Annotated in this window: 55 protein-coding genes (1 of these 55 only partly in view); 36 read left to right on the top strand and 19 right to left on the bottom strand. The window is 70.5% G+C overall.

Annotated features, from left to right (window positions below):
- On the top strand, window positions 1-256 hold the 3' portion of the coding sequence (locus ACFWX1_RS30395; RefSeq protein WP_378393127.1) for a hypothetical protein. Its footprint begins 92 nt before the window's first position; only the last 256 of its 348 coding nucleotides appear in the window; the start codon falls outside the window, past its left edge; its stop codon occupies window positions 254-256.
- A gap of 111 nt (window positions 257-367) precedes the next feature.
- Window positions 368-661 carry an iron-sulfur cluster biosynthesis protein gene (locus tag ACFWX1_RS30390; RefSeq protein ID WP_378393125.1) on the top strand — a complete coding sequence of 98 codons (294 nt, stop codon included), beginning with the start codon at window positions 368-370 and terminating at the stop codon, window positions 659-661.
- Between the two features lie 67 nt (window positions 662-728).
- On the opposite strand, the gene ACFWX1_RS30385 is transcribed toward ACFWX1_RS30390, so the two are convergent.
- Window positions 729-1,877, bottom strand: a complete 1,149-nt coding sequence (locus ACFWX1_RS30385) for a glycerate kinase (RefSeq protein ID WP_378393123.1) — start codon at window positions 1,875-1,877, stop codon at window positions 729-731.
- Window positions 1,874-2,827 (bottom strand): 2-hydroxyacid dehydrogenase, encoded by a 954-nt coding sequence (locus ACFWX1_RS30380; protein WP_378393143.1) that lies wholly within the window; start codon window positions 2,825-2,827, stop codon window positions 1,874-1,876. Before ACFWX1_RS30380 ends, ACFWX1_RS30385 begins: the two co-directional genes overlap by 4 nt.
- Window positions 2,828-2,992: 165 nt before the next feature.
- Between ACFWX1_RS30380 and ACFWX1_RS30375 the strand changes: the two genes are divergently transcribed.
- Window positions 2,993-3,532 carry a hypothetical protein gene (locus ACFWX1_RS30375; RefSeq protein WP_378393121.1) on the top strand — a complete coding sequence of 180 codons (540 nt, stop codon included), beginning with the start codon at window positions 2,993-2,995 and terminating at the stop codon, window positions 3,530-3,532.
- On the opposite strand, the gene ACFWX1_RS30370 is transcribed toward ACFWX1_RS30375, so the two are convergent.
- Window positions 3,484-6,126, bottom strand: a complete 2,643-nt coding sequence (locus ACFWX1_RS30370; RefSeq protein WP_378393119.1) for a CHAT domain-containing protein — start codon at window positions 6,124-6,126, stop codon at window positions 3,484-3,486. The genes ACFWX1_RS30375 and ACFWX1_RS30370 overlap by 49 nt on opposite strands.
- 295 nt (window positions 6,127-6,421) lie before the next feature.
- Between ACFWX1_RS30370 and ACFWX1_RS30365 the strand changes: the two genes are divergently transcribed.
- The 10 genes from ACFWX1_RS30365 to ACFWX1_RS30320 all read left to right on the top strand — a co-directional run bounded on the left by ACFWX1_RS30365 (window position 6,422) and on the right by ACFWX1_RS30320 (window position 14,141).
- The gene (locus ACFWX1_RS30365) at window positions 6,422-7,231 is read left to right on the top strand and encodes a CoA transferase subunit A (protein ID WP_378393141.1); all 810 of its coding nucleotides are present in this window, start codon (window positions 6,422-6,424) and stop codon (window positions 7,229-7,231) included.
- A complete protein-coding gene (locus ACFWX1_RS30360) occupies window positions 7,228-7,980 on the top strand; it encodes a CoA-transferase subunit beta (RefSeq protein ID WP_378393117.1) in 753 nt (250 codons plus the stop codon). The genes ACFWX1_RS30365 and ACFWX1_RS30360 overlap by 4 nt, the downstream gene beginning before the upstream one ends.
- 76 nt (window positions 7,981-8,056) lie before the next feature.
- Window positions 8,057-9,235, top strand: a complete 1,179-nt coding sequence (locus ACFWX1_RS30355) for a thiolase family protein (RefSeq protein WP_378393115.1) — start codon at window positions 8,057-8,059, stop codon at window positions 9,233-9,235.
- 29 nt (window positions 9,236-9,264) lie between these two features.
- Window positions 9,265-9,999 (top strand): protocatechuate 3,4-dioxygenase subunit beta, encoded by a 735-nt coding sequence (gene pcaH, locus ACFWX1_RS30350; protein ID WP_378393113.1) that lies wholly within the window; start codon window positions 9,265-9,267, stop codon window positions 9,997-9,999.
- Window positions 9,999-10,553 (top strand): protocatechuate 3,4-dioxygenase subunit alpha, encoded by a 555-nt coding sequence (gene pcaG / locus ACFWX1_RS30345; RefSeq protein ID WP_378393111.1) that lies wholly within the window; start codon window positions 9,999-10,001, stop codon window positions 10,551-10,553. The genes pcaH and pcaG overlap by 1 nt, the downstream gene beginning before the upstream one ends.
- 46 nt (window positions 10,554-10,599) lie before the next feature.
- Window positions 10,600-11,379 (top strand): 3-oxoadipate enol-lactonase, encoded by a 780-nt coding sequence (gene pcaD / locus ACFWX1_RS30340; protein ID WP_378393109.1) that lies wholly within the window; start codon window positions 10,600-10,602, stop codon window positions 11,377-11,379.
- A gap of 64 nt (window positions 11,380-11,443) precedes the next feature.
- A complete protein-coding gene (gene pcaC / locus ACFWX1_RS30335) occupies window positions 11,444-11,830 on the top strand; it encodes a 4-carboxymuconolactone decarboxylase (RefSeq protein ID WP_378393107.1) in 387 nt (128 codons plus the stop codon).
- 10 nt (window positions 11,831-11,840) lie between these two features.
- Window positions 11,841-12,656, top strand: coding sequence for an IclR family transcriptional regulator C-terminal domain-containing protein (locus ACFWX1_RS30330; protein WP_378393105.1), 816 nt, complete (start codon window positions 11,841-11,843; stop codon window positions 12,654-12,656).
- A complete protein-coding gene (locus ACFWX1_RS30325; RefSeq protein WP_378393103.1) occupies window positions 12,649-13,227 on the top strand; it encodes an NTP transferase domain-containing protein in 579 nt (192 codons plus the stop codon). Before ACFWX1_RS30330 ends, ACFWX1_RS30325 begins: the two co-directional genes overlap by 8 nt.
- Window positions 13,224-14,141 carry an AAA family ATPase gene (locus ACFWX1_RS30320; RefSeq protein ID WP_378393101.1) on the top strand — a complete coding sequence of 306 codons (918 nt, stop codon included), beginning with the start codon at window positions 13,224-13,226 and terminating at the stop codon, window positions 14,139-14,141. The genes ACFWX1_RS30325 and ACFWX1_RS30320 overlap by 4 nt, the downstream gene beginning before the upstream one ends.
- 11 nt (window positions 14,142-14,152) lie before the next feature.
- Here ACFWX1_RS30320 and ACFWX1_RS30315 read toward each other — a convergent pair whose 3' ends face one another.
- Window positions 14,153-15,199 carry a nucleoside hydrolase gene (locus ACFWX1_RS30315; protein WP_378393099.1) on the bottom strand — a complete coding sequence of 349 codons (1,047 nt, stop codon included), beginning with the start codon at window positions 15,197-15,199 and terminating at the stop codon, window positions 14,153-14,155.
- 342 nt (window positions 15,200-15,541) lie between these two features.
- On the opposite strand from ACFWX1_RS30315, the gene ACFWX1_RS30310 reads away from it, so the two are divergent.
- The 13 genes from ACFWX1_RS30310 (at window position 15,542) to ACFWX1_RS30250 (ending at window position 32,800) form a co-directional block, all read left to right on the top strand.
- Window positions 15,542-16,666 carry a VWA domain-containing protein gene (locus ACFWX1_RS30310; protein ID WP_378393097.1) on the top strand — a complete coding sequence of 375 codons (1,125 nt, stop codon included), beginning with the start codon at window positions 15,542-15,544 and terminating at the stop codon, window positions 16,664-16,666.
- Window positions 16,659-17,771, top strand: a complete 1,113-nt coding sequence (locus ACFWX1_RS30305) for an XdhC family protein (protein WP_378393095.1) — start codon at window positions 16,659-16,661, stop codon at window positions 17,769-17,771. The genes ACFWX1_RS30310 and ACFWX1_RS30305 overlap by 8 nt, the downstream gene beginning before the upstream one ends.
- A gap of 237 nt (window positions 17,772-18,008) precedes the next feature.
- Window positions 18,009-18,557 carry a (2Fe-2S)-binding protein gene (locus ACFWX1_RS30300; RefSeq protein WP_378329108.1) on the top strand — a complete coding sequence of 183 codons (549 nt, stop codon included), beginning with the start codon at window positions 18,009-18,011 and terminating at the stop codon, window positions 18,555-18,557.
- Window positions 18,557-20,926 carry a xanthine dehydrogenase family protein molybdopterin-binding subunit gene (locus tag ACFWX1_RS30295; protein ID WP_378393139.1) on the top strand — a complete coding sequence of 790 codons (2,370 nt, stop codon included), beginning with the start codon at window positions 18,557-18,559 and terminating at the stop codon, window positions 20,924-20,926. The genes ACFWX1_RS30300 and ACFWX1_RS30295 overlap by 1 nt, the downstream gene beginning before the upstream one ends.
- Window positions 20,923-21,774, top strand: a complete 852-nt coding sequence (locus ACFWX1_RS30290; protein WP_378393092.1) for an FAD binding domain-containing protein — start codon at window positions 20,923-20,925, stop codon at window positions 21,772-21,774. The genes ACFWX1_RS30295 and ACFWX1_RS30290 overlap by 4 nt, the downstream gene beginning before the upstream one ends.
- A gap of 80 nt (window positions 21,775-21,854) precedes the next feature.
- Complete coding sequence (locus ACFWX1_RS30285; protein ID WP_378393090.1) at window positions 21,855-22,601, top strand: SRPBCC family protein; 747 nt, start codon at window positions 21,855-21,857, stop codon at window positions 22,599-22,601.
- 112 nt (window positions 22,602-22,713) lie between these two features.
- Window positions 22,714-23,997 carry a diguanylate cyclase gene (locus ACFWX1_RS30280; protein WP_378393088.1) on the top strand — a complete coding sequence of 428 codons (1,284 nt, stop codon included), beginning with the start codon at window positions 22,714-22,716 and terminating at the stop codon, window positions 23,995-23,997.
- A 57-nt stretch (window positions 23,998-24,054) separates the two neighbouring features.
- On the top strand, window positions 24,055-25,140 hold the full coding sequence (locus ACFWX1_RS30275) for an NAD(P)-binding domain-containing protein (RefSeq protein ID WP_378393086.1): 1,086 nt from the start codon (window positions 24,055-24,057) through the stop codon (window positions 25,138-25,140).
- A 132-nt stretch (window positions 25,141-25,272) separates the two neighbouring features.
- The gene (locus tag ACFWX1_RS30270; protein ID WP_378393084.1) at window positions 25,273-27,951 is read left to right on the top strand and encodes a beta-N-acetylglucosaminidase domain-containing protein; all 2,679 of its coding nucleotides are present in this window, start codon (window positions 25,273-25,275) and stop codon (window positions 27,949-27,951) included.
- Between the two features lie 209 nt (window positions 27,952-28,160).
- A complete protein-coding gene (locus tag ACFWX1_RS30265; RefSeq protein WP_378393082.1) occupies window positions 28,161-29,780 on the top strand; it encodes a discoidin domain-containing protein in 1,620 nt (539 codons plus the stop codon).
- Between the two features lie 12 nt (window positions 29,781-29,792).
- On the top strand, window positions 29,793-31,043 hold the full coding sequence (locus ACFWX1_RS30260) for an MFS transporter (RefSeq protein WP_378393080.1): 1,251 nt from the start codon (window positions 29,793-29,795) through the stop codon (window positions 31,041-31,043).
- Entirely contained in the window at window positions 31,040-32,026 is a 987-nt protein-coding gene (locus ACFWX1_RS30255; RefSeq protein ID WP_378393078.1) for a hypothetical protein, read from the top strand. The genes ACFWX1_RS30260 and ACFWX1_RS30255 overlap by 4 nt, the downstream gene beginning before the upstream one ends.
- Window positions 32,027-32,083: 57 nt before the next feature.
- On the top strand, window positions 32,084-32,800 hold the full coding sequence (locus ACFWX1_RS30250; RefSeq protein WP_378393076.1) for a hypothetical protein: 717 nt from the start codon (window positions 32,084-32,086) through the stop codon (window positions 32,798-32,800).
- 63 nt (window positions 32,801-32,863) lie between these two features.
- On the opposite strand, the gene iolD is transcribed toward ACFWX1_RS30250, so the two are convergent.
- Genes iolD through ACFWX1_RS30210 form a run of 8 tightly spaced genes read right to left on the bottom strand, consistent with a single transcriptional unit; the run spans window position 32,864 to window position 41,141 of the window.
- Window positions 32,864-34,705 carry a 3D-(3,5/4)-trihydroxycyclohexane-1,2-dione acylhydrolase (decyclizing) gene (iolD, locus tag ACFWX1_RS30245; RefSeq protein WP_378393074.1) on the bottom strand — a complete coding sequence of 614 codons (1,842 nt, stop codon included), beginning with the start codon at window positions 34,703-34,705 and terminating at the stop codon, window positions 32,864-32,866.
- Window positions 34,702-35,592, bottom strand: a complete 891-nt coding sequence (iolB, locus tag ACFWX1_RS30240) for a 5-deoxy-glucuronate isomerase (RefSeq protein WP_378393072.1) — start codon at window positions 35,590-35,592, stop codon at window positions 34,702-34,704. The genes iolD and iolB overlap by 4 nt, the downstream gene beginning before the upstream one ends.
- Window positions 35,589-36,491 carry an aldolase gene (locus ACFWX1_RS30235; RefSeq protein ID WP_378393070.1) on the bottom strand — a complete coding sequence of 301 codons (903 nt, stop codon included), beginning with the start codon at window positions 36,489-36,491 and terminating at the stop codon, window positions 35,589-35,591. Before ACFWX1_RS30235 ends, iolB begins: the two co-directional genes overlap by 4 nt.
- Window positions 36,488-37,417 (bottom strand): 5-dehydro-2-deoxygluconokinase, encoded by a 930-nt coding sequence (gene iolC, locus ACFWX1_RS30230; RefSeq protein WP_378393068.1) that lies wholly within the window; start codon window positions 37,415-37,417, stop codon window positions 36,488-36,490. The genes ACFWX1_RS30235 and iolC overlap by 4 nt, the downstream gene beginning before the upstream one ends.
- Window positions 37,414-38,193, bottom strand: a complete 780-nt coding sequence (locus tag ACFWX1_RS30225) for an ATP-binding cassette domain-containing protein (protein WP_378393066.1) — start codon at window positions 38,191-38,193, stop codon at window positions 37,414-37,416. Before ACFWX1_RS30225 ends, iolC begins: the two co-directional genes overlap by 4 nt.
- Window positions 38,190-39,224, bottom strand: coding sequence for an ABC transporter permease (locus tag ACFWX1_RS30220; protein ID WP_378393064.1), 1,035 nt, complete (start codon window positions 39,222-39,224; stop codon window positions 38,190-38,192). The genes ACFWX1_RS30225 and ACFWX1_RS30220 overlap by 4 nt, the downstream gene beginning before the upstream one ends.
- Window positions 39,221-40,204, bottom strand: a complete 984-nt coding sequence (locus ACFWX1_RS30215; RefSeq protein ID WP_378393062.1) for a substrate-binding domain-containing protein — start codon at window positions 40,202-40,204, stop codon at window positions 39,221-39,223. Before ACFWX1_RS30215 ends, ACFWX1_RS30220 begins: the two co-directional genes overlap by 4 nt.
- Window positions 40,205-40,229: 25 nt before the next feature.
- Entirely contained in the window at window positions 40,230-41,141 is a 912-nt protein-coding gene (locus ACFWX1_RS30210; RefSeq protein ID WP_378393060.1) for a TIM barrel protein, read from the bottom strand.
- A 106-nt stretch (window positions 41,142-41,247) separates the two neighbouring features.
- On the opposite strand from ACFWX1_RS30210, the gene ACFWX1_RS30205 reads away from it, so the two are divergent.
- The 4 genes from ACFWX1_RS30205 (at window position 41,248) to ACFWX1_RS30190 (ending at window position 45,485) form a co-directional block, all read left to right on the top strand.
- The gene (locus tag ACFWX1_RS30205) at window positions 41,248-42,261 is read left to right on the top strand and encodes a LacI family DNA-binding transcriptional regulator (protein WP_378393058.1); all 1,014 of its coding nucleotides are present in this window, start codon (window positions 41,248-41,250) and stop codon (window positions 42,259-42,261) included.
- The gene (locus tag ACFWX1_RS30200) at window positions 42,258-43,751 is read left to right on the top strand and encodes a CoA-acylating methylmalonate-semialdehyde dehydrogenase (RefSeq protein ID WP_378393056.1); all 1,494 of its coding nucleotides are present in this window, start codon (window positions 42,258-42,260) and stop codon (window positions 43,749-43,751) included. Before ACFWX1_RS30205 ends, ACFWX1_RS30200 begins: the two co-directional genes overlap by 4 nt.
- A 35-nt stretch (window positions 43,752-43,786) precedes the next feature.
- Window positions 43,787-44,788 carry a Gfo/Idh/MocA family oxidoreductase gene (locus tag ACFWX1_RS30195; protein ID WP_378393054.1) on the top strand — a complete coding sequence of 334 codons (1,002 nt, stop codon included), beginning with the start codon at window positions 43,787-43,789 and terminating at the stop codon, window positions 44,786-44,788.
- A gap of 70 nt (window positions 44,789-44,858) precedes the next feature.
- Window positions 44,859-45,485, top strand: a complete 627-nt coding sequence (locus ACFWX1_RS30190; protein WP_378393052.1) for a hypothetical protein — start codon at window positions 44,859-44,861, stop codon at window positions 45,483-45,485.
- Here ACFWX1_RS30190 and ACFWX1_RS30185 read toward each other — a convergent pair.
- Complete coding sequence (locus ACFWX1_RS30185; protein ID WP_378393050.1) at window positions 45,482-46,063, bottom strand: TetR/AcrR family transcriptional regulator; 582 nt, start codon at window positions 46,061-46,063, stop codon at window positions 45,482-45,484. The genes ACFWX1_RS30190 and ACFWX1_RS30185 overlap by 4 nt on opposite strands.
- Window positions 46,064-46,123: 60 nt before the next feature.
- On the opposite strand from ACFWX1_RS30185, the gene ACFWX1_RS30180 reads away from it, so the two are divergent.
- Together ACFWX1_RS30180 and ACFWX1_RS30175 are read left to right on the top strand one after the other, a co-directional pair.
- Window positions 46,124-46,657, top strand: a complete 534-nt coding sequence (locus tag ACFWX1_RS30180; RefSeq protein ID WP_378393048.1) for an SRPBCC family protein — start codon at window positions 46,124-46,126, stop codon at window positions 46,655-46,657.
- The gene (locus ACFWX1_RS30175; protein ID WP_378393046.1) at window positions 46,654-47,130 is read left to right on the top strand and encodes a GNAT family N-acetyltransferase; all 477 of its coding nucleotides are present in this window, start codon (window positions 46,654-46,656) and stop codon (window positions 47,128-47,130) included. Before ACFWX1_RS30180 ends, ACFWX1_RS30175 begins: the two co-directional genes overlap by 4 nt.
- Here the strand turns inward: ACFWX1_RS30175 and ACFWX1_RS30170 are convergent.
- The 3 genes from ACFWX1_RS30170 to ACFWX1_RS30160 are packed head-to-tail and all read right to left on the bottom strand — an operon-like array spanning window position 47,127 to window position 48,034.
- The gene (locus ACFWX1_RS30170) at window positions 47,127-47,417 is read right to left on the bottom strand and encodes a hypothetical protein (RefSeq protein WP_378393044.1); all 291 of its coding nucleotides are present in this window, start codon (window positions 47,415-47,417) and stop codon (window positions 47,127-47,129) included. The genes ACFWX1_RS30175 and ACFWX1_RS30170 overlap by 4 nt on opposite strands.
- Before the next feature lie 34 nt (window positions 47,418-47,451).
- The gene (locus ACFWX1_RS30165) at window positions 47,452-47,787 is read right to left on the bottom strand and encodes a hypothetical protein (protein ID WP_378393042.1); all 336 of its coding nucleotides are present in this window, start codon (window positions 47,785-47,787) and stop codon (window positions 47,452-47,454) included.
- Between the two features lie 4 nt (window positions 47,788-47,791).
- Entirely contained in the window at window positions 47,792-48,034 is a 243-nt protein-coding gene (locus ACFWX1_RS30160; RefSeq protein ID WP_378393040.1) for an MBL fold metallo-hydrolase, read from the bottom strand.
- Between the two features lie 55 nt (window positions 48,035-48,089).
- On the opposite strand from ACFWX1_RS30160, the gene ACFWX1_RS30155 reads away from it, so the two are divergent.
- Window positions 48,090-48,320, top strand: a complete 231-nt coding sequence (locus ACFWX1_RS30155; RefSeq protein WP_378393038.1) for a TetR family transcriptional regulator C-terminal domain-containing protein — start codon at window positions 48,090-48,092, stop codon at window positions 48,318-48,320.
- A gap of 27 nt (window positions 48,321-48,347) precedes the next feature.
- Window positions 48,348-49,193, top strand: a complete 846-nt coding sequence (locus ACFWX1_RS30150; protein ID WP_378393036.1) for a carbon-nitrogen hydrolase family protein — start codon at window positions 48,348-48,350, stop codon at window positions 49,191-49,193.
- Between the two features lie 30 nt (window positions 49,194-49,223).
- On the opposite strand, the gene ACFWX1_RS30145 is transcribed toward ACFWX1_RS30150, so the two are convergent.
- The 3 genes from ACFWX1_RS30145 to ACFWX1_RS30135 form a co-directional block, all read right to left on the bottom strand.
- The gene (locus tag ACFWX1_RS30145) at window positions 49,224-50,483 is read right to left on the bottom strand and encodes a DUF222 domain-containing protein (protein ID WP_378393034.1); all 1,260 of its coding nucleotides are present in this window, start codon (window positions 50,481-50,483) and stop codon (window positions 49,224-49,226) included.
- A gap of 481 nt (window positions 50,484-50,964) precedes the next feature.
- Window positions 50,965-51,306, bottom strand: a complete 342-nt coding sequence (locus ACFWX1_RS30140; RefSeq protein ID WP_378393032.1) for a cupin domain-containing protein — start codon at window positions 51,304-51,306, stop codon at window positions 50,965-50,967.
- Window positions 51,307-51,330: 24 nt separating this feature from the next.
- Window positions 51,331-52,848: an ArnT family glycosyltransferase gene (locus ACFWX1_RS30135; RefSeq protein ID WP_378393030.1), complete on the bottom strand. Its 1,518-nt coding sequence runs from the start codon at window positions 52,846-52,848 to the stop codon at window positions 51,331-51,333.
- Between the two features lie 191 nt (window positions 52,849-53,039).
- On the opposite strand from ACFWX1_RS30135, the gene ACFWX1_RS30130 reads away from it, so the two are divergent.
- Together ACFWX1_RS30130 and ACFWX1_RS30125 are read left to right on the top strand one after the other, a co-directional pair.
- On the top strand, window positions 53,040-54,239 hold the full coding sequence (locus tag ACFWX1_RS30130) for an LLM class flavin-dependent oxidoreductase (protein WP_378393028.1): 1,200 nt from the start codon (window positions 53,040-53,042) through the stop codon (window positions 54,237-54,239).
- Window positions 54,240-54,256: 17 nt separating this feature from the next.
- Window positions 54,257-55,621 carry an NtaA/DmoA family FMN-dependent monooxygenase gene (locus ACFWX1_RS30125; protein WP_378393026.1) on the top strand — a complete coding sequence of 455 codons (1,365 nt, stop codon included), beginning with the start codon at window positions 54,257-54,259 and terminating at the stop codon, window positions 55,619-55,621.
- Window positions 55,622-55,677 lie beyond the last annotated feature (56 nt).

The following is a 55,677-nucleotide window of genomic DNA, read 5'->3' as shown; positions in this document are numbered from 1 at the left end:
CGTCGAACCACCCGAGCACTGGAGTGCCGCCAACCGGCACGGCACCACACCCGCCGAGATCCGCGAAGGGGAAGACCTCGGCACCCGTCTCGCCGAGGAGGAACCCGACATCACTCCGGAGGTCATCCGCGACCGTCCCGTCGCCGCCACGCCTGCCGAGCAACTCGACGAAAGCGTGGACACCGTGGAGACCGCGCCCGCCGTCATCCAGGGCGGCACCGTCGCCGACGCCATCCGCGAAGCGAGCCGCGGCTGAGGCCGCGAGCCCGTGACCGGCAAGTTCGCCACTCACACTGCGCCACTCGGCCGACGCCCCTAGCGTGGAACGCCAGTGGATTTCGACCGTAAGCGAAGGGAAGGCCGAAAATTGCTGACCGTGACTGAAGCCGCCGCAGAGGCCATCACCGCACTGACCACCCAAGGGGGGACCGAGGGCAGCGGACTCCGGTTCGCGCTCCAGAACCAGGACGGCGAAGGAGCCCAGCTCGAACTGTCCGTCGCGCCCGCGCCTCAGGACGGCGACAGCGTCCTCGGCTCCGAGGACGGAGGGGCGAAGGTCTTCCTCGAACCCCAAGCCGCCGCACTGCTCGACGACAAGGTTCTCGACGTGCAGCAGAACGAGGCGGGCGACGTCGCGTTCGCCGTACTGCCGCAGCAGTAACTCGTCGCGGGCTGACGAAACACGCTGACAGGGCAACCGTTCTGGAAGCGTGTTTCCGTCAGGCGCGTCAGCCTCGGGCCTTGCCCTGGGACCAGGTCCTGGTGAGAGCGGCGGCCTGGGTCCGCAGGTGCGTGGCGGCGTTCCGCGTCGCGTCCGTCAAGGACGAGGCGTGGTCGATCAGGGCGGCGGCGCCCGCCGGCCCGCCCGCGACGCCCAGCGCCGTCAGCTGCTCGGGCGACAGCTGGATCCGGCCTGCCAGCACCAGCAGATCGGCCCCGCGTTTCGCCGCCCGAGCGGCGATCCCGGCGGGGGCTTTGCCGGAAAGGCTTTGCGCGTCAAGGGAACCTTCCCCGGTGATGACGAGGTCGGCGCCGTCGAGAGCGGCGTCGACCCCGGTCAGCGCCGCGATCAGGTCGAAACCCGATTCCACCTTCCCGCCCAGCCCCGCGATGGCCCCGGCGGCGACCCCGCCGCCTGCGCCCGCGCCCGGCACCTCGGACACGTCGGGCGCTCCGGCGGCGTGCAGTGCCTGGGCCCAGCGGCTCAGCGCGCCGTCGAGAAGCTCGACCTCGTGGGGGCCCGCGCCCTTCTGCGGCCCGAACACCGCGGCCGCTCCGTACGGCCCCACGAGCGGGTTCGTCACGTCCGTCGCCACCGAGACACCGACCTTGCCCAGCCGGTCGCGAGCGGGGCCGAGTTCGACCGTCGCGACGCGGGCGAGCGTGCCGCCGCCCAGCCCGATCGGCGCGTCGAACGCGTCGAACACCCCGGCGCCCAGCGCGGCGAGCATGCCGGCGCCGCCGTCCGTGCTCGCCGTGCCGCCGACGGTCAGCACCAGCCCGCGCGCGCCGTTCGCCAGCGCGTGCCCCAGCAGTTCCCCGACACCCCAGGTGTGCGCGGCCAGCGCGGTCGCGGGAGCCGGTTCGACGAACTCGATGCCGCAGGCGCGCGCCGACTCGATGTAGGCCGTGCCGCCGAGCACCGCGTACCGCGCGTCCACGGTGTCGTCCAGTGGCCCGCGGACGCGGAGTTCCACGATGCGGGCACCGGCCGCGGCGAGGACGTCGAGGGTGCCTTCGCCGCCGTCGGCGACCGGGCAGGTCAGCACCTCGGCGTCCGGCAGGGCATCGCGCACGCCGAGCGCGATCGCCTCGGCGGCTTCGACAGCGGTGAGACTGCCTTTGAACTTGTCCGGCGCGATCACGACGCGGGTCATGCCTGTACCTCCGTGAGCGGACCGTTCCCGGCGAGCACCGAGACTACGTTGCGGGCGGCGAGCACCGCCATCTCCGTACGGGTTTCCACAGTGGCCGAACCCAGATGCGGGGTCAGCACGACATCTTCGCGTTCCAGCAGCCTTTCCTCCACCGACGGCTCGCGTTCGAAGACGTCGAGCGCCGCGCCGGCGATTTCCCCGGCTTCGAGCGCGTCGGACAGCGCGGCCTCGTCGACGACCGGGCCGCGGGTCGTGTTCACCAGGTACGCGCCCGGTTTCATCGCGCGCAGCGCGTCCGCGTCGATGAGATGCCGGGTCGCGGCGGTGAGCGGACAGTGCAGGGACACCACGTCGGCGCGTTCCAGCAGTTCCGGCAACGGCACGAACTCCGCCGCCAGCGCGGATTCCACTTCGGACGGTGCCGGTTTCCGTCCGGTGTAGACGATCCGCATGCCGAACGCGAGCGCGCGCCGGGCGACCGCCCTGCCGATCTGGCCGAGCCCGACGACGCCCAGCGTCTTGCCCTGCAGGCCGGATCCGAGCAGGAAACCGAGGTGGAACGACCACGGCTCGCGGGCGCGGATGAGGCGTTCTCCCTCGCCGAGCCGCCGCGTGAGCGCCAGGATGAGCCCGAAGGTGAGATCCGCGGTGGCCTCGGTGAGCACGCCGGGCGTGTTGGTCACCACGACACCGCGCTCGGCCAGCGCCGGGACGTCGACGTTGTCGTAGCCGACGGCGACGTTCGCGACGACCTTGAGCTGTGGCCCCGCGGCGTCCGCGACTTCGCCGTCGATGCGGTCGTGGAGCATGCCGACGATGGCCGAGGCCCCGGCGGTGAACTCGCGGAGTTCGGCCACACTGAGCGGGCGATCGGCGGAGGAGACACGGACTTCGCCCGCTTCGGCAAGGATCTTCACCGCTTCGTCCGGGATCCAACGCGTCACGGCGATCAAGGGTCGGGAAGGCACCGGCACAGCCTAATGCCAGGGACCGACAACAATCCCCAGCGCGGGTGAGCCGGTTCCCCTTCGCGGTTGAGCCGCCCGGCCCCGGCTGCCCGGGATCGTGGGGACACGGCGGGCGGACCGCCGGAACCGGGAGCGAAGGGGAACGCGATGAGGGGAACGAAACGGGCACTCGCGGCGGTGGCGCTGGCGGCCGTGGCCACCATGGCGGGCGGGGCCGCCGCGAGCGCCGGGGGCAAGCCCGCCGAACCGAGCCTGGTGGGCAGCGTGAAGCTCGCGCGAGCGGACGGCGACGACGTCCGGTTCGCCATCGACGCGCACGGCCTCGGCCCGGACGCGCGCGGGACGTTCCGGGTGAGTCACCGGTCGGGGGCGGCCTCCGGCTGGTTCGCAGGCAAGGTCGACTGCCTGGTGGTCGGCGGCCCGGTCGCGGTGCTGACCGGAGTCGTCACCGACACGAATCTGCCGGAGCTGAAGGGGCTGCGGCGCGGGATCACAGTGTACGACAACGGAAAGCACGATCGCCTCGGCTACAGCTGGGTGATCGAGGACGGCAAGTCGGTGCCGAAGTGCCTGTCGAGCGCGCCGTTCGAGCGGGTCGAGAGCGGGGACTTCGAGGCCGTCGAATGGTTCCCGCCCGCTCAGGGGCCGAAGTGGACGAATGAGGCCCAGAAAGGCGGTGCCGAGTAACGAGGTTCGGACCGCAGGCGTCGCGTCGCCCGATGCAGGGCGAGCGCGGCGTCGTCCGCGGTGGTCATGTCGCGGTACACCTCGCCGGCGATCAGGGGCCGGACCGCCGCGGCCGTCCACAGGCCGCCGATGACGTGCCGGTAGCCGCAGAGCTGGACCGCGCCGGCGAGCGGGACGACTTCGTCGCCAGGGGCAGGGGACCAGGCCGCGGTGTGACAGGCGGACAGGAACGCGAATTCGGCGTCACGCGGGGGTTCGGCGGCGAGTTCGCGCAGGGCGAGGAATCCGTCGTGGAGCGCGAACCCGCTCCGCGACGGATCGGCCGGGGCGTGTTCGGCGGGGCAGGCAAGGTGTGCCCAGCGGTGGGAACGCAACGCCGTGAGGACGGCATCGGGGGTGGCTTCCGCGCCCACGAGCAGTGACTCAGGCCGGGACAACGCTTCCAGCTCTTCGCGGATGGCAGGCAGTGACGCGTGCGAAGCCGCGTAGGCGACGCCGAGGCGTGACGTCGTCGTTCTTCGCCGGGTACGCGCGTCTAGGAGGGCGCCGAGCGTCGTGGTGTAGGAGGAGACGACTCTGTCGCAGGTATAGCTGTCGTCGGCCCCGCAGCGCGCGGCGTGGAGGGGAAGGAGGGACAATGGCCCCGTCGGGCACCACCAGAGCCGGGGACCCTGCTCGTCGATGCTGTGTTCGTCGAGGTCCAGTGCTTTCAGCACCGGGCCCGCGATGTGGTCCCACAGCCATTCCAGCGTCGTCATGACGGTCCGGTCGTGTCCCGCTCTCGCACTGTCCATTGCGGACAGTGCGGCGACGGCGGCGAGGAACGCTTCGGTGCGGTGGAAGACCTCTGTCCGCGTGATCCCCGGCAGGGGCATCACTTCGGGGGCGTCCGCGCCGGGGGACAACAGCAGCGCCGCGCAACCCAGTTCGGCGACGTTGACGACAGCGACCGGGCCGTGCGCGGCGGCCTTGCGCAGGGACCAGAAGTCGCGGCGCTGGAGGAACCGGTCGAACCCCGGGAGGGACCGGATCTCGGCGACCGTCTCGCGGAAGTCCGCGGCGGCGCGCCTGCGTACGCGCACGGACACCGTTTCGCGGTTCAGTGTCGCGCAGGCCTGTTCGAACCGCCTCGCGAGTTCGGGATGACGCGCGACGAGGTCGGCGTGCGGCCGCAACCGGACGGCTTCGGCGAGCACGACCGCGCGGCCGTGTTCGAGCCGTACGAGCGCTTCGGCCGGGTTGCCCCGTTCGAGGGCGACGGCGGCCGCGTCACAGGCAGGCGAGGGGATTTCGCGCGTTCTGCCCTGCGTGTGGCCTGCCAGCTTCGGCAGCAGTTCGTCGAGCGCGAGCCCGAACGCCTGGTTCGCCTGGTCGAGCTGACCGAGCCGGCCGCTGTGCAAGCCCCAGGAGTACGCGGCGCGCAGGCGGGCCGGGATGTCGTGCGCGGGGGTGAGCGCGGTTTTCTCGAACTCCGCCGTGGCGGCGACCAGATCGGCGCGGGGATTCCATGGCCGGTCCGGGAGACGCGCCAGCTCGAGGCCCGCCAGCTGCCGGTGTGCTTCCGCGGCGGACGGATCGGTGGTCAGTTCGCGCAGGAGCGCCCGCGCGCGGTCGATGTCGCTCTGCTGCCTGGCGTGTCTTCCGCGTTCCGCCAGCGCCATGGCGAGCTTGATGCGCGTGACGGGCTGGTCGTGCCGAGCTGCCGGGGTGGTCGCGACGGCGGTTTCGAGACAACGGATGCTTTCGGCGAGGTCACCGATCTCGCCGGAGGCCTCGAAGCGCTTGTGGAGGAGTTCGCCCAGTTCGGCCAGCAGTTGTCCGTACACCGGCGACGCCGGATCCGCCCCGGCGAGGGAATGCCGGGCCGTCGCGGTCGCGACGCCGAGGTCGGGCTCTGGTGACGAGGGCGTTTTCTCTTGCGTGCGCGCGAGAACGGTGAGCATCGCTTCGGGAGCTTCTCCGCTGGGAAAGGCGGCGATGGCCTTCCGCATGAGCGCGATCCCCGCGCGGAAGTGGTCGGGATCCCCGGTGAACGCGAAGAGATCGGCGAACAGGGCGCCGTGGTCGAAGACCATCACGGGGTCCTGCGCGCCGGTGACCGAGGCCCGCGCGTACCCGGTCAGCGCCACGGCCGTCCAGAGTCCGCTCTCGTGCGCGTTTTCCTTGCTGGCGGCCGCGAAGATCATCGCGGTTCCGTGCAGGATCCCCGCCACCGGAGGCAATCCCGGCGGATGCCGGGCGAACTGGGCGCGACGGGGCTGGGGCACGGCCTCCGGCCGGATCGCGTGCACGATGGCGAGCAGCGCGAGCGACACCTGGTGTTCCCGGGCCGCGTCCTCCTCGGGCAGGAACCGGCAGCGCGCCCAGAAGTAACAGGCGGCCAGGTAGACCGTTTCGAGGTCGACCTCGGCCGGGGGAACCTGTTCGGGGCTCAGGTGATTCCGCGCGACGTCGAGGAAATGCACGACGGTGCCGAGGGTTTCCGGCGACAGCACGTCCTCGCGGCTGTCGGCGAAGAACGGGACGTGCCGGTCCGGCTGGGACATCGCCGCCTGGACCATCCGTGCCAGCTCCGGCCGCAGATGGCTGTCCATGGCGGCGCAGCGTAGCCGGGTTCGTCCCGGTTCCGCGTCGGCCGAATTCAGTACACCCGGGTGCGCCGGACGAGTGAACCGGTGTAACGACCGCCGGGAAGGCCGACGTCACGGCCGTGCGATGCGCTGAAGGCGTCCCTTCGATACCAAGCGGGGCAAGGTTTCCGTCCATTCACCGGAAGGAGGCTCGCCGGTGGCGGGCGGCCGTGGTATGTTCAGATGCAGAACGGATGTGCGCTATACGAACTATCTGGACATCGACACCCGGCCCATCAACCCGGACAAGGAGTACGTGATGGCAGAGCTGCTGTCGCTGAGTGAGGCCGTGCGGCGCCTCGTGCACGACGGGGACACCGTCGCGCTCGAGGGGTTCACGCACCTCATCCCGGTCGCGGCGGGGCACGAGATCATCCGGCAGCACCGGCGCGATCTCACGCTGGTCCGGATGACCCCGGACATCGTGTACGACCAGCTGATCGGCGCGGGCTGCGCGCGCAAGCTGATCTTCTCGTGGGGCGGCAATCCCGGCGTCGGATCGCTGCACCGCTTCCGGGACGCCGTCCAGCACGCGTGGCCGGTCCCGCTCGAGATCGAGGAACACAGCCACGCCGGCATGGCCAACCGGTACGTCGCCGGGGCGTCGGGGCTGCCGTTCGCGGTGCTGCGCGGGTACACCGGCACCGATCTCGCGGCGCAGACCGAGACGATCAAGCCGATCACCTGTCCCTTCACCGGAGAAAAGCTCACCGCGGTCCCGGCGCTGAACCCCGACGTCTCGATCGTGCACGCCCAGCGCGCGGACCGCGCGGGCAACGTCCAGCTGTGGGGTATCACCGGCGTGCAGAAGGAGGCCGTGCTGGCGGCGAAACGCTCGATCGTCACGGTCGAGGAGGTCGTCGACGCGCTGGAGCCCCGGCCGGGCGCGCTGGTGCTGCCGTCCTGGGCGGTCACGGCGGTGGCCGAGGCGCCGGGCGGCGCGCGCCCGTCCTACGCGGCCGGATACTACGAACGGGACAACGACGCCTATCAGGCATGGGACGCGATCGGCCGGGACAGGGACGCCTTCACCGGCTGGCTCCGGGAACTGACAGGGGTGGCGGCATGACCTACACGGCCGACGAGATGATGAGCGTCGCGGCGGCGCGGGCACTCAGTGACGGGATGTCCTGTTTCGTCGGGATCGGGCTGCCGAGCACGGCGGCGAACCTGGCTCGCCGTACGCACGCGCCGAACCTGACGCTGATCTACGAATCGGGCTGTCTCGGCGCGAAACCGTCCCGGCTCCCGCTGTCGATCGGCGACGGCGAGCTGGCCGACACCGCCGACGCCGTGGTGAGCGTGCCGGAGGTGTTCAACTACTGGCTGCAGCCCGGCCGTATCGACGTCGGCTTCCTCGGCGCGGCGCAGCTGGACAGGTTCGGCAACATCAACACCACGGTGATTGGTTCCGACTACCGTGATCCGAAGGTGCGGCTGCCCGGGGCCGGTGGCGCGCCGGAGATCGCCGCGTCCTGCAAGGAGGTGTTCGTCGTGCTGCGGCAGAACACCCGTGCGTTCGTCGACAAGGTCGACTTCGTCACCTCGTTCGGGCACGGCACCGGCAAGGGCGATCGCGAGCGCCTCGGCCTGCCCGGCGCGGGGCCGACGCTGGTGGTGACCGATCTCGGCCTGCTGCGGCCCGATCCGGAGACCGCCGAGCTGACCCTGACCGAGCTGCATCCCGGGGTGGAGCTCGAGCAGGCGGTGGCGGCCACCGGCTGGGCACTCAAGGTGGCGGACGATCTCGCCGTCACGCCCGCCCCCACCGATCAGGAGCTGACCGTGCTCCGCGACCTCCGGAAGGCGAGCGCATGAGCGAAGCTTGCGAGCGAATCGAGGACATCATGCGCCAAAAAGGATTAAACACTGTCTCGCGAAGCGAGGCGATCGCATGAACGACGTATTCATCCTGGACGCGGTGCGGACTCCGTTCGGCCGCTACGGCGGCGCGTTGTCCGGCGTGCGGCCGGACGACCTGGCCGCCGGCGTGCTGCGCGCGCTCGCCGAGCGCACCGGTCTCGATCCGTCCACTGTGGACGAGGTGACGCTCGGCGACGCCAACGGCGCGGGCGAGGACAACCGCAACGTCGCGCGGATGGCGGCGCTGCTGGCGGGCTGGCCGACCTCGGTGCCGGGCAGCACGGTGAACCGGCTGTGCGGCTCGGGGCTGGAAGCGGTCGGCCAGGCGAGCAGGGCGATCCAGGTCGGTGACGCCTCACTGGCCGTCGCGGGCGGTGTCGAGTCGATGAGCCGCTCACCGCTGGTGATGCCGAAGCCGGAGAAGGCCTTCCCGAACAGCAACCAGACGCTGTACTCGACGGCGCTGGGCTGGCGGATGGTCAACCCGAAGATGCCCGAGCAGTGGACCATCTCCCTCGGCGAGTCCACCGAACGCCTCGCCGAGCGGTACGGCATCGGCCGGGAGGAGCAGGACGAGTTCGCCGTCCGCAGTCACCGCAACGCCGCCCGCGCCTGGGACGAGGGGTTCTACGACAACCACGTCGTCCCCGTCGAGGGTGTCGAGCTGACCAGGGACGAGGGCATCCGCGCCGATTCCAGCACCGAGAAGCTGGCGAAGCTCAAGACCGTCTTCCGTCCACAAGGGACGGTCACGGCGGGCAACGCGTCCCCGCTCAACGACGGCGCCTCGGCGCTCCTGCTCGGTGACGAAGCCGCGGCAGGGCGCCTCGGCACGGCGCCGCTGGCCCGCATCGCCGGTCGCGGCGCCGCGGGGGTCGATCCGGACGTGTTCGGCATCGGCCCGGTCCGCGCGGCCGAGATCGCGTTGGAGCGCGCCGGGATCGGCTGGGCGGATCTGGCCGCGGTCGAGCTGAACGAGGCCTTCGCCGCGCAGTCGCTGGCCTGTCTCCGGGACTGGCCGAAGCTCGACCCGGAGATCGTGAACATCCACGGCGGCGCGATCGCCATCGGCCACCCGCTCGGCGCCTCGGGCGGGCGGATCCTCGGCACGCTCGCGCACGAACTGCATCGCAGGGGCGGAGGCTGGGGCCTCGCCGCGATCTGCATCGGCGTCGGCCAGGGGCTCGCCGTCGTCATCGAAGGCCAGTGAACCGCATGTCCGTGAGAGGAGAGCAGGCAGTGGCCGCACCGTCCGGACTCCGGCTGCCGCGGTACCGGCAGGACCCGGAGGGCACCCACGCACCCTTGGATTCCCCCGGCTATCGCTCGACGGCCCTGCGGCATCCGAAACAGCCTCTCGTCGTGCTGCCCCAGCAGCTCACCGAGGTCACCGGGCCGCTGCTCGGCCCCGGCCGGATCGGCGAGTTCGACAACGACCTGACCCGCCAGCACGCCGATGAGCCGCAGGGGCAGCGGATCATCGTCACCGGCAGGCTGCTCGACGGGGACGGCCGCCCGGTGCGGAACTCGCTGGTCGAGATCTGGCAGGCCAACGCCGGGGGCCGGTACCGGCACACCGGCGATCGCTGGCCGTGCCCGCTCGACCCGAACTTCGACGGGGCGGGCCGGACGCTGACCGACGACGAGGGCCGCTACACCTTCACCACGATCAAGCCCGGCGCGTATCCCTGGAAGAACCACGACAACGCCTGGCGGCCGTCGCACATCCACTTCTCGGTGTTCGGCAGCGCGTTCACGCAACGGCTGGTCACCCAGATGTACTTCCCGGACGATCCGTTGTTCGCGCAGGACCCGATCTTCAACTCCATCCCGGACGAGAAGGCGCGGCAGCGGATGATCGCCCGGTTCGACCTCGACCGCACCGAGGACCACTGGGCGCTGGCGTTCCAGTTCGACATCGTGCTGCGCGGCCGGGAGGCCTCGGTGTTCGAGGACGAGGAGGACGAGGACTGATGGCCGAATCGCTGTCGACGCCCTCGCAGACCGTCGGCCCCTATCTGTCCATCGGGCTGCCCTGGCCGGACGGGCCGTACGTGGTGCCGGAAGGGACACCCGGCGGGGTGTGGATCCGCGGCACTGTCTTCGACGGCGCGGGCGAGCCGATCCCGGACGCGATGATCGAGACCTGGCAGGCCGACCCCGAAGGCCGGTTCGATCATCCCGACGATCCCCGCGGGGCGGGAGCCCAAGGCTTCCGGGGCTTCGGCCGGTGCCCGACCGGCACGGCGGGCGATTACGGGATCTTCACCGTGCTTCCCGGGGTCGTGCCCGGGGAGACCGGGGCGCCGCAGGCGCCGCATGTCGACGTCTCGGTGTTCGCCAGGGGACTGCTGCACCGGGTGGTCACGCGGGTCTACTTCGAGGATCAGGACAACTCCGGCGATCCGGTGCTCGCCTCGGTCCCCGAGGATCGGCGGCACACCCTGATCGCGGCGAAGACCAAGGACGGCTACCGATTCGACGTACGCCTGCAGGGCGACGGCGAGACGGTCTTCTTCGCTCTGTGACCCGTAAACCAGTGACAGCGCACCAGCCCGATCGAAAGGGGCACGAGTGACCAGCCCGGTTCGCGTGCACAGCGTGGCGGAGGGGCCCGCGCACGGCCCCGCCGTCGTGCTCAGCGGTTCCCTCGGGAGCGACCACCGCATGTGGGCGCCGCAGGTGGAACCCTTGGTGCGTCAGGGTTTCCGGGTGATCCGGTACGACACCCGGGGGCACGGCGCCTCGCCTGCGCCGTCCGGTCCGTACACATTGGACGATCTCGTCGCGGACCTGGTCGCGCTCCTCGACGAGCAGGGCGTGGAGCGTGCGCACCTGGCCGGTCTTTCGCTGGGCGGGATGACGGGCATGTGGGCCGGGGTGCACGCCCCGGAGCGGATCGCGAGCCTGATCCTGTGCTGCACCTCGGCGAAGCTCGGGCCACCGAGCATGTGGGCCGAGCGGGCCGAGCTGGTCCGCGCACAGGGGACCGGTGCGGTCGCGGAAGGGGGCGTCGGCCGCTGGGTGACGCCGGAGTACGCACGGCGTAACCCCGCCGAAGCCAAGTTCCTGCGGGCGATGATCGCCGGGACCTCCGCCGAGGGATACGCCGCGTGCTGCGGGATCATCGAACGGATGGATCAGCTGGACGCGTTGCCGAAGATCACCGCGCCCACGGTCGTCATCGCCGGCGCCGCGGACCCGGCGACCCCGCCCGAGCACGGCAGGCTGATCGCGGACGCCATCCCGGGTGCCCGGCTCGAGATCGTCGAGGACGCGGCTCATCTGGGCAACTACGAGCAGCCTGCCGAATTCACCCGGATCATGCTCGAGCACCTGAACTCGAGCCTTTGAACTTGAGCCTTTGAACTCGAGCATCTGAACTCGAGCGTCTGAAAAACTTGTGGAGGGCTGAACTGTGAGCGAACGCCACGAGACCGGCATGAAGGTGCGGCGCGAGGTGCTCGGCGACGAGCACGTCGATCGCGCGGTCGCGAACACCACCGAGTTCACCCGGCCGTTCCAGGACTACATCACCGAGGGCGCCTGGGGCTCGGTGTGGTCCCGCGACGGGCTGGACCGGCGTACCCGCAGCTGCGTCACGCTGGCCGCGCTCACCGCGCTGCACTGCCACGACGAGCTGGCCATGCACGTCCGCGCGGCGGTCCGCAACGGGCTCACGGCGGCCGAGATCGGCGAGGTCCTCCTGCACACCGCGGTCTACGCGGGCGCGCCCGCCGCGAACGCCGCGTTCGCCATCGCCCAGCGTGTCCTCGCCGAACTCGGGGACCCCGCCGCCGGATAGGGTCACGGACATGGATCAAGGGGAGACGGACGCCGGCCGCGGCGCCCACCACGTGCAGTCGCTGGAGCGTGGGCTCGCCGTGATCAAGGCGTTCCACGCCGACGCGGTGGAACTGACGCTGAGCGACGTGGCGCGGTCGACGGGCCTGACCCGCGCGGCCGCGCGCCGGTTCCTGCTCACCCTCGTGGACCTCGGCTACGTGCGGACCGACGGCAAGTACTTCTCGCTCACCGCGCGGGTGCTCGAACTCGGCTACGCCTACCTGTCCAGCATGTCCCTGCCGGAGGTCGCGCACCCGCATCTGGAACGGCTTTCCGCGCGGGTGCACGAGTCGAGCTCGGTGTCGGTACTCGAAGGCACCGACATCGTGTACGTGGCCAGGGTCGCGGTGTCGCGGATCATGACCGTCAGCATCAACGTCGGCACCCGGTTCCCCGCCCACGCCACCTCGATGGGGCACGTGCTGCTGGCCGGGATGAGCGAGGCCGAGCTGGAGGCGTACTTCGCGGTCGTGCGCTTCGACAAGCTCACCGAACGGACGGTGACGTCACCCGACCTGCTCCGCGCCGAGCTGACCCGCGTACGCGCGCAGGGCTGGGCGATGGTCGACCAGGAACTGGAGGAGGGGCTGCGCTCGGTGGCCGCGCCCATCCACGACCGCCGGGGCGCGGTGGTCGCCGCGGTGAACCTGTCCACGCACGCCAGCCGCACCAGCGCGGAGCAGGCCCGCACCGAATTCGTGCCGCCGCTGCTCGACGCCGCCCGCGCGATCGAGGCGGATCTGGCGATCGCGGCCCCCGCCGCCAGGGCGACCCGCGGTGTCTAGCGTCGCCGGGCTCCTGCTGGCGGCCGGGGCCGGCCGCCGTTTCGGCGGTCCGAAGGCACTTGCCGAGTTCGACGGCGAACCCTTCGTCCTGCGTGCCCTCCGCACCCTGGAAACGGCGGGCTGCGGCCCGATCCGGGTGGTGCTCGGCGCCGCCGCCGAGCAGGTGCGCGATTTGCTGCCGGACCCGGCCGTCGCCGTGCTCGCCGACGGCTGGGAGCAGGGGATGGGGGAGTCGCTGCGTGCCGGGCTCGAGGTCCTGTCCGACCTGCCCGAAAACACCGACGCCGCGCTCGTCCACCTCGTCGACTTGCCCTGGGTCGGCGCCGAGGCGGTGTCCAGAGTGGCCGCCAAAAGCGGTTCCGGCGTCGTCGCCCGCGCCGCCTACGACGGTGTCCCCGGCCACCCGGTCCTGCTCGGCAGGCGCTGGTGGGCCGAGATCGCCGAGAGCGCGCGCGGTGATCGCGGCGCGCGGGACTGGCTCGCCGGGCGAACCGATCTGCGCCTGGTGGAATGCGGGGACCTCGGCAGCGGCCGCGACGTCGACCGTCGCGACGATCTTCCCGGCGGATGACCGGCACACCACCGGGTAAGCGCCTTACGATCGGGGACGTGACCGAGCCGTTCGCTTCGCCGGAAGACCTGACCGCCGCGCTGGACGCGACGGGCTACCTCGCCGACGACGGCATCGCCACGGCCGGATTCCTGGCCCTGCGCATGCGCCGTCCGCTGTTCTGCGAAGGCGAACCCGGCACCGGCAAGACCTCGCTCGCGCTGGCCATGGCCACCGCGCTCGGCAGGCCGCTGGTCCGGCTCCAGTGCCACGAGGGCATCGACGCGGCGCAGGCACTGTACGAATGGGACTTCCCGCGTCAGCTCCTGCACCTGCGCGCGCTGGAGGCGGCGGGCGACGGCAAGCTCGACGTCGACGAGGCCGAGCGATCGCTTTACACGGACCGGTTCCTGCTGGCGCGTCCGCTGCTTCAGGCGCTCAGCGCCCCCTGTGTGCTGCTGGTCGACGAGATCGACCGCGCCGATGACGAGTTCGAGGCCTTCCTGCTGCAACTGCTCGACGAGTACGCCGTCACGATTCCCGAGTACGGCGAGGTCCGCGCCGAGCAGCCGCCGCTGGTGGTGCTGACCTCGAACCGCACCCGCGAGGTCCACGACGCGCTCAAACGCCGCTGCCTCTACCACTGGCTCGAACATCCCGATCTCGTCCGCGAGGTGAGCATTCTGCGCCGCAGGCTCCCGGATATCACCGAGGGACTCGCCAAACAGGTCGCCGAGGCGGCCCACCGGCTGCGCGGTATGGAACTGCTCAAACCGCCCGGCGTCGCGGAATCGCTCGACTGGGCGCGGGCGCTGCTGGCGCTGGACAGGGACGAACTGGACGCGGCCTCGGCGGCCCGCACGCTCGGCGCCGTCCTCAAGTACAGCGAGGACCTCGACCGCGTCCGCGCGAAACTCGACGCGCTGTTCGCCTGAGCCCCGTCCGTTCAGCCGCCCGTGAGCATCGCGAAGTAGCCCGCTTCGTACTGGGCGCGATCGGCGTGGTGGCCGACGCGCTGCGGCGTCCCGTCCGGGGTGATCACCGTGCGTCCCGCCGCCGCGCCGTCCTGCCGGACGGCGACCCGTTCCTTGCGCTGGCTCACCGGGTTGACCCGGTCGAACACGACGGACGCGGCGAGCGTGTCCCACCAGTAGAGCCCGCCCGCGGCGATGCCCGACGCGGCGTCCGGCTGGGTGAGGATGGCGTGCACGAGGCGCGCTTCAGGCGTCCGGCCGGTCCCGAGTTTGTCCACAAAGGACTGTGTGACGGGGACGTCGTTCGTGGCGTCCAGCGGCGCGATGTCCACCCGGCCGGGCAGCTTCGCGAACACCCGCGCGGCGGACGCGGGATCCAGCCACATGTTGACCTCCTGGCTGCCGTCGAACTTCGCGGCGTCGGGGCCGTAGATGTTGCCGGGCACGCCGAACGCGCCGCCCATCACCGAAAGCCGGGAGATCCGCGCGGCGACGCCGGGCACGTCGAGCGCCTTCGCGACGTTGGTGAGCGGGCCGGTGGCCAGCACGACGACCGGGCGCGGTGCGGTGAGCACGGATCCGGCCAGCAGTTGCCAGGCCGGGAGCACCGACGGCCGGTCGGGGCGGCCACCGTCGCCGAGCGCCCCGGTCAGCACCCGCTCGGTCCACGCGCGGCCTTCCGCGGGTTGCGGATTGACGCCGGTGGGGGAGCCGTCCGCGACCGGGATCCCGCTCAGCCCGCAGCGTTCGAGCTCGGTCCGGACGTGGGTCAGCGCCCGGCCCGGTGTCCCCGAACCGTTGTTCGTCACGGTGACCGCGCGCAGGTCGATCCGGTGCTGTTTCTCCGCCTGGCAAAGGTAAGCCAGCGTCGCGGCGTCGTCGAAGTCCATGTCGCCGTCGAAGACGACCGGGACGGCGCCGTGCGCGCCGGATTCCGCGGCGGTGGCAGGGACAGCGCTGCTCAGCGTGCCTACGAGCGCGGCGGTGAGCACCACTCGCGCGAGTCGAGGAAGGATCATGAGGTCACCGTAGCGAGAGAACGGCCGCGCGGTAATTGCTTTGACGAGCCCGCCGGGCACCAGCCATTCTTGTCGGGCACCGCGGAAAGCACCGCGAGAAACCGAAAGGAGGAAACCATGCAGATCGGCCGAGCCACCGAACGGAAGACGGTTTCCTCCGCCGAATGCTGATTTCGGTTCTGCAGACCCTTTTCCGAACTCTTCGCGCCCGCCTTGCGCTACCGGGGCAGGACGCTGCGAAGAGCGCGGTCTGCGCACTCCGTCCTGGGGAGGAGCGGTGTGCGCAGACCGCCCCTCACCTTCGTTCTGTGCGCCTCGTGGATCGCGAGGCACAATGGACGGATGCACCCTGCCACGGCGGCCGTCTCCGATCCGGTACCCGGGTTGGCCGGCTTCGCCGCCGCACTGCGCGAGGCGGGCGTGGCCTGCGACGCCCGGAGGGTGCAGGCGTATCTGACGGCCGTCAGCGAGATCGACATCGCCGAGCCGACCCAATTGTACTGGGCCGGACGCCTGACGCTGTGCTCGGACCCTGACGACCTCCCCCGTTACGAAGAGGCCTTCACGCGCTGGTTCGACCTCGAAGCTCCGGGCCGCGAACGCTCCCGCAGCCAGACGCCACCCCGGACCACGATCGCCCCGCTGACCACGGATCCGGGCGGCGACAGCGGATCCGGCGAGGGGCGCGACGAGCTCCGGGTCGCGGCCAGTTCCCAGGAAATCCTGCGTCATCGCGACCTGGCCGAGCTGACCACGGCCGAACGCGAACATCTCCGCGAACTCCTTGCCACACTGCGGCCGGTGCTGCCCGCTCGTCCCGCAGCCAGGAGAACACCGTCGCGGCGCGGCAGGCTCGACGCGTCGCGCACTCTGCGTGCGATGCTCGCCACCGGCGGTGAACCCGTGAAACTTCCGCGCACCCGCCGGGGCACCCGCACCCGGCGTGTCGTGCTGCTCATCGACGTCTCGGGGTCGATGAGCCCGTACGCCGACGCGTTGTTGCGCTTCGCCCACGTACTCACCCGGCACGCGCCGGCGGCGGTCGAGACGTTCACCCTCGGTACCCGCCTGACCCGGGTTTCGCGTCAGCTGCGGCAGCGGGATCCGGAACGCGCGATGCTCGCCGCGGGCACCTCCGTTCCCGATTTCGCTGGTGGCACAAGGCTTGGCGAGACGTTGCGCGCGTTCCTCGACCGCTGGGGACAGCGCGGCGTCGCGAGGCGCGCGGTGGTCACGGTGTTCTCCGATGGATGGGAACGGGGCGATCTCGCGTTGCTGAAGGAGCAGATGGCTCGGCTGCGCCGTCTCGCTCACGCCGTACTCTGGGTGAATCCGCATGCGGGACGTGCGGGCTACGCCCCGGTCCAGAGCGGGATCGTGGCCGCGCTCCCGTACATCGACGGGCTGCTGGCCGGGCACAGCCTGGCCACCTTGGAACGACTGCTCGGGGAGATCGCCGATGCGTGACGTACTGGACGAGGTGTACCGCCGCTGGTCGGCGGGGGAGACGGTGGGACTCGGCACCGTCGTGGCGACGTTCTCTTCGGCACCGCGCGCGCCGGGCGCGTCGATGGTCGTGGCGCCGGACGGCACCGTGGCGGGCAGCGTGTCCGGCGGGTGCGTCGAGGGCGCGGTGTACGAGCTGGCCCAGGAGGTCGTCGCCGAGCGCAAACCCGTGTTGCAGCGCTACGGCGTCACCGACGACGACGCGTTCGCGGTGGGGCTCACCTGCGGCGGGATCATCGACATCTACGTCGAGCACGTGGATCAGCGGTCCATGCCCGAACTCACCGAGGTGGTCGAGTCGGTGCGCGGCGGTGAGCCGGTCGCGGTGGTGACCGTCATCGAACACGAGCGGGCCGGGCTGGTCGGCGAGCACATGGTGGTGTGGCCGGACCGGACGGAGGGCTCGCTCGGGTCGTCCAGGATGGACGACGCGGTCGCCGACGACGCGCGCGGCCTGCTGGCCAGCGGGCGCACCGGCACCCTGCACTACGGGCCGGACGGCCAGCGCCGCGGCGAGGGCATGACGGTGTTCGTCAACTCCTTCGAGCCGCCGCCGCGGTTGCTCGTGTTCGGCGCGATCGACTTCGCCGCCGCGATGGCGAGGATGGGCGCCTACCTCGGCTACCAGGTGACGGTGTGCGACGCGCGCCCGGTGTTCGCGACCAGCAGCCGGTTCCCCGAGGCCCACGAAGTCGTCGTCGACTGGCCGCACCGGTACCTGACCGCGGAGGCCGAGGCGGGGCGGATCGACCAGCGCACAGCGATCGCGGTGCTGACCCACGACCCGAAGTTCGACGTGCCGCTGCTGGAGGTCGCGCTGCGGCTCGACGTCGGCTACGTCGGTGCGATGGGATCACGCAAGACCCACGACGACCGGTTCGCGCGCTTGCGCGAGGCTGGGATCACCGAGGCGGAGCTGGAGCGGCTCTCCTCGCCGATCGGGCTCGACCTCGGCGCCCGCACCCCGGAGGAGACCGCGGTCTCGATCGCCGCCGAGATCATCGCGCTCCGCTGGGGCGGCGGCGGGCGACGGCTCGCCGAACTCTCCGGCCGCATTCACGGCTGACCCCATTCAGCGAAATCACCCGAGCCTCGAACCGCGAATGCGGTGCGGCGGCTCGGGTTTTCGCTTATGTGCGGAAGCGGCTTCCCCGCTGAAGAGTTCGGGACTTGTCCGCACGCAGATGGCGTAGCACGCTCACGTGTGAGCCCGATCACCCGCGTGTGTGGCCGGACTTGGCCGTTCCCGAACCGGCCCGCCAGCCCTCGCACCCCCTGGCGGGCATTTTCTCTTGGAGGCCTGATGCGCATCACCGTCCATGTCGACGGCACGAGCTACACCGACGACGTCGAGCCACGCACCCTGCTCGTGCATCACCTGCGTGAACGGCTCGGCAAGGTAGGGACCGTGGTCGGCTGCGACACCAGTAACTGCGGCGCCTGCACCGTCCATCTCGACGGGCACAGCGTGAAGTCCTGTTCGGTGCTCGCGGTCCAGGCGGACGGCTGCGAGGTCACCACCATCGAAGGACTGGCCCGTGACGGGCAGCTGCATCCGGTCCAGCAGGCGTTCCACGACAACCACGCCCTGCAGTGCGGGTTCTGCACGCCCGGCATGATCATGCAGTCGATCGACCTGCTCGCCGACAATCCCGATCCCGACGAGAAAGCCGTCCGCGAAGGGCTCGAGGGCAACCTCTGCCGTTGCACCGGCTACCAGAACATCGTCCGCGCGGTCCGCGACGCCGCCCACCACATGCGGCCCGGTGCCGGCCCGGAAGCCGAGCAGATCGCCGACGAGGCCGCCCAGAGCGAAAAGTCTGCCCCGCACGTCGGCGTCGGTGGTGAATGATGACCGCCACTATCGAACCGGAAGTAGGAAAGTCCCGGCGTCGTAAGGAAGACGAGCGGCTCATCACCGGCCGGACCCGCTGGACCGACAACATCACGCTGCCCGGCATGCTGCATCTCGCCGTCCTGCGCAGCCCGCTGGCCCACGCGAAGATCGTCTCCATCGACACGTCCGAGGCGAAGGGCTCTTCGGGCGTCATCGCCGTGTACACCGCGAAGGATCTGGACCCGGACGGCTCGATCGGCATGCCCTGCGCGTGGCCGATCACGCCGGACATGGCCACCCCGCGACGTCCGATCCTGGCCGATGGCCAAGTGAATTTCGCCGGTGAAGGCGTCGCGGTCGTCGTCGCGCGCAGCGCCGCCGAAGCACGCGACGCACTCGAAAAGATCGACGTCGACTACGACGAATTGCCGGTCGTGCTCGACATGGAGGCCGCGCTCGCCGAGGGTGCTCCGCTCGTCCACGAGGATCTCGGCAGCAACCGCAACGCTGTCTGGGTCTTCGACTCGGCCGAAGCGGGCACCGGCGGCAACGTCGAGGAGGCACTGTCCACTTCGGAGGTCGTGCTGAAGCGCCGGTTCCGCCAGCAACGCCTCGTGCCGGCGTTCATGGAGCCCCGCGCGTGCGTGGTCGATCCGACCGGCCCGCACCTCACGATGTGGTCGGCGACCCAGATCCCGCACATCCTCAAGACGATGTCGGCGCAGACGCTGGGCCTGCCCGAGCACAAGCTGCGGGTCATCGCCCCCGACGTCGGCGGCGGGTTCGGCGGCAAGATCGGTGTGCTGCCCGAAGAGATGATGTCCCTGCTGATCGCGAACAAGCTCGGGAAACCGGTGAAGTGGAACGAAACCCGGTCCGAGACGATGCTGGCCGCGCACCACGGCCGTGACCAGATCCAGGACATCACGATCAGCGCGAAGCCCGACGGCACGGTCACCGGGCTCAAGGTCGAGCTGCTCGCCGATCTCGGCGCGTACAACGGGCTCGTCGGGCCCGGCGTGCCGATCCTCGGCGCGTTCATGTTCAACGCGATCTACAAGATCCCGGCCTATCACTTCGCCTGCACGAACGTGTACACGAACACGACGCTGACCGACGCCTACCGCGGCGCCGGGCGGCCGGAGGCGACGTTCGCCATCGAGCGGATGATGGACGAACTGGCCGCCGAACTGCGCATGGATCCCCTCGCCATCAGGGAAAAGAACTGGATCGCCCACGAGGAGTTCCCGTACACCACGGTCGCCGGGCTGACCTACGATTCCGGTGATTACGAGGCCGCCACGGCGAAGGCGAAGGAGCTGTTCGACTACGACGGCCTGCGCGCCGAGCAGGAAAAGCGCCGTGCGGCAGGGGAAACCGTGCAACTCGGCATCGGGATCTCGACGTTCACCGAGATGTGCGGGCTCGCGCCGTCGCGGGTGCTCGGCTCGCTGTCCTACGGGGCGGGCGGCTGGGAGCACGCGGCCATCCGGATGCTGCCCACCGGCAAGGTCGAGGTCATCACCGGCGCGTCCGCGCACGGCCAGGGCCACGAGACGGCGTGGAGCCAGATCGTCGCCGACCAGCTGGGTGTGGCATTCGAGGACGTCGAGGTCGTGCACGGGGACACCCAGTCCTCGCACAAGGGCCTCGACACCTACGGCTCCCGGTCGCTGGTCGTCGGCGGGATCGCGATCGTCAAGGCCGCCGAGAAGGTGATCGCCAAGGCCCGCCCGGTCGCGGCGCACCTGCTCGAATGCGCCGAGGACGACCTCGAGTTCGGCGCGGGCAAGTTCACCGTGAAGGGCACGGACACCTCGACGTCCATTCAGGACATCGCGCTCGCCGTGTTCGCCGCGCACAACCTGCCCGACGGCATGGAGCCCTCGCTCGACGCGGACGCGACGTTCGATCCGGAGAACTTCTCGTTCCCGCACGGGACCCACCTGTGCGCGGCCGAGGTGGACACCGAGACCGGACAGGTACGGCTGCGTTCGTACGTCTGCGTCGACGACGTCGGGGTCGCGGTCAACCCGCTGATCGTCGAAGGCCAGGTGCACGGCGGACTCGCGCAGGGCATCGCCCAGGCGCTGTTCGAGGAGGCCGTGCACGACGAGGGCGGCACGCTCACCACCGGCACGTTCGCCGACTACCTGCTGCCCTCGGCGGCGGACCTGCCCTCGTTCACCACCGCGCGGACCGAAACGCCGTCGACGACGAATCCCTTGGGCGCCAAGGGAGTCGGCGAGGCCGGCACGATCGCCTCGACCCCGGCGGTGGTCAACGCCGTGGTCGACGCGGTGCGGCACCTCGGGGTGACCGACGTGGAAATGCCCATGAGCCCGATGCGGGTGTGGAGTGCCATCCAGGGAGGTGCCCAGTGATCCCGGCCCCGTTCGACTACGTCGCTCCATCCACTGTGGACGAAGCGATCCGCGCCCTGTCCGAAGCGGGCGAGGACGCCAAGGTGCTGGCCGGCGGGCAGAGCCTGCTGCCGGTGCTGCGGATGCGGCTCGCCGCACCGTCCACAGTGGTCGATCTCGGGAAGATCGCCGAACTCCGGGGAGTCCGCGAGGACGGTGACTCGCTCGTGGTCGGCGCCATGACCACGCACTACGACGTGCAGCGTGATCATCTGATCGCGGAGCACGCCGCGCTGGTCAAGGCCGCGACCGACACCGTCGCCGATCCGCAGATCCGGCACCGCGGCACGTTCGGCGGCGCGATCGCGCACGCCGATCCGGCGGGGGACCTGCTCGCCCCGGTGCTCGCGCTGGGCTGCGAGCTCGTTGTCGCCGGGCCGGCCGGGCGGCGGACGGTGCCCGCGGGCGAGTTCTTCCAGGACCTGTTCACCACCGCGCTGGCCCCGGACGAACTGCTCGTCGAGATCCGCGTGCCCAAGCACACCGGCTGGCACGCGCACTACGAGAAGTTCAACCGGGTCGCGCAGGCCTGGTCGATGGTCGCGGTGGCGGTCACCGTCCGTGTCGAGGGCGGCGGCATCGCCGAGGCCAGGGTGGCGCTCACCAACATGGGCGCGACCCCGGTGCGGGCCACCGCGGTCGAAGCGGCGCTCGTCGACGCCCCGGCGACCGCCGACTCGATCCGGGCCGCCGCCGAGCACGCGGCCGAAGGCACGAACCCGGCGTCGGACGGCAACGCCGATGCGGAGTTCCGGCGGCATCTCGCCCGCGTCCTGACCGGCCGGGCGCTGGCCGCCGCGGTCGGCTGATGACGCACGTCGGGGCCACCTGCCCGTAAGGTGGCCTCGACGGCTCATCACAGCGGAAACACGCAGAAGGAGGTCGGCTCGTGCGGCTCGACCACGAGTTCACCGTCCCGGCACCGATCGGGGAGGTCTGGCAGGCGGTCGTCGACCCGGAGCGGGTCGCCCCGTGCATGCCCGGCGCGAAGCTCACGAAGGTCGAAGGGGACACCTTCAGCGGCACGGTGAAGGTCAAGCTCGGCCCGATCTCCTTGCTGTACAAGGGGACCGGCGAGTTCCTGGAGAAGGACGAGGCCGCGCGCAAGGTGGTCATCAAGGCCTCCGGCAAGGACTCCCGCGGCGCGGGCACGGCGGCCGCGACGGTCACGCTCACCCTCACCGAGGCCGAGGGCGGTACGCACGGCACCGTCGCCACCGACCTGGCCATCACCGGGAAGCCCGCGCAGTTCGGCCGCGGCATGATCGCCGAGGTCGGCGGCAAGATCCTGGACGCCTTCGCCGGCTGTCTCGCGGGGAAGCTGGCCCCGGCCGCGCCCGCCGAGACCACGGCCGAGAAACCCGAGATCAAGGCCGTCCCCGATCCGGCCGGCGACCCCAAGACCGACGGCGCCAAGGCGGAGGCGCCGAAAGCCGCCCCCGTCGCCACGGACACCGCCGAGAAGCCGAAGTTGCACAGCGTCCCGCCCGCCGCCGAGACCGAGGCGATCGACCTGCTCGACTACGCGGGCCAGTCGGTGCTGAAGCGGCTCGCGCCGGTGCTCGCGGCCGCGGTGACGTTCGTCGCGGTGTTCGCGATCGTGCGGCGCCTGCGGCGAAAGTCATCGTCTCGGTAGACCTACACCCGCCGCCGATTCGGACACTTCACCCGTACCGGCGACGCTCCCGACACCGACCGGCTACGCTGGGCGACCTCGCCGGCCTATCTTGCGCAGGGGGAGCGTCGCGATGCAGGGAGCCGTCTCCCAGGGAACGCGGTCCGTGTGGCCCGGCTGGCCAGGCCGGTGGGCGATGTGGTCGGCCGCCAGGCCCCGCTGGATCGCCTACGCGGTGACCTGCGAAACCGTGGCCGCCGGCGCGATGGTGTTCGCGCTGGCCACGGGGTTCGGTGGCGCGGTCCGGCCGGTGTGGTTCGCGGCGCTGGTGGCGCTCGGGATCGCGCAGGCGGAGATGTCCCGCCGGATCGAGCGGCTGCGCCGGTGGATGAGCGGCCAGACGCACATCAACGTGACCTCCGTCTGGTACCTCGCCGGCGCGGTACTGCTCCCGCCCGGCTGGGTCGCGCTGCTGGCCGTGGTGCTGTACGTGCATCTGTGGCTGCGGGTGTGGCGGCATGTGCGCAGCCGTCCGGCGCATCGCTTCGCGGCCAGCACGGCGTGGGCGATGCTGTCGTGCTTCGCCGCCTCCGCCTCGTTGACGGTGGCCGGAATCGACAACGCGCCGCTGGAAACCTGGAGCGGCGTCGGCGCGCTCGTGCTCGCGGCCGTGGTGTTCGAGCTCGTCAACATCGCGCTGGTGGCGGCGGGCATCTACCTCTACACCAGCAAGCCGTCGCTGGCCGACCTCATCGGCACCCGCGAGGACAACGCCTTCGAACTCGCGACCCTGTGCCTCGGCGGGCTCGTCGCGCTCGCGCTCGTCGTGCAGCCCGTGCTGATCGTGTGCGCGATCGCCCCGCTGCTGTTGCTGCACCGGTATCTGCTGCTCAAACAGCAACTCCAGGTCGCCGCGGTCACCGACGAGAAGACCGGCCTGCTGAACACCGCCGGCTGGCACAAACGCGCCAACCGCGAGTTCGCCAGGGCGCGGCGGCGGGGGACGGGCGGCTTCGCGGTCCTCATGATCGATCTGGACCACTTCAAGCGGATCAACGACACCTACGGCCACCTCACCGGGGACGACGTCCTCGCCGAGGTGGCCGTCGCGATCACGGGGTCGGTGCGGGCGTGCGACACCGTCGGCCGTTTCGGCGGCGAGGAGTTCGTCGTGCTGCTGCCCGCGGTCGGCGGCGTCGACGTGCTCGGCATCGCCGAACGGATACGCGCCACCGTCGGCACGCTGAACGTGGTGATCTCCAGCGGCGCCGGGACGGTCCGCATCGGCGAGCTGTCCGTTTCCATCGGCGTCGCCCACTATCCCGGGGCCGGGGACACGCTCGACTGCGTCCTCCGCGCCGCCGACGAAGCGCTCTACCGGGCCAAGGACGCGGGCCGCAACCGCGTCGCCCTCTGACCGGCCGGTGTGACCCCCGACTCGAAATACCGCGCGAGCCCGGCCGTTGAACCGGATATGACGGAGCACGAGACGGACGTGGTGGTCATCGGGGCCGGGCAGGCCGGGCTTTCCGCCGCGTATCACCTGCGTCGCTCCGGATTCCGCAACGACAGCGGGTTCGTCGTCCTCGACCACGGCGACCGCGCGGGCGGCGCCTGGCAGTACCGCTGGCCGTCGCTGGTCCTCGGCAAGGTGCACGGCCTCTACGACCTGCCGGGTATGACACTCGGCGTCCCGGACCGCTCGCGACCCGCGTCCGAGGTCGTGTCCGAATACTTCGAGCGCTTCGAGAAGACCTTCGACCTGCCCGTGCGGCGCCCGGTCGACGTCCAGTCGGTGAGCCGCGACGGCGAACGGCTCGTCGTCGCCAGTCCCACGGAGACGTGGGCCGCCCGCGCCGTCATCAACGCGACCGGCACCTGGGACAAGCCGTTCTGGCCGCATTACCCGGGCCAGGAGACGTTCGCCGGGCGCCAGCTGCACACCGCGGACTACACCGGTGCCGAGGATTTCCGCGGCAAGCGGGTGATCGTCGTGGGCGGCGGAACCTCGGCCGTCCAGCTGCTCATGGAGATCGCCCCGGTCGCCGCCGCGACGCGGTGGGTGACGCGGCGCCCGCCGGTGTGGCGGGGCGAACCGTTCAGCGAGGATTGGGGCCGCAACGCGGTCGCCAAGGTCGAACGCCGCGTGCGGGCCGGGCTGCCCCCGGAGAGCGTCGTCAGCGTGACCGATCTGGCGCTCACTCCCGAGGTCCGCCAGGCGCAGGCCGCCGGGATTCTCGACCGGCACCCGATGTTCGACCACCTCACACCCGGCGGCGCTGTCTGGGCGGACGGCACCCGCTTCGACGCCGACATCATCCTCTGGGCCACCGGTTTCCGGGCCGCGCTCGACCATCTCGCCCCGCTGCGTCTGCGGACGCCGGGCGGCGGCATCGAGGTCGAGGGCACTCGCGTGGTCGCGGAACCGCGGCTGCACCTGGTCGGGTACGGGCCGTCGGCGAGCACCGTCGGAGCGAACCGCGCGGGGCGCGCGGCTGTGCGCGAAGTGCGGGCGTTACTCGGCCGGTCAGCGGTTCCGTCGTTGACACGCAGTGCGTGAAGCTGCGCGAAGACCACCCGTAATGGTCTGTTCCACTCACTGCATTCGGTGTTAACTGGCTCACACAACGTCGTCGATCGACGCATAGGGGGCCAGATGCCGTCCTTCAGATGGGTTATCAGACTCTTTCCGGTGACATCGCTCGCGCTGGCTGCCGCGATGGTCGTGCCCACCCCGGCGGGCGCCGCCGGGGCCGCCGCGGGCCTGGCGAAGGTGTGGCCGACGCCCCAGCAGGTGACGTCGCGGCCGGGGCAGGTCACCATCCCGCGCACCGTCGTCGAGGTCACCGGCCGGGACACCGATCCTTCCGCGCTCGCGGTGGTGGAACAGGTACTCCGCTCGGCGGGCGCGAGCACCTTCGTCAAGATCACCGACGGTGACCAGGCCGCCCAGACCGCGCGGGAGCGCGGCGGGCTCGTGGTGTTCGTCGGCGGTCCCACGGAGAGCAAGGCGACCGCGCGGGCGCTCGCCGCGCTCAAGGTGGACGGGCCGGAAGGCCTGCCGCGCGGGGGTTACGTCCTCGCCGCGGACCGCGGCGTCATCGCACTGTCCGGTGTGGACACCACGGGGACGTTCTACGCCGCGCAGTCGATGCGTCAGCTCTTCGCCGGCGGCAAGAGCGGCGCGTTCTCCATGCGGGACTGGCCGGCGGCGCCGCTGCGCGGTGTCATCGAGGGCTTCTACGGCGCGCCGTGGTCGCACAACGATCGCTTGGCACAGCTGGATTTCTACGGCCGTACCAAGCAGAACATCTACGTCTACTCGCCCAAGGACGACCCGTATCTGCGGGCCCGCTGGCGTGATCAGTATCCGCCCGATCAGCTCGCCCTGATCTCGCAGCTGGTCTCCCGGGCCACCGCGAACCACGTCGAGTTCACCTACGCGCTCTCGCCGGGGCTCTCGGTGTGTTACTCCTCGGACGCCGACGCGGCGGCGCTCGTCGCGAAGTTCCAGTCCCTGTGGGACATCGGGGTCCGTTCGTTCTCGATCCCGCTCGACGACATCTCCTACACGCGCTGGAACTGCGACGCCGATGCGGCGAAGTTCGGCACCGGCGGCGCGGCCGCGGGCGCCGCGCAGTCGTTCCTGCTCAACCGCGTGCAAAAGGACTTCATCGCCACGCATCCCGGCGTCGAGCGGCTGCAGATGGTCCCGACCGAGTACTACGACGTCGACGACTCGCCGTACAAGACCGCGTTGCGCACCCAGCTCGACCCGGCCGTGCTCGTCGAGTGGACCGGGGTCGGCGTGGTCGCCAGCCAGATCACCGAAAAGCAGGCGCAGCAGGCGAAAGCGGTGTTCGGGCACGACATCCTGATCTGGGACAACTACCCGGTCAACGACTACATCACCGAGCGGCTGCTCCTCGGCCCGTACATCGGGCGCGAGCCCGGCGTCGCGAAGCTCATGTCCGGCATCACGGCGAACCCGATGGTGCAGGCGGAGGCGTCGAAGATCGCCGAGTTCACTTCGGGTGACTTCCTCTGGAATCCGGCGAGCTACGATCCCGACGCGTCCTGGACGGCGGCCGTCGCCGATCTCGGCGGAGCGGCGGCACCAGCGCTGAAAGTGTTCGCGGAGAACAACTTCTCGAGCCTGCTGGCCCGTCTCGACACCGGGAAACCGGATCTGGACTCGCCGGTACTGCGCCCGCTGCTGAGCGCGTTCTGGGCGGCGCTGGACAACAAGAACCCGTGGGACGCGGCGGCGAAACTCGACCGCTACCTCGGCCGGATGACGGCCAACCCGGCCGACCTTCGGCGCGGGATGGCGTCGAACGCGAAGTTCCTCGCCGAGGTCGGGCCGTGGCTCGACCAGGTCGGGTTCTACGGCCAGGCGGGGCAGCACGCGGTGAAGATGCTGATGGCGCAGTACGTCGGGGACGGCCCGAAGGCGTGGGCCGAGCGCGGCGAGCTGGTCGCGGCGTTGCAGAAGGCGCGGGACATCCGCGTCCAGACCGCGCGTGGTCCGCGGAACCCGAGTTCCTGCACCGCGGTGTGCGTCCCGTTCCTGAACTCCGCGCTGGCCGCCGCGGATCGCTGGTTCGGCCTGCCCGGCGTCCGGCCGCTGCCGGTGACGACGCTCGGCACCTACACCGACAACGGACCCGAGCGCATGGTCGACGGCGACCCCGATACGTACTACTGGAGTGACGGGCCGCCGGGGCTCAACGACGCGGTCGGCGTCGATCTCGGCGCCGCGCAAGCGGTGTCCCATGTGGACGTTCTGATGGCCAAGCCCACCAGTCCCGCCGACTTCATCCATAGCGGCGTGCTCGAGTACTCCGCCGACGGCGAGCACTGGACGGTACTGCAGGTGGTCGCGCAGCCGACGCTCTCGGCCGACTTCCCCGCCGGGGCCAAGGCCCGGTTCGTGCGGGTGCGCTCGACCGGGACGCAGATCAACTGGGTAGTGGCGCGGGAGTTCACCGTGTCCGTTCCCGGCACGCCGAAGTACACGGTGTCCGGCACTCCGGCGGGGACGAAGCTCGAAGCGGCGGCCGACAACAACGCGGATTCGGTGTACACGGCGGGATCCGCGCCGGTCGCCGGTGACGCGCTCGTGGTCACCGCCGACTCGGCGAAACCGCTCGTCAAGGTCGTCGTGCTGGCCGTCGAATCCGGCGCCGGTGCGGACGTCCAGGTCGCCGACGCGGCGGCGCCGGGCGGCTGGCGCACGATCGGCAGGCTCGACGGCCGCTACGCCGAACTGCCCGCCCGCGGTGTCGTCACCGACCGGGTCCGTCTCTTGTGGACACCGGGCACGGTCGCGCCGAAGATCGCGGAGGTGGTTCCCGTCTTCGCGCGTTAGCTGCTCCTCGGCACCGCTCCCCGCTCATCGGAACATCGGTGGGCGGGGAGTGTCGTATACGGAGCGTATCTGGACCGTTTCACCTTCGTTCGCCGGTTGCCAATGTCCGGGAATGACCATTAAGGTTCCGTTTTAGTTAGGAAACTTTCCTAACAGAAAACGCCGCAGGTCCTATCCGCCCAGCTCGTCCGGTATTCCAGGAGCGCGACGTGTCCCCTTCCCGATCCCGAACCCTGCTCAGGCTGGCGCCCGCGGCTGCCGCGGTCGTGCTCGTGCCCGCCGCCCTGAGCGCCACCACCTCATCAGCGTCCGCGGCCGACACCCTGCTCACCAAGGGAAAGCCGACGGCCACCTCCACCATCGAGAGTGCGTCGTACTCCGGCGACAAGGCCGTGGACGGCGACGCCAAGACCCGATGGGCGAGCGTCGAGAGTTCAGATCCGCAGTGGCTGCGTATCGACCTCGGCCAGCCGTCCACAGTGCACCGCGTGCGGTTGAACTGGGAGGCCGCGTACGCGAAGAAGTACCGCATCGAGATGTCCGACGACGGTACGAACTTCAAGACCGTGGCCACGATCGACAACGGCGACGGCAAGATCGACGATCTTCCCGGGCTCACCGGGCACGGCCGTTATCTGCGCTTCGTCGGCGTCCAGCGGGCGACCACCTATGGCTACTCGCTCTGGGAACTCGAGGCGTTCGGCACCCCGGACTCCACCGGGGACACCCAGGCGCCGAGCACCCCGGCCGGGCTGACGGCGGGTGAGGTCACCACCTCCAGCGCGGCGCTGAACTGGACCGCGTCGACCGACAACGTGGGTGTCGCCGGCTACGACATCCTCCGCGACGGCAAGGTCGTCGCCAGCTCGGAAACCACGTCGTACAATGACACCGGCCTGACGCCCGACACGTCCTACACCTACTCCGTGCGGGCCCGCGACGCCGCGGGCAACACGTCGGCGGCGAGCGCCGGTGTCACGGTACGGACGAAGACGGGCAGCGCGTCGGGATTCGTCCTCGCCGCGGCGGGCGACATCGCCGAGCAGTGCACCGCGTCGAGTTCGAGCTGCGTGCACCCGAAGACCGCCAAGCTGGTCGAGCAGATGAACCCGGCCGCGGTGATCACCATGGGCGACAACCAGTACGACGACGCGCACCTGTCGGACTTCCAGAACTACTTCGACAAGACCTGGGGGAAGTTCAAGGACAAGATCCACCCGATCCCGGGCAACCACGAGGGGTACGACAGCCCGAAGAACCAGGGCTACAAGGACTACTTCGGCAAGATCGCGACCCCGAACGGCAAGACGTACTACAGCTGGGAAATGGGGAACTGGCACTTCATCGCGCTGGACTCCAACGAGTTCGCGCCGCCGGACGACCTGGCGGCGAACGCGGAGTCCGCGCAGCTGACCTGGCTCAAGCAGGATCTGGCCAAGAACACCAAGGGCTGCGTCGCCGCGTACTACCACCACCCGCGGTTCAGCTCCGGTGACCACGGTGACCAGAAGGGCAGCGCGGAGCTGTGGAAGCTCCTGGCGGCCAACAAGGTCGACCTGGTACTCAACGGCCACGACCACCACTACGAGCGGTTCAACCCGCAGAACGCGGACGGCAAGGCCGACCCGGCCGGTCCGGTGGAGATCCTCGGCGGCATGGGCGGGGCGCACCTCTACCCGATCCACTCCGCGCACCCGACCACGGCGAAGCTGATCGGCGGCACCTACGGCGTGCTGAAGCTTTCGATGACCGACACCAGCTTCCAGAGCCAGCTCCTCGGCGTGGACGGCAAGGTGCTCGACAGCAGCCCGACCTACACCTGCCACTGATCGGGGCCGCGGATGTACATCGCGACAAGCCGTAGTTCGGACGCCGCTTCGGGTGTCACCGCCGAGGCCGGCCGCAAGCCCGCGCTGCGCAGGGTGTCCGCCAATGTGGTGGCGCTCGGCATGGTCAGCCTGGTCACCGACATCTCCTCGGAGATGGTCACCGCGGTGCTGCCGCTGTATCTGGTGCTCGGGCTCGGGCTCAACCCGCTGCAGTTCGGGTTGCTCGACGGCCTCTACGCCGGGGCGACCGCGGTGGTCCGGCTGCTCGGCGGGCACGTCGCCGACCGATGGCGGCGGCTCAAGGCGGTGGCCGGGTTCGGCTACGGCTTGTCCGCGGTGTGCAAGCTCGGCCTGCTGGCGGCCGGTTCCTCGGTGGCCGCGATCGGCGCGGTGCTGGCCGCCGACCGGACGGGCAAGGGACTGCGGACGGCACCGAGGGACGCGCTGATCTCGTTGAGCAGTGACCCGGCGACGCTCGGCCGGTCGTTCGGGGTGCACCGGGCGATGGACACGGTCGGCGCGTTCCTCGGGCCGTTGGTCGCGATGGCGGTGCTGTGGTTGTCGCTGGGCAACTACCAGGCGGTGTTCTTCACCAGCTTCTGCGTCGCCGCCATCGCGGTGCTGCTGCTGGTGTTGTTCGTCCGGGATCGGTTGAGCGACTCCGAGCGTGTCCGTACCTCGGTGCGGGCCGCGTTCGGCCTGCTGCGGGACGCGCCGTTCCGGCGGATCTCGATCTGGGCGGCGCTGCTGGGCCTGGTCACGATCGGCGACTCGTTCGTGTACCTGGTCCTGCAGCGCCGGTGGTCGGTCGAGCCGCAGCTGTTCCCGCTGCTGCCGCTGGGCACGGCCGGGGTGTTCCTGCTGCTGGCGGTGCCGCTGGGCAGGCTCGCCGACCGGGTCGGCCGGTGGGCGGTGTTCCTGGCCGGGCACGTCGCGCTGGCCGCGGCGCTGCTGATCCTCGCCGGGCCGACCGGCGGGATCTGGATCGCCGTGTGCGCGCTCGCCCTGCACGGCGCGTTCTACGCGGCGACGGACGGGGTGCTGATGGCCGCCGCGGGCCCGTTGCTGCCCGCCGGGCTGCGGGCGACCGGGATGGCGGTGATCCAGACCGGGCAGGCGGTGGCCAGGATGGCCTCGTCCGTCCTTTTCGGACTGGCGTGGACGGTGTGGGACCTGCGGCCCGCGGTGTTCGTCGCGGCCGGGGTGTTGCTCGTGGCGGTGCTCGCCGCCGCGGTGGTCAAACCATGGGCGGTGCGCGCGTGAAGAAGATCCTCCTCGCCGTGGTGGGTGTGCTGGTGCTGGCCGGTGCCGCGGTCGTGTTCGTGGTGAACGCCAGGGCGGGCGACGGCGGCACGAACGCCGTGCCCGTGGTGACCGGCCAGCCGATGACGTTGTCGCCGGGACGGCTGTTGTTCCGCAACACCGCGCCCGGCCCCGACTCGGGGAAACTGGCATCGGTACCGCTCGCGACGCCGGACGCGCCTCGTCAGGTCGGTGACCTGCGCTGCGACCGCGTCGCCGTGGCGGCGGGGACCGGTGTGTGCCTCGCCGTGCACCCCGACGTGCTCCCGGCGGTGAGCGACGTGATCGTGCTCGACGGCAAACTCGGCGTCAAGCACAAGGAGACGCTGCCGGGCACACCGAGCCGGGCCCGGGTGTCGCCGGACGGCAAGTTCGTCTACTGGACCCTGTTCGTCACCGGTGACTCCTATGCCGCGCAAGGATTTTCGACCCGCGCCGGGGTGTACGAGGTCGAGACCGGAACCCTGGTGAAGACGATCGAGGAACTCGCGGTCTTCGTCGGCGGCCAGCGCTATCTCGCCGCGGACGTCAACTACTGGGGCATCACGTTCGCCCCGGACGGGAACCGGTTCTACGCGACGCTCGGGTCCAAGGGCCAGACGCACCTGATCGAGGGCGACTACCAGCACTATCGCGGGAAGTCGTTGCGGGACAACGTCGAATGCCCCTCCCTTTCGCCGGACGGCAAGCGGATCGCGTTCAAGAAGAAGGTGTCCGAAGGCGTGTGGCGGCTCTCGGTGCTCGACCTCGCGAGTATGCGGGAGACGCCGCTGGCCGAAACCCGCAGCGTCGACGACCAAGCGCTGTGGCAGGACTCCTCGACCATCCTTTATGGACTCGCCAACCCCGGCGGCGGGTCGGACATCTGGTCCGTGCCCGCCGACGGCTCGGGTGCGCCCCGGTTGCTGGTGCCGGGCGGGGCCTCGCCCGCGGTGGTGAGCTGAGCGCAGGCGTCAACGTATCCGTTGACACGTGAGTCGTCAACGGATACGTTGACGTCCGTGAACAACTCCTTCGAAGAAGTCGATCTGGGGTCTGGACCCATCCGCAACGACGATCCCGTCGCGGCATTGCGCATGATGCCCTATGTACGCAGCTCGGTGGACGAGGCCGAGCTGACGCTCATCGAGTCGATCATGGATCGCGGCTGGACCTGGGAACAGCTGGGAGCGATCTACGGCGAACGCTCCAAACAGGCCATGCAGCAGCACTATCGGCGCCGTGGAGGGCAGCGTTCCTGGCCCGGGATGCGGCCCCCGCAGCCGGAGGACACGCCACCGGGGCAGCCGGACCGCGATCTCGGCGCCGATCCGGCCGACGCGGAAGCGATCCGGAGGGCCGTCACCGGGCTGATCCTCAGCTTCCGCGCCGCCGACGAGGCACTGGGCCACATGTCCGGCGCGCCATGGAACCAGCGTGATCCCGACCGGGAAGCGGCACGGCGCCTGCGATGGACCGAACGCCTCAAGGACAGTCTGGAAGAGCTGAAGGAGTTCATCACCAATCAGCTCCCGGACGGCGTGCCGCGAGTGGACGACCGGCCCCTGGTCGTCGGGGAGCACATGCGAGTCCACGACGATCGCCTGGAAATCGAGAACGGCAAGGTCGACCAGGTTCGTACCGGGCTCGACGACACACTCGCCCGGCTTCAGCGGCACCGCGACACCCTCGACCGGACCATCGACGGACTCCAGCGACGGCGAGCCGAACTCGCGTGATCAGCCGCGGAACTCGCGTGATTGGCGGCGGAACTCGCGTGATGGGGCGGAGATCTCGTGTGATCAGGGGCGGAGGTAGCGGAGCTGGGCGTCCTTGCCGACGTCGCGGGCGGGGCGGCCGGTGAGGTGGGGCGGGACGCCGACCTCCCACCAGGCGCCTGCCTCGGTCCATTTCCGCGGCTGGGTCTTGACCACGACCACGGCGGGGCGTTGCTCGGTGACGGCGGCCTTGCGGGCCTTGGCGTAGGCCGAGCGGACGTCGTCGATCGAGACCGCGGGGAAGACCGCGCAGCCCAGTGCGGCGGCGTGCGCGGCGAAGTCCACTCGCGGCGGTGATTCGACCGAAGAGCGGCAGTCGGCGTAGAAGTTGTTGAACGGCGCTCCGCCTTGTCCTTCCTGGAGGCGTGCGATCACGGCGTATCCGTCGTTGTCGCAGACGACGGCGACCAGCGGATGCCCCGCGAACGCGGCGGAGAACAGCTCGGAGTTCAGCATCAGATACGACCCGTCCCCGAGCAGGGTCGTCACCAGCCCGCCGGGGTGCCCGATCGCGGCACCCCAGGCGCCGGCCAGCTCGTAGCCCATGCACGAGAACCCGTACTCGACGTCCATGCTGACGGTGCCGGATCCGCGCCACCCGCCGATCAGCTCGCCCGGGAGCCCGCCGGACGCCGTCATCACGTAGTCGGACGGCGCGGACAGCTCGTTCACCACGCCGACGACCTGCGCGTAGCTCGGCGCGCCCTCGCCGTCCGGAGTTCGCAGCGTGTCGATGTGCGCGTCCCAGCGGGCGCGTTCCTCCGCCGCCCGCGCTGTCCACTGTGGATCGACCTGCCAGCTTTCCAGTTGCGCCGCCAGATCCGCGAGCCCGGCGTCGGCGTCACCGACGACGGCCAGCGCGCCGTGCTTGACCGCGTCGAACCTCGCCGCGTTCACGGTGATCAGCCGGACGTCGGGGGAGAACAACGTCCACGAGGCCGTCGTGAAGTCCTGCAACCGGGTCCCCACGGCCAGCACGACGTCGGCTTCGGCCGCGAGGGCGTTCGCCGAAGCCGAGCCGGTGATCCCCAGCGGCCCCGCGTGCAGCGGATGGTCGTGCGGGACGAGCGTGCGCCCGGCCGTCGTCTCGGTGACGGGAATGCCGTGCCGCTCGGCGAAATCCAGTGCCCGCTTCCCGGCGCCGGAGTACCGGACGCCGCCGCCCAGCACGAGCAGCGGCCGCCGGGCCGCGCGCAGCGCCGCCGCGGCGGAGGTGAGGGACCGCCGGTCCGGCCGGGGCCGTACCGGCCGGTGGGTGACCGGCTCGAACAGCGCTTCCGGGAAGTCGTAGGTCTCCGCCTGGACGTCCTGCGGCAGTGCGAGCGTCACCGGGCCGCAGTCGGCAGGATCGGTGAGGATCCGCGCGACCTGCGGCAGTGTCGAGAGCAGTTGCTCGGGCCGCGTGACCCGGTCGAAGTACCGGCTCACCGCGCGGAACGCGTCGTTCACGGTCGCCCCGGGATCGGCGAAGTGCTCGACCTGTTGCAGCACCGGGTCCGGGGCGCGGCTGACGAACGTGTCGCCCGGCAGCAGCAGCAACGGAAGGCGGTTGGCATGCGCGACCCCCGCCGCGGTGACCATGTTCAACGCCCCGGGACCGATCGACGACGTCGCGACGCCGACCTGGCGCCGATGCGCCGCCTTCGCGTAGCCGACCGCAGCGAGCGCCATGCCCTGCTCGTTGTGCCCGCGCCAGATGGGGATCTCGTCGCGATGTTCCTCCAGCGCTGTCCCGAGTCCGAGCACGTTGCCGTGCCCGAAGATCGCGAACACGCCGCCGAACAACGGAACCTCGCGCCCGTCCAGGGTTTCCGAGCGTTGCGCGAGCATCCAGCGGACGAGCGCCTGTGCTGTCGTGAGTTTCACCGGACGATCCCTTCGTGGCTCGTCACCGGGCACCGCGGGTCGAGCTCCTGGGACGCCCACGTGTCGCGGACCCAGCCGTGCGCCGGGTCGTCGCAGAACGCCATCGACCGCTCCTCGGCGGGACCCGCCAGGACGTTCAGGTAGTACATCGGATAGCCCGGCGCGGCGACGCAGGGCCCGTGATAGCCGCGGGGAATCAGGAAGACATCACCGTCGCGCACCGCGACGTCCTCGTCCAGCGCACCGTCCGAAGTGTACGTCCGGTGCAGGCCGAACCCTTCCCGTGAAGGAGTGACGCCGTCCCGTCCTGCGACGCGGAAGTAGTAGATCTCCTCGTTGACGACCTCACATTCGGTCACCTCGTCGTGCTTGTGCGGCGGGTACGAGGACCAGTTCCCGCCCGGGGTGATCAGTTCGCACGCGTTGAGCTTGTCCGCGTGCTCCCAGACACCGGGCACGCCGAAGTTGGTGACCTGGCGAGTCGCCTGCCCCGCCCCGCGTACCTCGACCGGGACGTCCTCCGCCGGGCCGTACTTCGGGACGAGACGCCGGGTGCACCGCGCCATCGGCAGCGCGACCTCCAGCCCGTCCGCACTGGACAGCTCAACCTCGGCATCCCTTGGTACGTAAGCGAAATCCGTGACGCGGGTGAACACCGAGCCGCGCCCGGCCAGCTCGAACACCTCGCCGTCGGCCCGGACCGTGCCCGAACCCGCCAGCGGGAGCACGAACGCCTCGAACTCACCGGTGTGCACCACGCGCGACTCGCCAGGGGCGAGCGTCAGCACCCGCAGCCCGGTATAGGTCCAGCCCGCCGAATCCGGGGTCAGCCGGATCGGGTCGGCGCCGTCCGAGAGGGTCCCCCATGGACGGTGGAGTTTGCTCACTTCGCGGCCTCCAAGAGTTTCGCGGCGGCCGCCACGGCGGCACCGACATCGCCATCGGGCGGGTAGAGCAGGGTGCGGCCCACGACGAGACCGCGGACGACCTCGTGCCGCACCGTCCGGCCCCAGGCCGCGAGATCCGCGGCCGGGTCGGGCGACGGCGCGCCGCCGAGCACGACCACCGGCAGGGTCGTCGCGCCGAGCACCGCGGGGTCGTCGGTCGAGGGCAGCTTCAGCCAGGTGTAGGCCGAGGTCACCCCGATCCCGGACGCCACGGTCACCGCGCGGGCCAGCGACGCGGTGTCGGTCTGCAGCACCAGTCCCCCGGCGTCGTTCTGGCGGTAGGGGAGTGGTTCGACCATCGCCATCAGCCCGTACGCGGCGAGTTCGGTCACCGCTTCGGCGCAGGCTTGCAGCGTGGGCACGGTGCCGCGGTCGGAATCGACGAGGCGCAGCAGCATCTTGCCGCCGTCGAGCCGGGAATCCATGAGCGAACGCGCGTCGTAGCCGGTGAACCGGTCGTCGATCTCCCATTCCGCGCCCGCCAGCCCGCCCCGGTTCATCGAGCCGATCACGATCTTGTCGTGCAGCGCGCCGAGCAGCAGCAGTTCCTCGACGACGTCCGGAGTGCCGAGGATCCCGTCGACCGCCGGGTTCTCGAGCGCGACGAGCAGGCGTTCCAGCAGCGACCGCCGATCGGCCATCGCGGTGGGATCGCCGCCGACGCCGAGCGCGCCGCGTGCCGGATGATCGGCCGCGACCAGGAACAACGTGCCCCGCTCCGACAGCAGATTCGGCCGTTTCCGCCGGGCCGCGTACGCCCGGCGTACCGCTTCGGGGTCGGTGGCCCGCGTCCGCAGCAGCTCACGCCAGCGTTCGTCGGTCAGTACGGACTCGCTCACAACAACTCCTCGATCTCGTCCGCGGTCGGCATCGCGTCGGCGCAGGCCAGCCGGGCGGCCACCAGCGCGCCCGCCGCGTTGGCGTAGCCGGCGATGCGCACCGGATCCCAGCCGGACAGCAGCCCGTGGATCAGCGCCCCGCCGAACCCGTCCCCGGCACCGAGGCCGCACACGACCTCGACCCGCTGGGGCGGCACGGTCCACCGGCCCTCCGGGGTCGCCACCAGCACCCCTTCGGCGCCCTTCTTGATCACCGCCAGGGTGACACCTCTGGCCAGCATGCGCGAGGCCGCTTCGTCGGGATCGGCTGTCCCGACGGCGACTTCGGCCTCGGTGCGGTTCCCGACCGCGACGCTCACGTGGCTCAGCATCCACCCGATCTCGGCACGCGCGGTCTCGACGTCGGGCCAGAACATCGGCCGGTAGTCCAGATCCAGCACGGTGTGCTCGCGACGCCCGCGGTGCTCCAGCATCTTGCGCTGCGTCGTCCGCGCCGGTTCGGTGGAGACGCCCGTCCCGGTGACCCACAGCAGCGGTACCGACTCGACGACGTCCCAGGGCACCTCGTCTTCGGTGATCGTGAGATCGGGCGCGATCGGGGAGCGGTAGAACAGCAGCGGCGGATCGGCGGGCGGGTTCAGCTCGCAGAACACCACCGGTGTCTGCAGTTCCGGCGACGTCCCGACGTACTCGGGTGAGACACCGAAGCCGGACAGCGCCTCCCGCACGTAGCCACCGAAGCCGTCCGGCCCGACCTTGGTGAGCACGGCGGTGCGACGGCCGAGCCGGGCGGCCGCGACCGCGACGTTGGTCGCGGTGCCGCCGAGCGACTTGGCGAACGTCGACACTCCCGCCAGCGGGACCCCGCTCTGCTCGGGGTACAGGTCCACCCCGACCCGGCCGACCGTCAGCGCCTCCAGTCTCATGTGGACTCCACCTGCCGCAGTTCGTGTTCCAGCGCCTCCAGCTCGGCGCCGCCCGCCATCTGCTTCGTCAGCTCCGGCAGGGTGATGTCGGCCTTCTCGTACGAACCCAGCGCCGCGCCCCGCTTGAGCAGGAGGAACCGATCGCCCACCGGATAGGCGTGGTGCGGGTTGTGCGTGATCAGCACGACGCCGAGGCCGCGGTCCCGCGCCTGCGCGACGTACTTGAGCACGACCCCGGCCTGTTTGACGCCGAGCGCGGCCGTCGGCTCGTCGAGGATCAGGACCTTCGCGCCGAAGTACACCGCTCGGGCGATCGCGACGCACTGCCGTTCACCGCCGGAGAGCGTGCCCACCGGCTGCTCGACGTCCCGCAGGTCGATGCCCATGTCCGCCAGCGCCTTCTTCGTCGTCTCGCGGCCCTTCTTCCGGTCCAGCGCCCGGAACGGGCCGAAACCGATCGTCGGCTCCGAGCCGAGGAAGAAGTTCCGCCAGACGCTCATCAACGGGACCACGGCGAGATCCTGGTAGACCGTCGCGATACCCCTGTCCAGCGCCTCGCGTGGGGAGGTGAACCGGACCGGCTGCCCCTCCACTGTGTACTCGCCGCGGTCGTGCTGGTGCACCCCGGCGAGGATCTTGATCAACGTCGACTTGCCGGCGCCGTTGTCGCCGAGCACGCAGGTGACCTCACCCGCGTTGACCACAGTGGACACGTCACGCAGCGCGATGACGCTGCCGTAGGTCTTGCCGACGTCGGTGACTTCGATGAGATTCATCGCCGTACCCTCTCCGCGCGACGCCGGAAGGCGTTGTTGACCAGGACCGCGGCGAGCAGCATCACGCCGAGGAAGAGCATGAACCAGTCGCTGTCCCAGCGGGCGAACACGATGCCCTGCCGCGCCATGCCGAAGATCAGCGCGCCGATCGCGGCGCCGATCGCCGAGCCGAAGCCGCCGGTGAGCAGGCAGCCCCCGATCACCGCGGCGATGATGTACTGGAACTCCAGCCCGATGCCCTGGTTGGCCTGGACGCTGGCGAAGCGCAGGATGTTGATCGAGCCGACCAGCCACGCCGCGAGCGCCGTGGTCATGAACAGCAGGATCTTCGTGCGCACCACGGGCACGCCGACCGCGCGCGCACTGGCCGCCGAGCCGCCGACCGCGAAGATCCAGTTCCCGAACCGGGTGCGGACCAGCAGCCACGCGGCCAGGAGCGCGAACCCGATCCACCACACGATGGAGATCTGGAACGGCGTGCCCCCGATGTCCACAGTGGACGCGAAGACGAAACCGGAGGACGCGTAGCCGTCGGCCGAGCGCATCCCCGACACCTGCACGGTGCCGGTGACCAGCCGGGTCACGCCGAGGTTGAGGCCCTGCAGGGCGAGGAACGTGCCGAGCGTGACGATGAAGCTCGGCAGCCCGGTCTTCAGCACCAGCCAGCCGTTGAACGCGCCGACACCGAGCGCGAACACCAGCGAGACACCCAGTGCGAGCCAGACGTTCCAGCCCGCCTGCGTCGCCAGGATCGCGGTGACCAGCGAGGTGGACGCCGTCAGCACGCCCGCGGACAGGTCGAACTCGCCGCCGACCATGAGCAGCGACACCGCGACGGCCATGATGCCGAGCGTCGACGCGTCGTCGAGCCAGGTCGCGACGCCGCTGGCGCTGAAGAACTGGTCCGTGACGAGGGTGAAGAACAGGAAGACGACGACCGCGCCGAGCAGCGCGCCGATCTCCGGGCGGATCACGAGCCGGTCCAGCAGGCGTGGCCTTGCGACGCGTTCGTCGAGCGTTGTCGTGGTCATCGAGTGCCCCTTTGCACGTACCGGCCCACCTTGTCCACAGTGGATTTGTCGACCAGGTCGGGACCGGTGAGCACCGGCTTCCCGCCGCCGACGACATTGGCGTTGTCCCGGTACAGCTTCAGGAACGTCACCGGCAGGTAGCCCTGCTCGTACTGCTGCTGATCGACCGCGAACTGGACCTCGCCCGCCTTGATCGCGGCCACCACGTCGGAGTTGAGGTCGAACGTGCCGACCTGTGCCTTCGAGGCCACCGCCTTGATCGCGCTCACCGCGCGCGCCGCGACCTGGGAGTTCAGCGTGAGCACCGCGTCGAGTGCGGAGTCGGTCTGCACCGCGCCGCGGATGCGGGATTCGGCGTCGGCCGGGTTGCTGATGTCCACCTGCAACGTCTGGACGTCGCCGCCGAAGCCGGCCTTCGCACCGTCACAGCGCTGCGCCTGGCCGACGTTGCCCGCCTCGTGGATCACGCACAGCAGCTTCTTCTTGCCGAGCGCCTTGAACTTCTTCCCGGCCTCCTGCCCGGCGATCGCCTCGTTCTGCCCGACGTGCGTCAGCGCGCCGTAGCCCGCGCTCCTGTCCTCACCGGAATTGATCGTGACCACCGGGATTCCCGCGTGGACGGCGGCCTCGATGGAGGGTTTCAGCGCCTCGGGGTTGGCCATCGACACCACCAGGCCGCCGACGTGCTGGGCGACCGCGTTGTCGATCAGCTTGGCCTGGTTGCCGGGATCGCCGTCGGAGTTGTATTCGACGCCGACGTTCAGATCCTTGCCCGCCTGTTCGGCGCCGTTCTTGACCACGTTCCAGAACGCGTCGCCCGCGGTGCCGTGCGTGATGACCGCGACGCGCAGCGGCCCGGTGTCGGCGGGCACGGGCGCGCCCGTAGCGGCCTTGGGCTCGGCCGCCGGGCCGGTGCAGGCCGACAGCAGCAGCAATCCCGCTGCCGCCGTCAGTCCCGCGATGAAGCGATGGGACCTCATCGTCTCTCCTCGCTCTGCCTTCTTGTTAACCGGTCGCCAGGCGACCGGCGACCCCGAGCAGGTACGCCAGGCTCGTGGCCACGTCCCGTTTCGGAAGATCCACCGGGCTTTCCTCGCGCAATGCGGTGTCCTGTTCCAGGACGTACCACCCGTCGTAGCCCGCCTCGTGGACGAACCCGACCATCGCGTCGATGTCGACGTCTCCTTCACCGAGCGGAACATACAACCCGGCACCGACAGCTTCGGTGTAGCCGACCCGTCCGGCACGCACGTCCTCGGCGAGTTTTCCGTTGACGTCCTTGAGATGCACATGCCCGACACGGTCCGGATGACGCTTCGCCAGTTTCACCGGATCGGTGCCCCCGACGAGCAGATGACCGGTGTCCAGACACAGCGGGAGAGCCGAGTCGGCGAGGAACCGTTCGACCTCCCGCTCGGTCTCCACATGCGTGCCGACGTGCGGGTGCAGCACCGTCGTGAGGCCGTGTTCCGTTGCGATGTCACGGATTTTCGCCGCGGTGGCGACCAGTGCCGCCCACTCGTCGTCGAGCAGCGGCGTCCGTTCGTCGTAGCCGTGGAGCCCGGTCGCGGCGGCGAGCACGAGGACTTCCGCGCCACACTCGGCGAACAGCGCGGCGGACTCCTCGGCCGCGGCCAGCGCGGCATCGACGTTCTCGTGCAGGACGACGGCGAGGAAGCCGCCGATGAGGTTCAGCTCGTACTCGCCGAGCAGGGCGCGGAGATCGCCGGGTTCGCGGGGAAGGTAGCCGGGCGGGCCGAGTTCGGTCGCGCGGATGCCCAGTTCGGCCATCTCGCCCAGCACGGTCGAAGCGTCGAGCACCCGGCCCCAGCCGGGCACTTCGCACACGCCCCACGAGATGGGCGCGGCGGCGATGCGGATCCCGGACGACGTGGCGGGCATGGACGGCACTGTCATCGACTCTCCAGCCGGGTCGGGGTTAGAGCGCTCTATTGATTAGAGCGCTCTAATCTTGTAGCGTCCGTCACAGCGAAGTCAAGGGCCGATTCGGAAGGGGGCGCCGATGACCCGGCCGACCATGGAGGACGTCGCCGAGCGGGCGGGTGTCTCACGCGCGCTCGTCTCGCTCGTGATGCGGAATTCCCCCAAGGTCTCCGACCAGCGCCGTGCCGCCGTGCTCAAGGCGGCCGAGGAGCTGGGCTACCAGCCGCACGTGATGGCGCGGTCGCTGGCCAGCCGGACCTCGACCGTGGTGGGCGTGATGGTTTCCGATCTCCGTAACGCCTTTTTCGCCGACGTCGTGGAGGGGCTCGACGCCGCGGCGCAGGCGGCGGGCTTCGACCTGATCCTGAACACCGGCGGCCGCAGCCCGGCCCGCGAACGTGCCGCGCTGCGCAGCCTTCTCTCGTTCCGTCCAGCCGGCGTCGTCCTGCTTTCGCCGGTCGCGCCCGCGTCCGCGATCGACGCGGCGGCCGAGCAATGCCCGGTCGTGCTCGTCTCACGGACCTCGCGCGCGCCGGGCGTCGACACCGTGAACGACGACGGCGAGGCGGGTGCCGCGATGGCCGTCGAGCACCTCGTCGCGCTGGGACACCGGCGGATCGCGCATCTCGACGGCGGGGGTGCGGCGGGCGCTGCGGCCCGGCGCAAGGGGTTCGGCCAGGCCATGCTCGCGCACGGCCTGGAGCCGATCGTCGTGCGCAGCGAGCACACCGACACCGCGGGCGAGAAGGCGGTGCGGGAACTGCTGTGCCGGTACCCGAGGGCCGAGTTGCCCACGGCGTTGCTGGCGGGCAACGACTTCAACGCGGTCGGCGCGATTTCGGCGCTGGAGGAGGCCGGGTTCCGTGTGCCGGGCGACGTCTCCGTCGTCGGCTACGACAACACCTCGCTCGCCGCACTCCGCCACGTCTCACTGACCACTGTGGACCAGCCGAGGACCGAGATGGGCAGGCTGGCCCTCGAAGCCCTGCTGGAGCGGGTCCGCGGCGAACGCGCCGAACCGGTGCGGCACCTGCTGCATCCCCGCCTGGTGGTCCGGTCGACCACCACGAGCCCGCAAGGAGAAACACCGTGACCGAACTCGTCCCGCACTGGATCGACGGTGCCCGCACCCCGGGGGTGTCCACCCGCCGTGGTGAGGTCTTCCAGCCCGCGACCGGGGCCGTCGCCCGCCAGGTCGCGCTGGCGGGGGAGTCCGATGTGGACACCGCGGTCGCCTCGGCGGTCAAGGCCGCGCAGGACTGGTCGGAGACGTCGCTGACCTCGCGGACCCGGATCCTGTTCAAGTTCCGCGAGCTGGTCGACGCGCATCGCGACGAGCTGGCTCGGCTGATCACCGCCGAGCACGGCAAGGTCCTCGCCGATGCCGCCGGGGAGGTCCAGCGCGGCCTTGAGGTCGTCGAATTCGCCTGCGGCATCGCGCATCTGCTCAAGGGCGAACACTCCGAGCAGGTCTCGCGCGGCGTGGACGCGTACTCGATCCGGCAGCCGCTCGGCGTCGTCGCCGGGATCACGCCGTTCAACTTCCCGGTCATGGTCCCGATGTGGATGTTCCCGATCGCCATCGCGTGCGGGAACACGTTCGTGCTCAAGCCGTCCGATCGCGATCCGTCGGCTTCGCTGCGCCTGGCCGAGCTGTTCACCGAGGCGGGCCTGCCGCCGGGCGTGCTCAATGTCGTCCAAGGCGACGCGGAGGCGGTGAACGCGCTGCTGGCGCACCCGGGCATCGCCGGGGTGTCGTTCGTGGGCTCGACACCGATCGCCCGGCACGTCTACGAGACCGGCACGCGCCACGGCAAGCGGGTCCAGGCGCTGGGCGGGGCGAAGAACCACATGATCGTGCTGCCGGACGCGGACATCGCGGGCGCGGCCGACGCGGCGGTTTCGGCGGGCTACGGCAGCGCGGGCGAGCGCTGCATGGCGATCTCCGTGGTGGTCGCGGTGGGGCATACCGGCGACGAACTGGTCGAGGCGATCGCCGAACGCACCCGCGCGCTCACTACCGGCCCCGGCACCGACGAGGACGCGCAGATGGGCCCGGTGGTCACCGGCGCTGCCCGTGACCGGATTCTGTCCTCTGTGGACGCAGGGGAGCGGGCGGGCGCGGCCCTCGTGGTCGACGGCCGCGGCCTCGCGCCGGAAGGGCACGAGGGTGGTTTCTGGGTCGGGCCGACGTTGTTCGACCACGTCACGCCGGAGATGTCCGTCTACACCGACGAGATCTTCGGGCCGGTGCTCGCCGTGGTGCGAGCGGAATCGTTCGAGGCCGCGCTGGAACTGGTCAACGCCAACCCGTACGGCAACGGCACCGCGATCTTCACCACCGACGGCCTGGCCGCGCGGGAGTTCGAGCGCCGCGTCACGGTCGGGATGGTCGGTATCAACGTGCCCATCCCGGTGCCGATGGCCTACTACTCCTTCGGTGGCTGGAAGGACTCGCTCTTCGGTGACACGCACGTCCACGGAGCCGAAGGCGTGCGGTTCTACACCCGGGCCAAGGCGGTCACTTCGCGGTGGCCGCGGCAGGCGAACGGCGTCGATCTCGGATTCCCCACACACCGTTGAACCGGCACTGAACAGTGACTTCAAGGAGGGCAGCAATGAAGCTGGGACTGGCGGGCACCGGCCGCATCGGCACGTCGCACGCCGAGACGTTGAAGGGTTTCGACGAGGTCGGCGAGGTCGTCGTCGCCGATGTGGACGCCGAACGCGCGCGGGCGGCCGCCGCGAAGCTGGGAGTCACCGCGGCCGACAGCATCGACGCGTTGTTCGGGGCCGGGCTCGACGGCCTGGTCGTCACGGCGGCGACCGACGCGCATCCCGCGCTGATCACCCGTGCCGTCGACGCGGGCATCCCGGTGTTCTGCGAAAAGCCGGTGGCCGTGGACATCCCGGGCACCCTGTCCGTGATCGAGCACATCACCGGCTCCGACGTACCGGTGCAGATCGGCTTCCAGCGGCGGTTCGACGCCGGCTACACCGCGGCTAGGGCGGCGGTGGCTTCGGGAGAATTGGGCTGGTTGCACACGGTGCGGGCGACGACGCTCGACGCCGCGCCGCCGCCCGCGGAGTACGTTCCGCATTCCGGCGGGCTTTTCCGCGACTGCGGGGTGCACGACTTCGACATCATCCGCTGGGTCACCGGCCGCGCGGTGACGGAGGTGTACGCGCGGGGTGCCAACCGGGGCGAGCGGTTCTTCGTGGACGCGGGCGACGTCGACACCGGGGCGGCGACGTTGACGCTGGACGACGGCACGCTCGTCACGGTGTCGCTGAGCCGGTACAACGGCGCCGGCCACGATGTGCGGCTCGAGGTGCTCGGCTCGAAGGCGAACGTCGTGGTCGGGCTGGACGACCGGGTGCCGCTGCGCTCGGTCGAACCCGGCGTTCCCGCGTTGCCGGGCCCGGTCTACCCGGGGTTCATGGAGCGCTTCCGGCCCGCGTACACCAGCGAGCTGAAGACGTTCCTCGACGTCGTCGCGCGCCGTGCCGAAAGCCCGTGCGGGGTGCTCGACGCGCTGGAGGCGTTCTACATCGCCGAAGCCTGCGAGCTTTCCCGTCGTGAACGCCGTCCGGTGGAGGTGGCCGAAGTTCGCCGTTAGCCTCCCTCGGCGGACGCCGGACTGACAGACTCGGGTGCTGCCGTTCGAGCACTGTCAAGGAGGACCCGGTTTGACGTTCGCCGTGGGCATTTTCGACCTGTTCCTCTACGCGGTCCCCGGCGCGTGCCAGCTCGCGTTCCTGGTCTACCTGGGAGCGCGGCTGCACGTCGTCGACGTCGCCCGCCTGTCCTCGCTGCCCGCCGTGCTGCTGCTGGTGGCCGTCGTGGTCGTCAGTTACGTCCTGGGGCACCTCGTCAACGCGCTGTGGGCGGTGGTGAGCCGGGTGCTGCCGATGCGGAGCGGGCGGCAGACGGCCAAGGAGTCCTTCCTCGCGCGGAACCCGCAGGTCCGGGAGCGTGCCTACATCCACGCCGACCCGGCGTTGCTGCGGCAGGGGGTGGCGGTGCAGGACAAGGAGGCCGCCGCGCAGATCGACCGGCTGATGTCCCAGGGCCTGATGGTGCGGAACCTGACCCTGCCGCTCTCGTTCGGGTTCGTGGCCGCCGTGGTCGAGCTGATCGCCGGCGGGCACCGGATCCTGGCCGCCTGCTGTGCGGTGCTGCTGGCGGCCGCGGTGGCCGGGGCGTACCGGGAAGGGCGCAAACTGGTGCGCTGGGCCGATCTGCGGACCTGGGAGACCTGTTTCTGGATGCCGGATCTGGACACCGTGCTCGATCCGGCCGACGACGCCAGCTAGGGCCGGAGCAGCTTGCGGACGGTGCGGGCGACGAGGTCGGCCGCGCGGGGCGGGGGAGTACGGCCCGCGGACAGATAACGGTGGACCACCGCGCGGGGAATTTCGACCAGCGCCAGTACGACCTCCTCGTCGCTGCTTCCGGTGATCCCGGGCAGTTTCGCCGTCGCCTTCTTCAACGCCGCCTTCAGTTCCTCGTCCGCCTTGGCGGTTTCGGCGACGGCGGTCGCCGACCAGTCCGCCGGGCCGAAGGCGCGTTTGCCCGCGTCCAGTACGCGGGCGGCCGCCGGGTTCTTGCGGCACCACAGGACGACACCCGAGGCCGCTTCGGCCGCGGCGTCCACGGAATCCGCGTCGCCGAGCGCGGTGATGAACGTGCTCTGGAAGTCGCGGAGCGCGCGGAGCCAGAGTTCGGACAGCAGGGCAGGGCGGTCGGGGAACCGGTGGTAGACCGAGCCGCTCGGCGCGTCGGTGGCCTTCGCGACGGCCGCCATGGTGACCGCGCGGACACCGCCTTCGGCGAACAACGCCGCCGCGGCGTCGAGGAACTGCGCGCTGGTGTGTGCCGGGGGCCTGCCCATGTTGTAGAGACTATGCTCTAATACGTTCTAGAGGAAAGTCTCTAGAACGGAGTTCCCGTCATGGCGGTCTACAACGTGCATTCCCGGCGGTTCGACGTCCCCGCGGCCCGGGTGGGGGAGTTGCTGAGCACCCTGGCCACCGCCGGCGACCGGCTGTGGCCTGCCGGAGACTGGCCGCCGATCCGGTTCGACGGCCCGCTCGCGCCCGGGGCACGGGGCGGGCACGCGTCGGTCCGGTACTTCGTGGAGTCGGTCGTTCCCGGCAGTGCCGTGCGGTTCCGGTTCACCGCACCGCGCGGGCTCGGCGGCTTCCACGAGTTCGCCGTCCTGCCCCGCGGCGAGGATGCCTGCGAACTGCGGCACGTCCTCGCCGGACGGCTTTCCGGCTCGGCACTGGTGACCTGGCCGCTGTTCTGGCGCCCGATGCACGACGCCGTCCTGGAACAGTTGCTGGACAACGCCGAACGGGCGCTGACCGGCGGGATCGCGCGCCCGTCGGTGTGGTCGCCCTACGTCCGCTTCCTGCGGTCGCTCGCGCGTGCGGCCCAAATTCGTTCGCCGCGTTCTTCGCCGGATGCGAAGCTCGGGGTGTGACCGACGTACACCTGACCCCGCTGGACGAGGAATCCCTCGCCAGGCTGCTTGACGCGGCCGTGGCCGACGCGGACCCGCTGGAAGTGATGCCGCCGATCGAGGGCCCGCCCGGGTGGACCGCCGAACGGCGCGACGCGTTTCTCGCCTTCCATCGGCGACGGTCCCTCGACCCGGCCACCGCCGTGGAGACCACGTGGGTGATCGACGCCGACGGCCGCGCCGTGGGGGCCGCCCGGCTGGAACCGGCGGGCGACGCGGTCGAGGCCGGGATCTGGCTGGGCCGGTCGGTCCGCGGCCAGGGCCTCGGGCGGCAGGTCGCGGCCGCACTGCTCGACGCCGCGCGTACGGGCGGCGCCGCCCGCTTCGTCGCCTCGACGACCACGGGCAACGCCGCCGCGCGGCGCCTTCTCGCGAACGCGGGCGCCGACCTCACCGTCCACGGCGGCGACGTCGATGCCACGCTGGACCTCTAGAGCCGGGGAATGACCTCGGCGCGGACATACTCGTCGGCGTCCCGGTCGCCGATGTGCGGGCCCTGGACGACGGTGACGCCCTTGGCGTTTGCGGCGGCCAGCAGCTTCTCCCGCGAGGGCGGTTCGACACCGCCGCCGAGGACGAGCGCCGAGATGTCACCCTCGGCGATGCGGGCCAGCGCGGCCTCGTCGGTGGTCATTCCTTCGGCGGAGTGACCGGCGGCCGAGATCGCCGCCACCACCTTGGTCACGACGCGCGGATTCCGGCCGAGCAGCAGTACGGTCATGATTGCCTCCTCACTCCCAGCCTGGAACCTCGACTTATCTGGAAGTCAAGCCCGGTTTCCGTCTCAGGGGGCAGGTCCAGCCATTCCCCGATGGGCAGCACATGGGCGCGTTGTCCGGCGTGCGCGCGGAACTCGTTCTCCGGGAGTAGCCGTTGAACATCGTGTCGCCGCCGTGGAAGACCCGCTGCCCGTCGGCCTGCACCACCCAGTTCGGCTGGGGATCGCCCAGCCCGTCGACGGCGGTGACGCGGAACGGCCCGATGTCGCGGGTGGACCAGGCATCCACGACCTCGGCGGCCGGCCGGTGCCGGGTCAGCTCGCGCTCGGCCGGCAGCGTCGTGACGTTGTCCACGTTGTCCACGTTGTCCACGTCGTCACCGTGGCCGGAGCACCGGTGCCTCCGGCGTCAGCACATCCGCGAGCGCGGCCGCGTCGGTGTGGTCCCGGTGCAGGTGGGTGACCAGCGCGGCGGTGACCGTCCCGCTCGGCGTCGTCAGTCCCTCGCCGGGCTTCCCTCCCGTGAACAACGGTGAGAGGTCCCGGACATAGTCGATCACCAGCCGCTTGCCACCCGCCTCGAGTTCCAGCCCGGCCCAGCCCAGTCGTCGCACCCCCATCAAGCACTTCGGCACCAAGGAGACGCTGCAGACCTCCACGCTGGACAAGGCGTTCGTGGACTTCTGGCACCGGGTGGTCGAGCCCGCGCCGGCCGAGCCGCCGGGGCTGCGGCGGCTGCGCGCGGTGTGTGCCGACTCGGTGGGCTACCTGGAAACGCCCCTGCTGCCCGGCGGCTGCCTGATGACCGCGGCCATGCAAGTCCAGCACGACCGGGCGGCCGCGGGCCGGGCCTGCCGCGATCGAACGCGCCCTGGACCAGTCCTGACGGCATACCTGGCTCTTTGAAGCAGGCACCGTCGCTAGGCTCAGGACATGGTGGTTGTCGCTGCGCTCCAGCTGGGTGCGTCACCAGAAGGAACCGCGGCCACACTCGAGAGGCTTCTGGGTTTCGAGGAGGCGATTCGCGCCGCCGGTGCCGCGGTGGTGGTGCTGCCCGAGGCGATTCTCGGTGGCTACCCCGAAGCTGGGTTGACCGGTGATGCCTTTGCCCGCTACTTCGGCCAAGCTGTGGAGATCCCGGGCCCGGAGACCGATGCGCTGGCCGGGCTCGCGGCCCGGACCGGTGCGTCCCTGGTCGCCGGGGTGATCGAACGGTCGGGCTCGACGCTGTACTGCACGGCGGTCTTCCTGGATCCCGTCCGGGGCTTGACCGCGACGCATCGCAAGCTGGCGGCGACCGGACGAGAGCGTTTGGTCTGGGGCCGCGGCGACGGTTCCACTCTGCCGGTCGTGCCTACCGCCGCGGGCCCCGCGGGTGTCGCGATCTGCTGGGAGAACCTGATGCCACTGCTGCGTGCGGCGATGTACGCCAAAGGCGTGCAGCTGTGGTGTGCGCCGACGGTGGACGACAGCGACGCCTGGCTGGCCTCGCTACGGCATATCGCCTGCGAAGGCCGGTGTTTCGTGATCAGCGCGTGTCAGTACGGGACCTGCGAGGAATTCGCCGGCGGCAGCGCGATCGTCGGCCCGCTCGGAGATGTCCTCGCCGGCCCGTTACGCGACAGCGAAGGGCTGGTGACCGCGGAGATCGACCCTGCCGAGGTCGTCGCGGCCCGCCGGGATCTGGATGTGTCCGGCCACTACGCCCGTCCCGACATCTTCACGCTGACCGTCGACCAGACACCCCGTCCCGGCGTCGCTTACCGCACGGACGTATGAGGGAGTGTTTCTTCCGGACGTGCGTTCGGCTCAGGTTCTGAGGTGGATGGTGTTGCGTCGGGGTGTGCGGGTCGCGTCCAGCCAGGTGGGCGGGATGAACTCCGGTAGTCCGTCACTGGCGATGCGGACTTCCCATTCAGAGCTATGGATCAGCTTGTGGTGGACGGAACATACGAGCACGAGATTGTCCACTTTGGTCTCACCATGATGTGCCCAAAACACCACATGATGCGCCGTACAACGATAAGCGGGCGCATCGCAGCCTGGGAAGGCGCAGCCTCCGTCGCGTCGGATGAGTGCTCGGCGTATGCCGGGGGTGGCGAGTCGCTGCGCGCGTCCCACGTCGAGGGGTTCGCTGTGTGAGCCCAGGACCATCGGGATGATCTTGGCGTCGCAGGCGAGCCGCCGTGCTTCGGCGGCGGTGATCTCCCCGAGCAGATCGAGAGTCGCCTGTCCGATCCCGGACCGCAGATCCTTGAGCCCGACCGTCACGACAATGTGCGTGGCTTCCCCGGCCTGGGTAGGCAGGTCGGGGTGTTCGGCCCACATGCGCACCAGTTCGGAGAACGCGCAGCCGCGTCGCTCCCACTGAGTGCGCGTGTCGCGGCCCTCTTCCTCGGTGGCCGGGCGTGGCTTGGCGAGTGGATCCAGCATCGCTTGCAGGCGTGCCGAGGTTTCGTCGTCGACGCGGGCCTTGATCTGATGCCCGCCGTCGCGGTGCGGGGCGATGGAGAACTCGGGCTGGAAGGGTTTCGGGTCCCGGGTTTTGGGCTCTTTCCCGTCGGGGTCGAGCTGGGCGAGCAGTCGTCGTCCGGCGGCGCGGATTTCGCGGGGGCCAGCGGAGCGGGCCAGTTCGGCCAGGATCTTCTCCGCCTGCCCCCGGTCCTGCACCGACACGGTCTGGGGAAGCTTGTCCAGCACCCGCAGGATTTCGTCGATCTGCGCGGCGCCGACCGCGCCCTCGGCAGCGGCCTGCGCGGTCGCGGGCGCAGCAGGCGGCTGCTCGCCGGAAGTCAGGTCGCGGGTGCCGTTCAACGCCAACGCTCGCGCCGCCCGTGCCTTCGCCTCGGCGTAGGGAATGTTCAACGTCTCTTGCAGTAGCCGCACAAGACTTCCGTACCCGGTGGTGTCGCGTATCCCGCGCCGTTCCAGCTCGGCCATGACCTCGCCCTGGACCGCGGCTTCACGGCGCTGCACACACTCGGACTCCAGGAGCCTGTCCAGCAGACAGTCGACATCCTCGCGCCACCACTCGGTGCGCGATGCCTGGGTGCTGCTGTCGACTGACATACCTCCACGATACGCCGCCTGATCGAACATGTGTGCTATCGATCGGGTGAACCTGCAGAACGCACTTTTCCTTGCTGTGTAAGGATTCTATTCATCGGCACGGTGTGCTGGCCCTGGCTTCGCGGACCTCGTCGTCTCGTCCAGTGGCGTCCACCCGGGATCCGACGGGACCATCCTTTGTGGATAGTGGCAATGCGAAGGAAGCCGCCAAGCGACTGTAAGAGCCTGTCTCACGCAGTGGTCTGTCCTAGGTGGTGATGTTGGCTGTGGCTGTTCGGTTGTCGTTGCGGTTGGCGCCGGATGAGATGTGGGCGCGGGCGAAGCCATTGCTCCCGGCGTTCGAGCCGCGCCGACAAGGTGGCTGTACAGCGCCGCTGGACGCGCGTGCGGCGTTCACCGCCATCGTGTACGTGTAGCACCGGACACTTCCGGACGAACTCGGTAGCCAGGGCCTGACCGACTGATCCCCTGCGATCGAATCTCATTCGAGCCATTCGGTGATGAACACGTCGCTGGCGTGGATGTCGGTCATCTCCAGCCGTCCCGGCCCGGTCTTGGCGAACTTGTGCGGGGTGTCCGGCGGGACGACGATGATCTGCCCGCCCCGGCCGATCAGCGTCCGGTCGTCGACGGTGAACAGCGCCTGGCCGGAGCGGATGAGGAACGTCTCGGTGTAGGGATGGCGGTGCAGCCGCGGTCCCGCGCCGTCGACGTCGGTGCTCACCATGATGAACGAGACAGGGGAACCGTGCGCCCTGCCCTCGAACTCGGGCAGCGGCTTGCCGTTCTCGTCGGTCAGGTCGGCGATCTCGACCACGTTCATGAATCCTCCACTGTGGACTTCCGGTCAATAGAACACCCTCAGGCGCGGCCAGATCCGTGACCACGGGGCGGACGGCGGCGAGCACAGCGAGATGTCGGTGCCCTGCTCGTCGTTGTGCAGGCCGAAGCCGTTGTCCTGGACGGCCACCCGTTCACATTCGCCGAGCACGTTCCGCACCGCGGGGCGGAGACGGCCGACGAACAGCACCGGACCGGTCATCGTGTCCGGCGGCGGTCCCCAGTCCGCATAGGACATATGGTTCGAGTACGGCTTCGGCAGCCCGAGCCCCGCGCCGAACCGTTCGAGGGCACCCGCCTGGCCGTAGTTGCCGGTGAGGATCACCGACACCGGGCGTCGCTCCGCCGGGATCCGTTGCCAGGCACGGGCGACCGTCGCGGTCAGCTCCGGCCAGCCGACCTGCTCGCCCTGGTCCTTGTTGAACGCCAGCACCGGACCGCCGAGCGCGGACACCGGGAGCACCGGCAGGCCGATCACGAGAGAGATCGCGGCGCCCGCGACCGCGAGGGCACGAGCGTAGCCACGCCGGGGGCTGCCGCCACGAGCCAGCAACCGCAGGGCGGGTTCCGCGCCGGCGGCCAGCAGGATGAGCAGCGGCGGCACCGCGTAGTACGGCTTCCCGCCGGCCAGCAGCAGGATGACGCACGCGAGCGGGTAACTCAGCGCGTACGCGCGGGCCCAGCGCAACCGGGGATCGCGCCACAACCGCACCAGGCCGGCGAGCCAGACCGGGACGAGCACGGGGGAGAGGTAGACCAGTTGCATCGGGACGAACAGCAGCCGGTTCTTCGTGCCGTCGTCGGTGCTGATGCCGCCGGCGACGGACAGCATCGGGAACTCGTGACCCGCCTGCCAGAACAGCACCGGCGCCATCAGCACCACCGCGATCGCGACCCCGCCGATCATCCAGCCGCTGACGAACACCGCGCGCGGACCGGTGATCAGCAGGCTGATCCCGAGCGCGGCGAGCAGCACGAGCACGAGCCATTTGTTCGCGAACGCGACGCCGACGGCCGCCCCGATCGCGAGCCACCACCGGCCGTCACCGGTGCGGAGCAGGCGGAGGCCGAGGAGCCCGATCACCGTCCACAGCAGCATGTCCGCACTGTTGGTGGAAACCATGTGGGACACCACGAGCACGTACCCGGACAACGCCGTCGCCGCCGCGGCCGCCGTCTGCGCCCCACGCCCGCCGCCGAATTCCCTCGCGGCGAGCGCGACGAGCACCACGGTCGCGGCTCCGCAGAACGTCGCGACCACCCGCAGCCCGGACGGCGTCTCGCCGAAGATCGCGGTGGCGGCTCTCGCGAGCATCGGCGTGATCGGCGGCTGGTCGACGTAGCCCCAGGCGGGCCGGTGGCCCGCGGCGACGAAGTACAGCTCGTCGCGGTGAAAACCGTAGCGGCCGGACAATGCGGTGAGCACGGCGACCTGCGCGACGACGACGGCCGCGACCGGCCACGCCGCGAATCGGGGCAGCGCCTTCTCCGGCGACCTTCCCGGTGATACGGCGGCTTCGTCCAACGCGGCCTCCCAGTCCGTGCCGGAAAGCCGGCACCCGCGTTCGCGACGCTAGCCGATCGGAGCGGCCGTGGTCGCCGGTTCGCCCGAGATCGTTGCCGGACCGGTTCCCAGCATCCGGGAGCCGGAATATCACGCGACGGCAGGAGTTCGGCACGGATGAGGTCGCACGGCGACCAGGAAGGACACCGGACATGTCCCCAGTGCCGAAACTCCACCTCGCGGTCGCGCTGGACGCGGCGGGCTGGCACCCGGCCGCCTGGCGCGAACCCGATGCCCGGCCCGCCGAGCTGTTCACCGCCCGCTACTGGGCGGATCTGGCAGGCGAGGCCGAACGCGGACTGCTCGACTTCGTGACGATCGAGGACTCCCTCGGAGTCCAGTCGAGCCTCCCGGACGGCTTCGACGACCGGACCGACCAGGTACGCGGACGGCTCGACGCGGTGCTCGTGGCGTCCCGGATCGCCCCGCTGACCCGGCACATCGGGCTCGTGCCGACGGCGGTCGTGACGCACACCGAACCGTTCCACCTCTCGAAGGCGATCGCCACGCTCGACTACGTCAGCAACGGGCGGGGCGGTCTGCGCGCCCAGGTCTCGCCGCGCCACACCGACGCCGCGCATTTCGGCCGCCGCGAACTCGGCGAGATCAGCTGGGACGACGTGGCGCACTTCGACCGGCAGAGCGCGATCGCGGATCTGCTCGAGGAGACCGCGGACTACGTCGAAGTCGTCCGCAGGCTCTGGGACAGCTGGGAGGACGACGCCGAGATCCGCGACGTCGCGACCGGCCGGTTCGTCGACCGGGAGAAGCTGCACTACATCGACTTCGAGGGCCGCTGGTTCAGCGTCCGCGGTCCCTCGATCACGCCGCGCCCGCCCCAGGGGCAGCCGCTGGTGGTCACGCTGGCGCATGCCGGTCTGCCGTATCGCGTCGGCGCGCGGGCGGCCGACGTCGTGCTGGTGACGCCGGGGGAGCGGGGCGAGATCCGGCCGATCGTCGAGCAGGTCCGCGCCGAGCAGGAGAACGCCGGACGCGCGGGCGAGCAGGTACACGTCTTCGCGGACATCCTCGTGTTCCTCGACGAGACCGAGTCGGCCGCTGTCGAGCGCAAAGCCCGGCTGGACGCGGTGGACGGCGCCGAGTACACGTCCGACACGCTGATCTTCACCGGCACCGCGGCGGGGCTCGCCGACCAGCTCGTCGCGTGGCGGGACGAAGGGCTGTCCGGATTCCGGCTGCGGCCCGGCGCGATCCCGCACGACCTCGAGGCGATCACCCGGGCGCTCGTCCCCGAACTGCGGGCCCGCGGCGTGTTCCGCGACGAGTACGAAGCCACCACCCTGCGCGGGCTGCTCGGCCTGCCCCGGCCGGCGAACCGTTACGCCGCCTAGAGAACGAGGACTTCGCGATGAGTACAGAGGGTAAGCCGCTGAAGCAGATCCACCTCGCCGCGCACTTCCCCGGCGTCAACAACACGACGGTGTGGAGCGATCCCGAGGCGGGCAGCCACATCGAGTTCGACTCCTTCGTCCATCTGGCGCGGACGGCCGAACGGGCGAAGTTCGACCTCTTCTTCCTTGCCGAGGGGCTCCGGCTGCGGGAGCAGAACGGCGAGATCTACGACCTGGACGTCGTGGGGAGGCCGGACACCTTCACCGTGCTGGCCGCGCTGGCGGCGGTCACCGACCGGCTCGGATTGGCCGGGACGATCAACTCGACGTTCAACGAGCCCTACGAGGTGGCCCGGCAGTTCGCCAGTCTCGACCACCTCTCGGCGGGCCGGGCCGCGTGGAACGTGGTGACCTCGTGGGACGCCTTCACCGGGGAGAACTTCCGGCGCGGCGGTTTCCTGCCGCAGGATCAGCGGTACGAACGGGCCAAGGCGTTCCTGACCACCGCGGCCGAGCTGTTCGACTCGTGGCACGGCGGGGAAGTGGTGGCGGACAAGGAAACCGGCGTCTTCCTCGCCGATCCGCGCGCCGGGGCGTTCGAGCACCACGACGCGCACTTCGACATCTCGGGCCGCTTCAACGTGCCGCGCTCCCCGCAGGGACGTCCGGTGATCCTGCAGGCCGGTGATTCCGATGAGGGGCGCGAGTTCGCCGCGTCGACGGCGGACGCGATCTTCAGCAGGCACGGCACGCTCGAAGCGGGCCAGGAGTTCTACGCCGACGTCAAGGGCCGTCTGGCGAAGTACGGTCGCCGCAACGAGGACCTCGTCGTCCTGCCCGCCGCGACGTTCGTGCTCGGCGACACCGACGCCGAGGCGCAGGAACTGGCCGACGTGGTGCGCCATCAGCAGGTCAGCGGCCAGACGGCGATCAAGTTCGCCGAGCAGCTCTGGAACCGCGACCTGTCCGGCTACGACCCGGACGGCCCGCTGCCCGACGTCGATCCGGTGGTGGGGGAGAACACCATCGCGAAGGGCCGGGCCAGCGTCCGGATGTACCGCGACCCGCTGGCGACGGCGAAGCAGTGGCGGGAGCTGGCGGCGGCGAAGAACCTTTCGCTGCGGGAGCTGATCATCGAGGTCACCGGGCGGCAGAACTTCATCGGTTCGCCCGCCACGGTGGCGTCGTCGATCAACGAACTCGTGCAGGCCGACGCCTCCGACGGCTTCATCCTCGTCCCGCACGTGACCCCGGGCGGGCTGGACCGCTTCGCCGACGAGGTCGTCCCGCTCCTGCAGGAACGCGGGGTGTTCCGTACCGAATACAGCGGGACGACGCTGCGTGATCACCTCGGCATCGGCGCCCCGCGCCCGCTGAGCTGACGGGGGAGGTAACGGTCCGTGGGGGCCTCCCCGAGGGACCCAGAGTCCCTCAAGGC

The organism is Amycolatopsis sp. NPDC059021, from assembly GCF_042739895.1.
Lineage (GTDB): Bacteria > Actinomycetota > Actinomycetes > Mycobacteriales > Pseudonocardiaceae > Amycolatopsis.
This window is presented reverse-complemented; position numbering and strand designations above follow the sequence as displayed.

What these genes read in the sequence shown, in the direction of transcription:
- ACFWX1_RS30360 (WP_378393117.1), top strand. Translation starts at nt 7,228, where the DNA reads ATGACCTACACGGCCGACGAGATGATGAGCGTCGCGGCGGCGCGGGCA.
- ACFWX1_RS30185 (WP_378393050.1), bottom strand. Translation starts at nt 46,063, where the DNA reads ATGGGCAGGCCCCCGGCACACACCAGCGCGCAGTTCCTCGACGCCGCG.
- ACFWX1_RS30260 (WP_378393080.1), top strand. Translation starts at nt 29,793, where the DNA reads ATGTACATCGCGACAAGCCGTAGTTCGGACGCCGCTTCGGGTGTCACC.
- ACFWX1_RS30310 (WP_378393097.1), top strand. Translation starts at nt 15,542, where the DNA reads ATGCACCCTGCCACGGCGGCCGTCTCCGATCCGGTACCCGGGTTGGCC.
- ACFWX1_RS30195 (WP_378393054.1), top strand. Translation starts at nt 43,787, where the DNA reads ATGAAGCTGGGACTGGCGGGCACCGGCCGCATCGGCACGTCGCACGCC.
- ACFWX1_RS30280 (WP_378393088.1), top strand. Translation starts at nt 22,714, where the DNA reads ATGCAGGGAGCCGTCTCCCAGGGAACGCGGTCCGTGTGGCCCGGCTGG.
- ACFWX1_RS30295 (WP_378393139.1), top strand. Translation starts at nt 18,557, where the DNA reads ATGACCGCCACTATCGAACCGGAAGTAGGAAAGTCCCGGCGTCGTAAG.
- ACFWX1_RS30330 (WP_378393105.1), top strand. Translation starts at nt 11,841, where the DNA reads ATGGATCAAGGGGAGACGGACGCCGGCCGCGGCGCCCACCACGTGCAG.
- ACFWX1_RS30210 (WP_378393060.1), bottom strand. Translation starts at nt 41,141, where the DNA reads ATGACAGTGCCGTCCATGCCCGCCACGTCGTCCGGGATCCGCATCGCC.
- ACFWX1_RS30180 (WP_378393048.1), top strand. Translation starts at nt 46,124, where the DNA reads ATGGCGGTCTACAACGTGCATTCCCGGCGGTTCGACGTCCCCGCGGCC.
- ACFWX1_RS30220 (WP_378393064.1), bottom strand. Translation starts at nt 39,224, where the DNA reads ATGACCACGACAACGCTCGACGAACGCGTCGCAAGGCCACGCCTGCTG.
- ACFWX1_RS30225 (WP_378393066.1), bottom strand. Translation starts at nt 38,193, where the DNA reads ATGAATCTCATCGAAGTCACCGACGTCGGCAAGACCTACGGCAGCGTC.
- iolC (WP_378393068.1), bottom strand. Translation starts at nt 37,417, where the DNA reads ATGAGACTGGAGGCGCTGACGGTCGGCCGGGTCGGGGTGGACCTGTAC.
- ACFWX1_RS30150 (WP_378393036.1), top strand. Translation starts at nt 48,348, where the DNA reads ATGGTGGTTGTCGCTGCGCTCCAGCTGGGTGCGTCACCAGAAGGAACC.
- ACFWX1_RS30170 (WP_378393044.1), bottom strand. Translation starts at nt 47,417, where the DNA reads ATGACCGTACTGCTGCTCGGCCGGAATCCGCGCGTCGTGACCAAGGTG.
- ACFWX1_RS30125 (WP_378393026.1), top strand. Translation starts at nt 54,257, where the DNA reads ATGAGTACAGAGGGTAAGCCGCTGAAGCAGATCCACCTCGCCGCGCAC.
- ACFWX1_RS30375 (WP_378393121.1), top strand. Translation starts at nt 2,993, where the DNA reads ATGAGGGGAACGAAACGGGCACTCGCGGCGGTGGCGCTGGCGGCCGTG.
- ACFWX1_RS30145 (WP_378393034.1), bottom strand. Translation starts at nt 50,483, where the DNA reads ATGTCAGTCGACAGCAGCACCCAGGCATCGCGCACCGAGTGGTGGCGC.
- ACFWX1_RS30305 (WP_378393095.1), top strand. Translation starts at nt 16,659, where the DNA reads ATGCGTGACGTACTGGACGAGGTGTACCGCCGCTGGTCGGCGGGGGAG.
- ACFWX1_RS30370 (WP_378393119.1), bottom strand. Translation starts at nt 6,126, where the DNA reads ATGGACAGCCATCTGCGGCCGGAGCTGGCACGGATGGTCCAGGCGGCG.
- ACFWX1_RS30320 (WP_378393101.1), top strand. Translation starts at nt 13,224, where the DNA reads ATGACCGGCACACCACCGGGTAAGCGCCTTACGATCGGGGACGTGACC.
- ACFWX1_RS30160 (WP_378393040.1), bottom strand. Translation starts at nt 48,034, where the DNA reads ATGGGGGTGCGACGACTGGGCTGGGCCGGGCTGGAACTCGAGGCGGGT.
- ACFWX1_RS30215 (WP_378393062.1), bottom strand. Translation starts at nt 40,204, where the DNA reads ATGAGGTCCCATCGCTTCATCGCGGGACTGACGGCGGCAGCGGGATTG.
- ACFWX1_RS30130 (WP_378393028.1), top strand. Translation starts at nt 53,040, where the DNA reads ATGTCCCCAGTGCCGAAACTCCACCTCGCGGTCGCGCTGGACGCGGCG.
- ACFWX1_RS30140 (WP_378393032.1), bottom strand. Translation starts at nt 51,306, where the DNA reads ATGAACGTGGTCGAGATCGCCGACCTGACCGACGAGAACGGCAAGCCG.
- pcaG (WP_378393111.1), top strand. Translation starts at nt 9,999, where the DNA reads ATGGCCGAATCGCTGTCGACGCCCTCGCAGACCGTCGGCCCCTATCTG.
- ACFWX1_RS30275 (WP_378393086.1), top strand. Translation starts at nt 24,055, where the DNA reads ATGACGGAGCACGAGACGGACGTGGTGGTCATCGGGGCCGGGCAGGCC.
- ACFWX1_RS30355 (WP_378393115.1), top strand. Translation starts at nt 8,057, where the DNA reads ATGAACGACGTATTCATCCTGGACGCGGTGCGGACTCCGTTCGGCCGC.
- ACFWX1_RS30385 (WP_378393123.1), bottom strand. Translation starts at nt 1,877, where the DNA reads ATGACCCGCGTCGTGATCGCGCCGGACAAGTTCAAAGGCAGTCTCACC.
- ACFWX1_RS30300 (WP_378329108.1), top strand. Translation starts at nt 18,009, where the DNA reads ATGCGCATCACCGTCCATGTCGACGGCACGAGCTACACCGACGACGTC.
- ACFWX1_RS30365 (WP_378393141.1), top strand. Translation starts at nt 6,422, where the DNA reads ATGGCAGAGCTGCTGTCGCTGAGTGAGGCCGTGCGGCGCCTCGTGCAC.
- ACFWX1_RS30205 (WP_378393058.1), top strand. Translation starts at nt 41,248, where the DNA reads ATGACCCGGCCGACCATGGAGGACGTCGCCGAGCGGGCGGGTGTCTCA.
- ACFWX1_RS30315 (WP_378393099.1), bottom strand. Translation starts at nt 15,199, where the DNA reads ATGATCCTTCCTCGACTCGCGCGAGTGGTGCTCACCGCCGCGCTCGTA.